We start from the raw sequence: 54,901 nt of genomic DNA, 5'->3' as shown, positions 1-54,901 counted from the left end.
CGTCGATTCTGCGACCATGGGCTCTATGTGTGGACGTTTCGCGGTCACGACCGATCCGGCGCTGCTGGCACAGAAGATCGAGGCAATCGACGAGAGTGCAGCAGGCGCGCCCTCGGATGCGGCGAATTACAACGTGGCACCCACCACGACGATCAGCAGTGTGGTCAAGCGGCACGCCGAACCCGAGGATGACTCGACGCGGCGGATCCGGTCGATGCGCTGGGGGCTGATCCCGCCGTGGGTGAAGACGGCTGAAGGTGGCGGCCCGGACACCAAGGGTCCGTTGTTGATCAACGCCAGAGCCGACAAGGTGACCACGTCACCGGCGTTCCGCAGTTCCGCGAAGAGCAAGCGCTGCCTGATCCCGATGGACGGCTGGTACGAGTGGAAACCCAACCCGGATGCCGGCAAGAAGGCCGGGAAGACGCCGTTCTACATGTACGGCGCCGACGGCGAGCCGTTGTTCATGGCGGGGTTGTGGACCACCTGGCGCCCTCAGGGGGCGCCCAGGGACGCGCCTCCGCTGCTGAGCTGCACGATCATCACCACCGATGCCGCGGGGCCGTTGGCCGACATCCATGATCGGATGCCGCTGAGCATCAGTGCGCCGGACTGGGACCGTTGGCTCGACCCCGACGCCCCGATCGACGAGGGGTTGCTGCGCGGCCACGGCGATCTGGACCGGATCGCCATCCGTGAGGTGTCCCGGCTGGTCAACAGTGTGCGTAACAACGGTCCGGAGCTCATCGAGCCGGCAGAGCCGGAAGCGTCGCTCTTTTGACCGCTCTCGACCCCGGGTTGGTCGACGCGCTCGGCGCCGATCTGCGCTCGGCGGGGTACACGGTCGACAGCGTGGCCGACCTCCTGGGTGCGGAGGCCGATGCCGCGCTCGGCAGGGGCGTTTGGTGGCCCGCGCTGCGTGCCACGCATGCGGCACCGCCGGAGAGGCAGAGGCTGGCCGTGCTCGTGCGGCTCTTCCTGCTCGGCAGCGACGAAACGCACGATCAGGTCGAGGCGGCGCTGCCATCGACTCCACTGCGGGCGCTGATCGACGGTGGCGTGCTCGCGGGGACGGGAGGCACGGTCTGCGCTGTACTGGATATCCGCCCCCACAGTGACGGGGTGCGGGATTTTCTCGTGGTCTCCGACCAGGACGCTGCGCTCCGGAGCGGGCCGCTGCAACGCGACCATGTCCTCGGTATCGGTGGTGCGTCGATGTCGTTGGCACGGGCGGTCATCCGCACTCCGGTCGACCGTGCGCTGGACCTGGGCACCGGATGCGGTATCCAGGCACTGCATCTGGACGCGCACTGCGCCGAGGTCGTGGCCACCGATACGAACGCGCGGGCGTTGGCGCTCGCGTCCGCAACCGCGCGGCTCAACGGAATGTCATGGGACCTCCGCCACGGCAGCCTGTTCGAGCCGGTGGCGGGGGAGCGCTTCGATCTGATCGTCTCCAATCCGCCGTTCGTGGTGGGACCGGGTGCCCGCGACTACACCTACCGTGACTCCGGCTTGGCCGGAGATGCGCTGTGCCGGAACCTCATCGAACAGATCCGTGATCATCTGGCGCCGGGCGGTACGGCACACCTCATGGCCAACTGGATCGTCCGGTCCGGCGGTGACTGGCGGGGCCGCGTCCACGGTTGGCTGGCCGGCACCGGCCTGCATGCCTGGGTGGTGCAGCGCGAGTTGGCCGACCCGATCAGCTATGTCTCGCTGTGGCTGGCCGATGCCGGTGAGACCTCGGCCCAGACCGCGCAGCGCGGCGGCGAATGGCTCGACTGGTTCGCCGAGCAGAACATCGACGGGGTCGGCATGGGCGTCATCTCGTTGCGGGCGCCTCGGGGCGGTGAGACCCCGGAGCAGGTTCTCGAAGAGATCACCGGGGCCGATGAGCTGGTGACCGGCACGGAAGTCGATGCGTTCTTCGCCCGGCGCGCCTACCTGCGGGACACGAGCGACGACGCGTTGCTGGCCGCCCGGCTCTCGACCGCCCCCGTGTTTCTGGAGGAGCAGTCGCTGCCGGGGCCGGACGGCTGGCAACAGGTCGGTGCGGCGGTGCGGCGGCCCGGCGGTCCGGGTGCGGTAGTCGGTGTCGACGATGTGATGACGGCCCTGCTGGCCGGATGTCGCGGCGAAGTACCGCTCGGAACTCTCATCGAGCTGCTCGCGACCCACCACGGCGTCGACACCGGCGCACTCGCGCAGGCAGCCTTGCCGGAGGTTCGGGAGGCGATCGGCCGCGGGATCCTCTATCAAGCGGACTAACCCGTAGAGGATTCCTCGGTTTTGATAGAGTAATTCTCGTGCCGCCGTCGACGACCACGGGTGCCCGAGACCGACTGCTGTCGGTGGCCCGCCGTCGCTTTGCGGCCGAGGGCGCGATCGCTGCGACCCTCGACGAGGTGCGCCGCGAGGCCGGGGTCAGCGTCGGGTCGCTCTATCACCACTTTCCCGACAAGTCGGCCTTGGCGGCCGCCGTCTATGCGCAGGTCCTTGCCGAGTACCAGCGGGGCTTCGTGGCGATGTTGCACGCTCAGGTCGCCGCCGAAGCGGGCATTCGTGGCGGCGTCCGGCACCATCTGAACTGGGTCGGGGCACACCGCGGCGAAGCCAGGCTGCTGCTGGGGGACCGGCTAGACAGCGCCGAGTTGAGGGATGCGAACCGGAACTTCTTTGCGGCCATTCGTGATTGGTGGCGTCCGCACCATACCTACGGTGTCCTGACGCCCATGCGGCCCGGGGTCAGCGCCGCGCTGTGGCTGGGGCCTGCCCAGGAGTATTCCCGGTACTGGGCGGCCGGTGACATGGCCGTAATGGAGAGCGGGACCGTCGAAACGTTCGCCGACGCGGCATGGAATTCCCTACGCGTCAGGACAATTGAGGAGGATCTCGAATGAGTGAAGCCCTGTACCCAGGCATGGTGGCAGAAGGTGACGATCCCGCCGCGCCACGTCGGGTTCGGGTCGAGCGCCGCGACGACCGGGCAGTCGTGACACTCGATGAACCGGATCGGCTCAATGTGCTGTCCGCCCCACTGGTCAGGCAGCTGCGCCACACGCTGGAGAACCTGGTGTCCGACAGCGCCATCCGCGCTGTGGTGCTCACCGGTTCGGGTCCGGGCTTCAGCGCGGGCGGCGACCTGCGCATGATGCGCACCGCGATCGAGCGCCGGTATGAGGCTGAAGGCACCGCCGACGTGTGGCGGTGGATACGTCGCGAATTCGGTGGCATTGCACGGCTTATCGCGGGCTCGGACACGATCTTCGTGGCCGCGCTCAACGGCCCGGCCGCCGGCGTCGGGCTGGCCTGGGCGCTGACCTGTGATATCACCATCGCCAGTGAGCGCGCAGTCATTGTGCCGGCATTCGCCCGCCTCGGACTGATCCCGGAGGTCGGCACCAGCTGGGCGTTGACGCGAAGGCTCGGTTATCAGGGCGCGTTGGCGTACTACCTGAAAGGCGACCACATCGACGCCGAAACCGCGCAGCGCCTGGGACTCGTGCAGGAAGTCGTCGCCCCCGATCGGTTGCTCGAAGCGGCCGACGCGTGGTGTTCACGGGTGGCCGCGTTGCCTGCGCACGCCGTCGCGATGGCCAAACCGCTGCTGCGGACCGCGGCCGACGCCAACTGGAACGACGCCCTCACGCTCGAGGAGTTCGCCGAACCGACCTGCTTCACCACGGCGGCCTTCGCCGACAGTGTCGAGGGCATGCTGTCCGGCGGAACGCGGACCAGCTGACTCACCGCCGGCGCGCGGTGGCGATCAGGTAGGGGCTGTCGAACGACACCAGGCCCGTGTCGTCGGTGTGCTCACGCAGAGCCGCCTCGAATGCGGTCATGAGTCGTTGGCGCACCGGTTGTTCGAGTCGGCCCAACAGATCGACATGCATGGGCGATTCGTCCTGCAGGAAACGCAGTACGGTCGCCAAGGAGTCGAACTGCCAGGTCTGTGCGCCGGTTTCGATGGTGATGTCGTCGAACGCCGAAGCCAGCCGGCTGCGCACGATGTCGGGATCACCCCATTGTTCGGGGGATTGGCCCGTAACGGCGGGCCGACCCAGCGTGGCGACGATCGGGGTGCGGAAAGGACTGTCCTGCTCCGGTATCCACGCGGAGAACCCGAAGATTCCGCCCGGCCGTAACAGCCGACCGACCTCGGCCACCAGAGCGTCCGGTTCGACGAAGATGATGCCCATATTCGACACTGCCGCGTCGAACGCGCCGCCGGGCAGGCCGGTGTGTGCGGCATCGGCGACAACCCAGTTGACGCTGTCAGCGCCCGGACGTGCGGTGGCGATCGCGATCAGCTCACGGGTGAGGTCGACCGCGGTCACCTGCGCACCGGCGGCGGCCGCGGCCAGCGCAGCGCTTCCGGTGCCGCAGGCGAGATCGACCACCGCGGTATTGCTGACGGGCCCGCGGCGGTCGACCGCGTCGACAACCTTGCCTGCGATGAGCGCGATGCGTTCGGCGACGGCTTCATAACGGCCGGCCGCCCAATTCGTGGGATGAGGCGTGGGATCAGGCACTGTCGGAGCCTAGATGGGCATCCCGGCGGCGCGCACGCTCGGCTCAGGGCTGGGCGTACCCCGGCGGGTTGGGGGTGTCGACCCACAGGTCCACGCCCAGTTCCGAGCCGGGGACGCAGTCATAGGCCGACAGGTCGGTGACGCCGGCTTCCAGGAGCACGTCCTCACACAGCAGGCTCTGGCCGGTGTATTCGCGGGCAGGCTTGGTGAAGACCGCGTAGGCGGCGTCGGCGTAGATTGCGGGCTTGCGGGCGCGGCCCATCGCTTCGTCGCCGCCGAGAAGGTTCTGCACCGCGGCGGTGGCGACCAGGGTGCGCGGCCACAGGGTGTTCGAGGCGATGCCCGCCTCGCGCATCTCCTCGGCGATGCCCAACGCGCACAGCGTCATCCCGAACTTGGCCATCATGTACGCCGTGGGCTTGAGCCATTCCGATTCCAGTCGGATCGGCGGGGACAGCGTCAGGATGTGCGGGTTCTCCCGGCCTTTCATGTGCGGGATGCAGGCCTGGGAGACGGCGTAGGTGCCACGGATCTGGATGCCGTTCATCAGGTCGAAGCGTTTGAGCGGGACGTCCTCGATCGAGCCGAGGTTGATCGCCGAGGCGTTGTTGACGCAGATGTCGATGCCGCCGAATTGAGCCACGGCTTGATCTACTGCGGAGGCCACCGAGTCGCCGTCGCGGACGTCGCCGACGATGGGCAGGGCCTGACCGCCGGCCTCCTCGATTTCCTTGGCCGCGGTGTAGACGGTGCCTTCGAGTTTGGGGTGTGGTTCGGCAGTCTTGGCGACCAGCGCGATGTTGGCGCCGTCGGCGGCGGCGCGCTTGGCGATCGCCAGGCCGATACCGCGGCTGGCGCCGGAGATGAACATGGTTTTTCCGGACAACGGCGTCTGTGTCATGGGGTCACGATATGCCCGCCGGGTTGAGCGCGGATGACTCACACATCGAGACTGCGCAGGATGGCCAGCACATTGCCGATCGTGGCCGAGTCGTTGGTCGCCGCCCTCGCGGCCACCAGGTCGACTCCAAGGGTGGGTGGTGCCAGGGGCACGTAGCGGACCGCGGCGATATCGAGTGCGGCCGTGGGGTCGGGCACGATCGCCACCCCGAGCCCCGCCGCCACCAGGGTGATCAGCGTGGACGTTTCGGAGACCTCCTGGCGTATCCGCGGGACGTATCCGGCGTCAGCGCAGATGGCCGCGACGAGATTGCTCATCACCGAGCGTCCGTGTCCGACATGCACGATGAAGTCCTCCGCACGCAGGTCTTCGACAGTCAATTCGGTGCGGCCTGCGAGGTGGTGGTCTGCGGGTAGTGCGACCAGAAGCCGGTCCCGGCGCACGATCTCAGCAACGATTCCATCCTGGTCGGCCGGTGGACGCAGCAGCGCAAGATCGATGTCACCGGACAGCAGCGCGCTGATCTGCGCGGGCGCCAGCATCTCGCCCCGCACGGTGACGTCGAGTGCCGGTAGCGCCTCACCCAGCGCCCGCACGAGCCGCGGCAGCAGTGAGTAGGTGGCGGAGCCGACGCACCCGATCGTGAGCCGCCCTTCGAGTCCCGCGGCGATGCGCCCGGCCTGGCTGCCGGCCTCCTCGACGGCGTCGAGAATCTCCACCGTGCGCTGCAAGTACGCCCGCCCGGCCGCGGTCAGTTCGACGCTGCGCGTGGTGCGGCGGAGCAGCGAGACGCCCAGCTCCCGCTCGAGCTGACGGATCTGCTGGGACAGCGGTGGCTGGGCGATGTGCAGCCGCTCGGCCGCTCGGCCGAAGTGAAGTTCCTCGCCGACGGCCCGGAAGTACCGGAGATGACGTAGCTCCACATATTAGGACCTTACAGATATCAATCGGCAGGATTTAAGTATTTCAGAATATCTACCCTGCTGGCTACCGTCGAAGCGTGACTTCCGCCTCCGATGTGGTGATCTGTAATCCGACCCGCACGCCGGTCGGCCGCATGGGCGGTGCGCTGGCGGCGTTGACCGCCACCGATCTCGCCACCGTGACGTTGCGCGGCTTGATCACCCGCACGGGCCTGGGCGAGGGCGATGTCGACGACGTGGTGCTGGGCAACGGCTACCCGAGCGGTGAGGCCCCCGCCATCGGCCGGATCGCCGCCCTGGACGCCGGACTGGGCACCCGGGTGCCGGGGCTCCAGATCGACCGGCGCTGCGGCTCCGGCCTGCAGGCCGTCCTCTACGCCGCAGGTCAGGTCGCCACCGGCGCGGCCCGCATCGTCGTCGCCGGCGGTGCCGAGTCGATGTCCAACGTCGAGCACTATGCCCTCGGGCTACGCACCGGGGTGCGCCAAGGTGGTGTCGCTTTGCAGGACAGGCTGGATCGCGCACGCGAAACTGCCGGTGGCTCAGGTCATCCCATCGCCGGCGGAATGATCGAGACCGCGGAGAACCTGCGTCGCGAATACGGCATCACCCGTGTCGAACAGGACGAACTCGCGGTGCGCTCGCATCAGCGCGCAGTCCTCGCGCATGACGCGGGACGCTTCGGCGAGGAACTCATCGCGGTGACCGTACCCGGCCAGCGCGGCAGACCGGACGTTGTCGTCGACTACGACGAGCATCCTCGTGCCGATGTCGACATCGACAAGCTGAGCGCGATGCGCCCCGTGAGACTCAAGGTCGATGCCGGGTCCACCGTCACCGCGGGCAACGCCTCCGGGCAGAACGACGGTGCCGCGATGTGCGTCGTCACCACTGCCGACGAAGCCGAAAAGCGCGGACTCACACCACTGCTGAGCCTGCGGTCATGGGCGGTGACCGGCTGTGCCCCGGAGCTGATGGGCATCGGCCCGGTCAGCGCCACCGCGGCCGCATTGGACCGCGCGGGTATCACCCTCGACGAGGTCGACCTGATCGAACTCAACGAGGCGTTCGCCGTCCAGGTGCTCGCGGTGCTGGCCGAATGGAAGATCGATCCGCTCGACGAACGGCTCAACCCCAACGGCTCGGGCATCTCACTGGGGCATCCGATCGGCGCCACCGGGGCCCGCATCCTGGCGACCGCCGCCTACGAAGCCGCGCGCCGCGACGCCCGCTACGTGCTGGAGACCATGTGCATCGGCGGGGGACAAGGCCTCGCAGCGGTTTTCGAGGCCGTGCGATGAGCGTCGCCGTGCACCGGCGCGCAACTGCCGCCCGCCTCGGCATGGACGGACCACGCCGCACACCTGGCCAACGCCGAGCAGCCCGGCATCATCACGCCCGCACTCATCAACAATTTTGAGCGACTGGAGCAACCATGACCCTCAACAAGGTGGTCGGATCGGCCGCAGAGGCCGTCGCAGACATCCCCGGCGGCGCCAGCCTCGCGGTCGGCGGATTCGGCCTGGCCGGCATCCCGTGGTTCCTGATCGGGGCACTGTTGGAGCAGGGCGCCGACGATCTCACCATCGTGTCCAACAATTGCGGCGTCGACGGTGCGGGTTTGGGCCTGCTCCTGGAGGCCGGCCGGATCAGCCGCGTGATCGCCTCCTACGTCGGCGAGAACAAGGAGTTCGCCCGCCAGTATCTGGCCGGTGAACTCACCGTCGAGCTCACGCCGCAGGGCACCCTGGCCGAGCGACTACGGGCCGGCGGCAGCGGAATCGGCGCGTTCTTCACACCCACCGGCGTGGGCACCCTGGTCGCCGAGGGCGGCCTGCCGTGGCGTTATCACCCCGACGGCACCGTGGCACTGGCCTCACCGGCCAAGGAGGTCCGCACCTTCGGGGGCAAGGAGATGGTGCTGGAGGAATCGATCGTCACCGATTACGCGCTGGTGCGTGCCGCCGTCGCCGACAGGGCAGGAAACTGCACTTTTCATGCCGCCGCGCGAAACTTCAACCCACCGGCCGCCATGTCCGGACGCGTCACCGTGGTCGAGGCCGAGCGGGTCGTCGAGGTCGGTGGCCTGCACCCCGACGAGATCGCGCTACCAGGGATCTTCGTGCAACGCGTCGTCGAACTGACGCCGGAACGGGCCGCCCACAAGAACATTGAGAAGCGCACCATCCGAGAACGAGGAGCCGTCCGATGAGCTGGACCCGCGAACAGATGGCGGCGCGCGCCGCGGCCGAACTGCGCGACGGTGATTACGTCAACCTCGGCATCGGTCTGCCCACCCTGATCCCCGACTACCTGCCGCAGGGCTCCGAGGTCACCCTGCACGCCGAGAACGGCATCCTCGGGGTAGGGCCGTTCCCGTACGAGGACGAGGTTGACCCGGATCTGATCAACGCGGGCAAGCAGACGGTCTCGGTGGTGCCCGGCGCGTCCTTCTTCGACTCCGCAACGAGTTTCGCGATGATCCGTGGCGGACATGTCGACGTGGCGGTGCTGGGCGGCATGCAGGTCGCGGCCAACGGTGACCTGGCCAACTGGATGGTGCCCGGCTCGATGGTCAAGGGGATGGGCGGCGCGATGGATCTGGTCAGCGGCGCAGGCCGGGTCGTCGTGCTGATGGACCATGTGACCAAATCCGGTGCTGCCAAGCTCGTCTCGTCGTGCGATCTTCCGCTTACCGGCAAGGCGGTGGTGAACCGGGTGATCACCGAACTCGGGGTCTTCGACGTCACCGGCACCGGGTTCCGGGTCGTCGAGTTGGCGCCTGAGGTGCAGTACGTCGACGTGGCGGCCAGGACCGCAGCCACCCTCAGCGACGGCCGGGTCGCAAGCCTGGTGTGATCAACGCCGCGCGCACCGACCTGTGATTTGTGGAGTCTTACCCGTCATGAGTGCGGCTCAGACTCCACAAATCACCACTACCACCGAGGTCAAAGCCGCAGGAGGTTAAGCGCGGACGCTGATGTCGGCGGACACCGCGCCGGTGGCCCGGATCAGGTCGGCCGGCGCGAGCGCGACGTCCCAGCCGCGTTTGCCTGCACTGCACAGCACGGTGTCGAAGCGCAGCGCCGACGCGTCGACGACGGTGGGTAGCGGCTTGCGCTGACCCAGGGGTGAGATGCCGCCGATGACGTAGCCGGTGGACCGCTGGGCGGCCGCCGGGTCGGCCATCTCGGCCTTGGGCACACCGAGCGCGGCGGCCGCGGCCTTGAGCGACAGCTTGGCCGGAACCGGCAGTACGGCCACTGCCAGGCGTTTCGGCAACGCGATGATCAAGGTCTTGAAGACCTGGTCGGCGACGATGCCTGCGTCGGCCAGCTCGGCCACGGCCTCGTCGCCGAAGGAATCGTTGCGGGGATCGTGGTGATACTGCATCACCTCGTGCTCGATGCCTGCGGCCACCAGAACCGCGATGGCCGGTGTCGCTGCGCGTGCCACCGGGACAGGGTAACCGGGAACATTACGGCCGCTTCGCACTGTTGTTGCAGTCAGTGTCGGTGCTTTGACGTGCTCCGGCGGTATGTGTCCGTGTCAAGCCCTAGGATCGGAAGGAGATTTTGGTGCCAGCTGTATGCCTACAACGTCCGATAGATCCGGAGCTGTTTGGTGGCGCCGTAACAGAAGGGACGGTGTTCCCCACCATGACTGACGTCGACCGGGCAGTGCCCGAGACGCCGCAAGAGTCTGATGCCGAGCTGACCGCACGTTTCGAGCGGGATGCCATTCCGCTGCTCGACCAGCTCTACGGCGGCGCGCTGCGCATGACGCGCAACCCGGCAGATGCCGAGGACCTGCTGCAGGAAACGATGGTGAAGGCCTATGCGGGCTTCCGCTCATTCCGTGAAGGCACCAATCTCAAGGCGTGGCTGTACCGCATTCTGACCAACACCTACATCAACAGCTACCGGAAGAAGCAGCGCCAGCCGGCGGAGTACCCGACCGATGAAATCACCGACTGGCAGCTGGCGGCCAACGCCGAGCACTCGTCGACCGGCCTGCGGTCGGCCGAGGTAGAGGCCATGGAGGCGCTGCCAGACACCGAGATCAAAGCTGCGCTGCAGGCATTGCCCGAGGAGTTCCGGATGGCGGTTTACTATGCCGATGTCGAGGGCTTCCCTTACAAGGAGATCGCCGAAATCATGGATACGCCGATCGGGACGGTGATGTCCCGCCTGCATCGTGGCCGCAAGCAGCTGCGCGATCTGTTGGCCGATGTGGCCCGCGATCGCGGATTCATGCGAGGTCAGCAGGTCGGTGCGCCTGAGGAGGTGTCGTCATGACCGAAAGCCACGACTCCAACCGTGAGGACGAGCGGTGGGCCCCGCCGATCGGTCCGGTCGATCCGGAGCATCCGGATTGCGCTGCCGTGATCGCCGAGGTGTGGACCCTGCTGGACGGGGAGTGCACGGCCGAGAGTCGCGACAAGCTCAAACAGCACCTTGAAGACTGCCCGGCCTGCTTACGGCACTACGGCGTCGAGGGCCGGGTGAAGCGGCTGATCGCCAGCAAGTGCAGTGGTGAGAAAGCCCCGGATGGCTTGCGTGAGCGGCTGCGTATCGAGATCAGCCGCACCACGATCATCCGGGGCTAACGGGGCGAGCAGGGTCAGGCGTTGGGACGCTTGCCGTGATTCGCCTTCGAGTGCTTACGGTCGCGCTTCTTGCGGCCACGCTTGGCCATGGTGATCCTCCAGACGTTTAGAGCTTGCTCCCCAGTGTCTCATGGCCCGGCGGGGGCGCTGTCCACCTAGGGTGTGGTTCGATATTGAGGCGGCAGGTTGACCGCAAGCCGGAGTGAGTGGGGTGAAGATGGCCGAAGACGTTCGCGCTGAAATCGTGGCCAGTGTGCTCGAGGTCGTGGTTCATGAGGGCGATCAGATCGGCGAAGGGGACACCCTGGTGCTGCTCGAGTCGATGAAGATGGAGATCCCGGTGCTCGCCGAGGTGGCAGGAACGGTCACCAAGGTGAGCGTGGCCGAGGGCGATGTCATCCAGGCCGGCGATCTCATCGCGGTGATCGACCAACTCTGAGGCTGCGGACGTTGGCTGATGTCAACCCTCGGTGATCTGCTCGCCGAACACACGGTGCTGCCCGGAAGTGCGGTCGACCATCTGCATGCTGTCGTCGGTGAATGGCAACTGCTCGCCGATCTTTCGTTCGCCGACTACCTGATGTGGGTGCGCCGCGATGACGGCGCCCTGGTCTGCGTCGCGCAGATCCGGCCCAACACCGCCCCGACAGTGCTGCTCGCCGACGCGGTCGGAACGGTGGCCGCCGCAACCGATCTACCGTTGGTGACCACCGCTTTCCGGTCCGGATCGATCGGGAGGGCAGGAGATGATTCGCCGGGGACGTCGCGGCTGAACGTGGAAGCGGTGCCCGTGCGGCATCGCGATCAGGTGGTGGCGGTGCTCACGCACCAGGCCGCGCACCGTCAGGCCAGCCCACTGGAAGGTGCCTACCTCGACTGTGCGGGCGATCTGCTGCACATGCTGACCGAGGGCACTTTCCCCAACGTCGGTGACCTGGCCATGTCCCGTTCCAGTCCTCGGGTGGGCGACGGTTTCATCCGCCTGGACAAGGTCGGTGACGTGGTGTTCGCCAGCCCCAACGCGATCTCGGCCTATCACCGCATGGGCCTGGCCTCCGAGCTCGAAGGCCACAACCTCGTCGCCATCACCAGGCCGCTGATCTCCGACCCGTTCGAGGCGCAGGAGCTGGCCAATCACGTGCGCGATTCGCTGGCCGGGGGATCGAGCATGCGGATGGAGGTCGACGCGGGTGGTGCGGCGGTGCTGTTGCGCACCCTGCCGCTCGTCGTGCACGGAGACGCCGCCGGCGCCGCGGTGCTCATCCGCGATGTCACCGAGGTCAAACGACGGGACCGGGCGCTGCTGAGCAAGGATGCGACCATCCGGGAGATCCATCACCGGGTCAAGAACAACCTGCAGACCGTCGCGGCGCTGCTGCGGCTGCAGGCGCGCCGCACCGGCAACATCGAGGCACGTGAGGCGCTCATCGAATCGGTCCGGCGGGTGTCGTCGATCGCGTTGGTGCACGACGCACTGTCGATGTCGGTCGACGAGGAGGTCAACCTCGACGCCGTGGTGGACCGGATCCTGCCCATCATGAACGACGTTGCGTCCGTGGACACCCCCATCCGGATCAACCGGGTAGGCGATCTGGGGGTGCTCGACGCCGACCGCGCCACCGCGTTGGTCATGGTCATCACCGAGCTCGTGCAGAACGCCATCGAGCACGCATTCGACGTCAACACAGCGCAGGGCTGTGTGACCATCCGGGCCGAGCGTTCGGCGCGCTGGCTCGACGTGGTGGTGCACGACGACGGCCGTGGGCTGCCCGACGGCTTCAGCCTGGAGAAGTCCGACCGGCTCGGCCTGCAGATCGTGCGGACGCTCGTGTCGGCGGAGCTGGACGGCTCCCTGGGCGTGCACGAATCGGCAGGCGGCGGCACCGACGTCGTGCTGCGCGTGCCGATCGGTCGGCGCACCAGGGGAGTGCAGTAGCGATCGACGCACAAGCCATCGACAGGCGTTCCGCAGGTTATAAACAGATTGTCAAAACGGAAATGTGACGTCGATAACGCAATTTGCTACCGAATTCGTCAGGAAATGGTTACGGCCCCGACGATTCCGTCGGGGCCGTAGCGAGCTGCGGGGAGCTGAAGCTGAGTCAGACTCCGGTGCGAGCCTTGGTGCGGGCGTTGCGACGCTTGAGCGCACGACGCTCGTCCTCGCTCATCCCGCCCCACACGCCTGCATCCTGGCCGGACTCCAGTGCCCAGCTCAGGCACTCGGTGGTCACCGGGCAGCGGTTGCACACGAGCTTCGCATCAGCAATCTGCGCGAGCGCCGGGCCGCTGTTCCCGACCGGGAAGAACAGCTCCGGATCCTCGTCGCGACAGACCGCCTTGTGGCGCCAATCCATGCTTTTAACTCCTTAGTAAGTGCGCAGCGAGGCGCACGAGCTTTTTCTTCGGCTGTTAACGCGTGCACATGAAATGTTTCTGCACTGTTGCATCCGATGCTTTCACAGGCTGAACAGATGTCAATAGCAGCGAGTTAACACGTGGGCAATGTCACTGCCCAACCCTGTTACCAGAGCCCTCATTCGTTTGTACTACACTCAACTCACCTGCGCCCTAAACTGATCAAGCTGGTTGTGTACCAGCAGGTCAGAGGGCTTTTGCGGGAGGTGCGACAACGCACAGCGCGTCAGGAACCGCGGTGAAGGTCATAGTTTCACGCGAGCCGACGTAATCTCCGTCAATCTGGCACGCGACAGCCGTGTCGCTCGTCACGGTGACCGTGGACACGTCGTCGTGACGCACCAGGTGCTTGGCTTCGAGGTGTGGTTTGCGCGACACCATCTGGCGGACCAGCCGCAGATTCGCCCAGATGTTCATGCTGGTGGTGGCGAACACGCCCAGCCCGGTTTCGAACGTGGTGTCGGGGTTGGTCCACACCGGTCGGGTGTTCGCGTAGGTCCACGGACTTGAGTTGGACACGAAGGCGAAGTGCACGCCGGGGACCGGTTCGGCGCCCGGCAGGTGCAGCGTCAGCGAAGGCTGTCTGCGGGCACTGGCGAGCACCTCGCGCACCGCGACGCGGATGTAGCGCGACGCGGTGACCTTGCGGCCCTTGGCACGCTGCGCCTCCACCGCGGCCACCACGGCCCCGTCGACACCCATACCGGCGGTGAACACCGCCCAGCGTTCCCCGCAGTCCATCAGCCCGATCTGACGCCAGTGCCTGCCGCGCCGGTAATCACCGAGGAGGTCGACGAGTTGGTTCGTGGCTTCGATGGGATCGGGGCTGATGCCGAGGGCACGCGCGAACACGTTCGCGGAGCCGCCGGGGACAACCGCCACCGCCGGCGCGGTACCGGGGTCAGGACGTCTGGCGCACTCGCCGAGCACACCGTTGACCACCTCGTTCACCGTGCCGTCGCCGCCGTGCACGATCAGCACGTCGACGCCGTCGCGGGCGGCCTGCCTGCCGATCTCGATGGCGTGGCCGCGGTGATCGGTGTGGGCCACGGTGAGCTTGACCCGGCTTTCCAGGGCATGGGCCAGCAGGTCGCGCCCGGCAGGGGTGGTGGAAGTCGCGTTCGGGTTCACGATCAGCACGGCGCGCACAGGCATTGAGCCTATCGGGGACCTCAGCCGGCCGCGTTCGGCAGCAGCGGCGGGCAGACCCCGAACAGGTCGGTCGCCAGCTCGAAGTGCCACAGTTCGTTCGCATAGATCTGGCACAGCCCGAACCGTGATCCGTTGGCGATCAGCCACTGGTCGGTGCCGGTCCCGCCGACGTCGACGGCTTCACCCGTGACGTGTTTGGAGAGCTGCGGAGTCTGCACGTACTGGCGTGCGGCGTCGAGGCTGCCGTACGTGTTGACGGCGTCGTCGAGCAACTGCTGCTGAAACTGCGGGGACCGCCAGCCGGAGTTGATGGTCATGGTGATGCCCTCGTCCGCCGCGGCCGAGGTGGCGTTCTGGATGGCGGTCAGCAGCCGCGGTTCGAGCCGGCCGATCGCCGGATCGGCCACGTCGTAGGCGGTCAGCACCTGACCGTCGGGCAGCGAACCATCGCCGGTTGTATCCGCGACCGCGGCCGGCGCGGCCTGCACGCCGAACGCGGTGGCGACCGCCAGCGCTCCCACCGTCATGGCTATCCGCATGGGCCTACCTTACGTAGCGTCACTCCCGCACCTCGCCGTCGAGATAGCACCAGCTGCCGGTCTCGGTGCGGGCGAAGCGGCTGCGTTCGTGCAGGATGTGACGCTTGCCGTGGTGCTCGTACTGGGCGCGGAACTCCACCACGCCGGTGGCGTCCAGTTCCCCGCCGGCGTCGGTGTCGACGATCTGCAACCGGCGCCAGGTGACGGTGTCGTCGAGATCCAGCTGGTGCGGGCGGCTGCCGGCATGCCAGGTGGTGAACAGATAGTCCGGGTCGCCGAGCGCGAACGCACTGAACCTCGCGCGCATCAGTGCGACGGCGGTGGTGGCCCGCGCACCGCGGTGCAATGGTCCGCAGCACGCGGCGTACGGCGCACCGGATCCGCAGGGGCACGGTTGTGGGATCGGCACGCGGAAAGTGTCTCAGCCGGGCCTGTCCCGGTACCGTACGGAGGTGACCGATCGTCGTCTGCTGCTCGTCAACGGGCCGAACCTGAACCTGCTGGGCACTCGTCAGCCGGAGATCTACGGAGCCACCACGCTGCCAGAGATCGAACAGGCAGTCAGCACACTGGCCGCGGAGTTCGGGTTCGAAGTGCGCGCCGTACAGAGCAACCACGAGGGTGCGATCGTCGACGCCGTCCAGGCCGCACGCGCCGACTGCGCAGGCATCATCATCAACCCCGCCGCCTACAGCCATACCTCGGTGGCGATCGCGGATGCGCTGAGCGCTGTCGAATTGCCGGTGGTGGAAGTGCATTTGAGCAATATCCACCGGCGCGAAGCGTTTCGTCACCACTCCTATGTGTCCGCGGTCGCCGAGACGGTGATCGCCGGTGCAGGCCCCGCCGGGTACGAGTATGCGGTCCGTTACCTCGCGAGCAGGCTGCCGAAGTGACCCAGCCCCCGATTCAGCCACCTGCGGTGCGGTACGCCGGATTTCTGGTCGCCGCAGAGGGTCTGGCCGGACTGCTCGTCGCGGTGGTCCTGGTGGTGCGTGGTCTGGCCGGCGCCGATCAGCGTGTCGTCAGCGGCTACGGCACCGCAATCTGGTTCGTGCTGGTCGGCGGTGGTGTACTGGCCGGTGGTTGGGCGCTGATCACCGGGCGCCGCTGGGGCCGGGGGATCGCGGTGTTCGCGAACCTGCTGCTGCTCGGGGTGGCCTGGTACATCTTCACGTCCCATCAGATGGCGTACGGCATTGCCGTTGCGGTGCTCGCACTGCTGACCCTGGGCATGTTGCTCAGTCCCTCAGCGGGGCACTGGGCTTCGGGACGCGATTAGTCGGGCCGGGAGGCGATCAGCCGGGTCAGCTGCTCGGCTGCGGCCTCGGTGGCTGGGGTGTAGACCACGATGCTCAGATCCGGCAGATCCGCGGGAGTCAGCCGGTGGTACTCCAACTCGAGCTGCCCGGCGGGTCGATGGTCGAATCGCCGTATCCGGGTCTGAAACCCTTCGATGGCGTGGTCGTCCCAGATGCGCTCGAACTCAGCGCTTTCCGCTTTTAGCCGGTCGAGCAGGCCGGTCACTACGGGCTCGTTGAGACGGGCGCCGTTCTGCATGCGGAACTCGGAGACGAACCGCCGGCTCTCCACCTCCCAGTCGGGCATCAGCTTCTTGATCGACGGGTCGGTGAAGACCAGCCACAACAAGTTTCGGTTCTCCGGGGCCGCTGTCTGCACCCGCGGGTACAGGGCCGCGTAGGCGCGATTCCATGCGGCTATGCCCCAGTCCGGATTGATCGCGAAGGCGGGGGAGGGATCGAACGCCGCCAGCAACCGGCGCAGATGATCTGGTGGTTCTGCGGGGTGCGGCGGGAATTGGGTGCCGCCCGGGGCGAAACCGGCAAGCGACAACAGATACGTCCGATCGGTCGGCGAGAGCCCGAGGGTGTTGCCGATCGACTCCAGTACCTGACGCGAAGGGTTGATGTCGCGGCCCTGCTCCAGCCACGTGTACCAGGTGACGCTGATGGCGGACAGATACGCGACTTCCTCGCGGCGCAGGCCGCTGCGCCGGCCGCGGATCTGCGGAAGTCCGTGCTCGGATCGATCCAGCGATTCGCGACGCATCCGCAGAAACCCGCCCAGTTCTGTGCGAGCCGCCTGGTTTGGCATCGTCTGATTTTAGGCGTCCGAATCCAGGGTGGTACCGGCACTACTAGAGCCGGGACCGTCTTCGCCCGCGGCGGGTTCTCCACAACCATGGGGCCATGCCCGAATTGAGATCCAGAACCATCACCCACGGACGCAACATGGCGGGCGCGCGGGCACTCCTGCGCGCCGCCGGGGTGTCCGGAGACGATTTCGGCAAGCCCATCATCGCGGTGGCCAACAGCTTCACCGAATTCGTCCCGGGGCACACCCATCTGCAACCGGTGGGACGGGTGGTCAGCGCGGCCATCCAGGAGGCGGGCGGTATCGCCAGGGAATTCAACACGATTGCCGTCGACGACGGTATCGCGATGGGGCACGGTGGCATGTTGTACTCGCTGCCCTCGCGTGAGCTGATCGCCGACTCCATCGAGTACATGGTCAACGCCCACTGTGCGGACGCCCTGGTCTGTATCTCCAACTGCGACAAGATCACTCCGGGCATGTTGATGGCCGCTCTGCGCCTCGACGTGCCGACTGTCTTCGTCTCCGGTGGGCCGATGGAGGGCGGCTCGGCCACCATGGTCGACGGGACGGTGCGCAAAGGACTCAACCTGGTCACGGCTATGTCGGACGCCGTCGCCGCCGACGTCTCCGACACCGACATCGGCCGCATCGAAGAGGCGGCGTGCCCAACGTGTGGTTCATGCTCGGGAATGTTCACCGCGAACTCGATGAACTGTCTCACCGAGGCGATCGGACTGGCCCTGCCGGGGAACGGTTCGACATTGGCGACGCACACCGCGCGCCGCGAGCTCTACGAATCGGCGGGCCGGAGGGTGGTGGAACTGGCGCACCGCTATTACGGCGACGACGATTCGCGGGTGTTGCCCCGCAACATCGCGTCGTCGGCTGCGTTCGCCAACGCGATGATCGTCGACATCGCGATGGGCGGGTCGACCAATACGATCCTGCATCTGCTGGCCGCCGCACGGGAGGCCGACATCGATTTCACCATGGCCCACATCGAGGAGCTGTCGCGGCGGATTCCCTGCATCTGCAAGGTCGCCCCCAACGGGCACTACCTGATGGAGGACGTCCACCGGGCAGGCGGGATTCCTACGGTGATGGGCGAACTGCACCGTGCCGGGCTCCTCGATGCAGGCGTGCACTCCATACATGCCGACTCGCTGGACCAGTGGCTGGGGTCGTGGGATGTGCGGGCGTCGCATCCCTCGGCGGAGGCGGTCGAACTGTTCCATGCGGCCCCCGGTGGTCAACGGTCCAGTTCGGCGTTCTCGCAGTCATGCCGGTGGGAGAGCCTGGATCTCGACGCCAGGTCCGGGTGTATCCGCAATGTCGCGCATGCCTATTCGGCAGACGGTGGGTTGGCGATCCTGCGGGGTAACCTCGCGCCGAACGGCTGCGTGGTCAAGACCGCCGGGGTTGACGCGTCCATCCTGCGGTTCAGCGGCCCCGCGGTGGTCGTCGAATCGCAGGAGGAAGCCCAGGAGGTGATCCTGGGTGGGCGGGTGCGGTCCGGTGATGTGTTGGTAGTGCGCTACGAGGGGCCGCGCGGAGGGCCTGGCATGCAGGAAATGCTGTATCCCACCTCATATCTGAAGGGTGTCGGCCTGGCCAAGGTGTGCGCGCTGATCACCGACGGGCGGTTCTCAGGTGGATCCTCAGGGTTGTCGATCGGGCACATGTCGCCCGAGGCGGCCGCAGGCGGGCCTATCGCGCTGGTGCGCACGGGTGACCTCATCGACATCGACATTCCCGCGCGGTCTGTCGAACTGCGGGTCGACGCAACCGAACTCGACCGGCGCCGCAGCGAGCTGGAGCGCGGTGGCGGCTACTGGCCGCAGCAGCGGGAGCGCCTCGTCTCACCCGCCTTGCGGGCCTACGCCGCGATGGCGACGTCTGCCGATCAGGGCGCGGTGCGCGATGTGTCACTGGTCGAGGCCGCGAGCCGCGCGAACACGCTATGAGAGTCGCTCCACCTCGACGAAGACGATCGCATCGCGGGAGCCGCGGTTCTCGACCGTGTGCTCGGCGCCGGCCGGACGGCTGTAGCTCTGGCCCGCCACGAGGTCGGCGGTGATCTCGTCGCCGTCGGCCGTCACGACGTGCATGGTGCCGGTGACCATCGGCACCACCACGTAGTCGAAATCGTGCCGGTGCATGGGAATCGCGCCACCGGGGTCGATCGTCCATCTGGTGACCCGGAACCGGTCATTCTCCAGCTGCACCTCACCCTGGGATCCCGTCGTCATCATCGCCCCTTCTCGCGGTCGCCCTGACCGGCCAGCGTGGACAGTTCCGGCCCGGACACCCGGTAGGTGGTCCATTCGGTCTGTGGCTTGCCGCCGACCTCGTCGTACAGCGCGATCGCGTTGACGTTCCAGTTCAGCACCGCCCATTGCAGCCGCGAGTAGCCGTGCTCGACGCATTCACGGGCCAACGCCGACAACAACTTCCGGGCCAGGCCGCGTCGACGGAATGCCGGCCGCACGTAGAGATCCTCCAGGTAGATCCCGGCCACCCCGTCCCACGTGGAGAAGTTCAGAAACCACACCGCGGTGGCAGCGATCTGCCCGTCGGCCTCCACCATGTGGGCGTATGCCACCGGCTTGTCGGCGAAAAGTGCGCTGTGCATCTGTGTTTCGGTGACCGTGCACTCCTCGGACGCGCGTTCGAATTCGGCCAGCTCCCGGATCATCGCGGTGATCTCGACCTCGTCACCGGGCTGTGCCCGCCGGATCAGTTCACTCACTGCGCCCCCAGTCCCGTCAGGATCGTCCTGAACTTGGTTGTGGTCTCTTCGACTTCGTCGTCCGGGTCGGATTCGGCGACGATTCCGCCGCCGGCATTGGCCACCGCGGTGCGGCGGTCCTGTGACAGCACGGCACATCGGATCGATACCACCCAGCGGCCGTCGCCACGGTGATCACACCAGCCGACCGCGCCCGCGTAGAACCCGCGGTCGCCCTCCAACTCACCGATGAGGGCGGCTGCCGCATCGGCCGGTACGCCGCCGACAGCCGGGGTGGGATGCAGCGCCAGCGCGAGATCGATTGCGGTCGTGTGCGGCTCACGCAGAACACCGCGGATGGGGGTGCTCAGGTGCCACAGTGCGTCGGTGCCGTGCAATTCGGGTTCGTCGGCGATCTGCAGGTCGGCACACAGTGGATCAAGCGCAGTGCGCACGACATCGACGACGAGTTGATGCTCGTAGCGGTTCTTCCCGGATTCGGCGAGTGCCGCCGCGCTGGCCCGGTCGATCTCGGGATCTGCCGACCGTGGCGCTGAGCCGGCGAACGGTTGACAGATCACGGCGTCACCCGCGCGGGCGATCAGCAATTCCGGGCTCGCACCCACCAGCGCGGTGCCGGTGTTCGGGCCGCCGGCCGGGGACAGGTCGGCCAGGTACACCGTGGCGGCGGGGTCGGCATCGGCAAGGCGGCGTAGTACCGCCCGGATGTCCCACGGAGCATCGGCGACCAGGCGCAGCGCGCGCGCCAGCACCACCTTGTCCAGGGCGTTTCCCGGATCACGCAACCGTCGCACCACCTCGGCGACCCGTTCGCGGTGCTCCTGACCGGACGGCACTGTCTCGCGCATACGCACCCGCGGTGGGCATCCGACCGGCCAGTCCGGCAATGCGTCGGTGTATCGGACGGATTGCGGTTCGTGCAGTGCGGCCGCAGCGGAGGTGTCGAATGGCAATGCGCCGACCACCATCGGTGCGGCACCCGAGCGCAATGCCGACTGCGCACCGGCAATGTCGGCGAAGCCGGTCCTGACGCCGTCGGCGATCACCGTGCCGGCGGGGCCGGACAGCACGAATGAGGGGTCTGTTTCCGCGATTCCTTCGCGCACCCGGGACGTCACTGCGGCAGGCACGGATTGACGTGGCCGGTGAGGCCGAGTGCGCTGATCTGGCGGACGCCGTGCTCGAAGCCGCATACCGCGATCGACGCGGGCACCATCGAGAAGCGGATGCCCTCGGATACCGGCAGCTCCACCCAACGGGTCAGCACCGCGCGGGAGAAGTGGCCGTGACCGACGAACACCACGTCGCGGTTTTCCAGGTGCTCCAACGCCATGGCCAGTGCCCGGTCGGCGCGCGTGGTCACCTGGGCGGCGCTCTCGCCACCCGGGCAGTCGTGCGTCCACACCATCCAGTCGGGCACGGTCTGGCGGATCTGCGCGGTGGTGAGGCCCTCGTACTCGCCGTAGTCCCACTCGGCCAGCAGGGGGGAGATCTCGTCGACTTTCAGCCCGGCGAGCTCGGCGGTGACCTGTGCCCGGTGCCGCGGACTGCTGATCACCAATGGATCGTCCAACTCCAGGCGGGCCAGCGCCTCAGCGGCGAGCTTGGCCTGTTCGCGTCCGGTGTCGGTCAGATCAAGGTCCGTGCGGCCGGTGTGCTTGCCGGTGGCCGACCATTCCGTTTCGCCGTGGCGAAGCAACAGAAGGCGGTGCTGCTGGGCGTTCACACCGGCGATTCTGCCGCACGCCGGCGTGCGCTCGCCGCGAGCGTGCTTGGATGAGGATGTGACGCGGGTACTAGCGGTCGCCAATCAAAAGGGTGGGGTTGCCAAGACGACGACGGTGGCGTCGTTGGGCGCGGCCATGGCCGAGAAGGGCCGGCGCGTGCTGCTGGTCGACCTGGACCCGCAAGGCTGTCTGACGTTCTCTCTCGGGCAGGATCCGGACAAGTTGCCGGTGTCGGTGCACGAGGTGCTGCTCGGCGACGTGGAGCCGAATGCGGCGCTGGTGCAGACCGTCGAGGGCATGACGCTGCTCCCGGCGAATATCGATCTGGCCGGCGCCGAGGCCATGCTGCTGATGCGGGCCGGGCGGGAGTACGCGCTCAAGCGTGCGCTGGCCAAGGTCGAAGCCGACTTTGACGTGGTGATGATCGACTGCCCGCCGTCGCTGGGTGTGCTTACCCTCAACGGCCTGACGGCCGCCCATGATGTGATCGTGCCGCTGCAATGCGAGACCCTGGCGCACCGCGGCGTCGGGCAGTTCCTGCGCACCATCTCGGACGTCCAGCAGATCACCAACCCCGAGCTCAATCTGCTCGGCGCGTTACCCACGCTCTACGACTCCAGGACCACGCACAGCCGTGATGTGCTGCTCGACGTCGCCGACCGCTACGCGCTGCCCGTGCTGGCACCGCCGATACCGCGCACGGTCCGGTTCGCCGAGGCGACCGCATCGGGGGCTTCGGTGCTCGCGGGCCGTCGAAACAAGGGCGCCCAGGCTTACCGCGAACTGGCCGAAGCGCTGCTCAAACATTGGAAGACCGGCAAGGCGCTGGCCACCTTCACACCCGAGGTGGGGTAGCGCACGCCATGACATTGGTGCTGACGGCCGCCACGGCCACCGACCAGGGGCCGGTACGGGAGAGCAATCAGGATGCGGCGCTGGCCGAGGGCATTCTGTATGCGGTGTCCGATGGTTTCGGGTTGGGCGGTGAGCACGCCAGCCGGACGGCGCTGGAGACCCTCGCGGCCGCCTTCGCCGCCGCACCCGATCGTGACGGCCTCATCGCGGCCGTGCAGCAGGCCAACGAAAAGGTCTGGGCCGAGGCCGTCCCCGGTATGGCCGCCTCGGGGGCGACCTTGACCGTGGTGGCCTTCTTCGGCCCCGAGCAGGGCGGGCCGCTGGCCCTCAACATCGGTGACTCGCCACTGAACCGCATCCGCGACGGTCACATGGAACAGCTCACCGATGATCACAGCATCGCCGGTGAACTGGTGAGCGCCGGTGAGATCAGCAGGACCGAGTCGCGTTACCACCCGCAGCGTCATCTGCTGACCCGGGCGCTGGGCATCGGTCCGCAGGTGCGGCTGGATCTCGTCGAGCTGGAATGCCGTCCCGGCGACCGGCTGCTCATCAGTTCCGATGGCCTGTTCGCGGGCGCCGAAGACGCCGATATCGTCGATGCCGCCCTCATCCCGGACCCCGAGCGTGCCGTCCGCAAGCTCATCGAAGTGGCCAACGCTGCCGGCGGTCGAGACAACACCACCGTCATCGTCATCGACATCGCCTGATCCGCACCGCCCAGACCAGCACCGCCCAGATCAACGCTATGGTCGCCAAAACCGCCTGAGCGCAGCCATTGCGCTGATCTCGGCGCCGAAAGTCTCGGCGCCGAAAAGTCTCGGGGCCCGAGAAGCTACGGCGCGCCGAGCGCTGCCAGTTCGGTGCCGCGTTGTTCGAGCACCGTGGGCCCGGCCACGGCAGGTATCACCGGGGAGTCGCCGGCGGGGCGGTCGTACGGGATGTGTCGATCACCGGAGCCGGTCTCGGGATCGAACACGTCGTAACCGTCGTTGACCGGAACCAGCAGGCGTCCGGCCATCACGACGGCGGGTCCGACAGGGGCGTGGGGTCCGGACGGGGTGACGGTGTACTTGTACCGCAGCCCGGCGGCGTCGAACACCAGCACCGAGTCACCTGTCCACCACGTCACCAGATCCCCGGATCGGGTGGAAACCGATTGCGGTGCAGCCGGTTTGGGTAGCAGTGTGCTCGCGACGGTGGCCCCTGTCTCGTCGATGACGTTGACGGTGGGTTTGGGTGTGGGCACGTAGACGGCGGTGGTGGTGTCCGTCACCGCGATCACCTGGGCTCCGGACTCGGCGGTGACGCCAGGCAGGTCGACGTGACGCACGTCAGGGGTGTCCTCCTCGTCGGCGGGCCGCAGCAACGTCAACCGCAGATCGTCGCGTTTGGGGCAGGATTCCAGCGCAGACACCGCCGACGAACTCGACGCCACCGATACCAGTCGGCAGATCACCGAGGCCGGCACATCGGGCTTGATCTTGGCGTCAAGCGATCCGTAGCTCAGCATCCGGACCATGTCCGAGCGCCACAATTCCAGCCGGCTGTCCCCGGCGGAGAGCACGGTGGTGCCATCGGTGGACAACCGCACCTCGGGATCGGCGTACCCACTGCGCGCGGGTCCGCGGTTACCGGTCTTGCCGTCGATGGTGCTGACCTGGCCGCAGCCGCGGCTGTCCGGGTAGACGGCGACCGCGTACTGGTACACCGACGTCACACCGCACAACTCGACGTCGCGGGCGTAGCTCCACAGCGTCGCGCCGCTGACCGGATCACGCCCGGTGACGGTCCGCCCCTCGGCAGTGACCACGGACCCACCCGCGACGACCGGGATGGTGGTCTTCGGGCTGGGCGTCGCCCACAGCTGCTCAAGGCCGGCGGGCACCTCTCGAGCCGGGGTGAGATAGGGGACCGGTGACGTCGCGGGCCGGCTGACCGTGGCCCGCGCGTCGCTCGTCCACCAGATGAGGGCGGCGACCACCGCGATCACTGCAACGATCGCCGCAGCCGCCACCATGTCGCCGCGGGTGCGGCGTTCCGGTTTGACCATCGAATGGTGTGTTGCCGGTTAACCTGCTGCGGCTGCTTCGGTCTTGCGCGGACGGCGCCGGCGACGGCGGCGCGCGGGTGACCCGTCGCCGTCCGCGTCACCCGACTCGGCCGCCGGTGCGGCGTCGGCGTCTGCCGATTCGGGGTGGCCGGTGCTCGGCTCGCCGGCCCGGGTCCGACGCCGGGTGCGGGTCCTGGTCCTGGCCGGACGGTCCTCGGAGGAATCCGACGAGTTCCGCTTCTCCGTGCGCTTGGCCGCAGTGCGGCGGCGCGGCGCGGCGATCGTGCCGGTCACATCGGTCGGGATGTCGAGTTCCTCGTAGAGGTGCGGCGAACTCGAATACGTCTCCGCCGGGTCGGCGCAGCCCAGCCCCAACGCCTTGTCGATCAGCTCCCAGCGGGAAAGATCGTCCCAGTCCACGAGCGTGATCGCGATGCCGGTCTTGCCCGCGCGGCCCGTGCGGCCGATGCGGTGCACGTAGGCCTGCTCGTCTTCGGGGATCTGGTAGTTGATGACGTGGGTGATGTCGTCGATGTCGATACCGCGGGCGGCGACGTCGGTGGCGACCAGGACATCGGTGTCGCTGTTGCGGAACGACTTCAGCGCCTTCTCCCGGGCGCCCTGGCCCAGGTCGCCGTGCACGGCGCCGACCTTGAAGCCACGCTCGGCGAGTTCGTCGGACACCTTCTGTGCGGTCCGCTTGGTACGGGTGAAGATCATCGTCGCGCCACGTCCGCGGGCCTGCAGCACGCGGCTCACCAGCTCGACCTTGTCCAGCGCATGGGCGCGGTAGGCGAACTGTTCGGTGGTGTCGTGGGTGGCCGCCGAGTGCGGAGCCTCAGCCCGAATGTGGGTGGGCTGGTTCATGAATGTGCGGGCCAGCGTGATGATCGGGTCGGGCATGGTGGCCGAGAACAGCATCGACTGCCGGTCGTCGGGGGTCAGCCGCAGGATGCGCTCGATGTCGGGCAGGAAGCCCAGGTCGAGCATCTCGTCGGCTTCGTCGAGCACCAGCACCGACAGGCCGCCGAGCTGCAGGTGGCCCTGCTGGGCCAGGTCGAGCAGCCGGCCCGGTGTGCCGACGACCACGTCGACGCCATTGCGCAGTGCCTCGATCTGCGGCTCGTAGGGCCGCCCGCCGTAGATGGACGTCACGCTGAACTTGCGGTCGGGGCCGGCGAGGTACCTGGCGGCGGTGGCCAGGTCGTCATAGACCTGCATGCACAGCTCGCGGGTCGGCACCACGATCAGCGCGCGGGGCGTGCCGGTCAGTGGGCGGGTCTCGTCGGTGGAGACCCGTTGCAGCAGCGGGATGCCGAATGCCAGCGTCTTGCCCATGCCGGTGCGGGCCTGCCCGATCAAATCGTCGCCTGCCAGCGCCAGCGGGAGGGTCAGTTCCTGGATGGCAAAGGGATGCTCAATGCCATTCTCGGTCAGTGCGCGCACAATTTCGTCGCGGACGCCGAGATGGGCAAATGTTGGATTGAGTTGCGTCATATGAGTAGAGGTAGCCTTTCGCTGTCGAACCTCATGGGCATCACGCGCGCACGAGTTCAACGATGAAACGGCCGGTTCGCCCGGTGAAGGCGGCGGTGCCGATCCGCTGGGCCCAGCGCCTGGGGCGGGCCAACTGCGTGCACGCACATTTCCTTGGCAACGGCCTGGGTGGCTCGATAGTCAGCTCGTAGCCGTTACCACTTGTCATTGTAGCTGGTCGGGGCACGCGACCTGATTTGCCGGCTGATCGGCACGTCGCGCGGCGTCTAGAGTTGGCGTCATGAATTCGCCGCAGCATGCCGCAGAATCGATCGCCGAACCGGTCACTTCAGGCGTCTCGGCGGCCCATCCCGGCGTCAACGAATTGTTCGCGGTGCTGGCCTACGGTGAGGTTGCGGCGTTCTACCGGCTCACCGAAGAGGCTCGCATGGCGCCGAATCTGCGTGGCCGGATCAACATGGCCAGCATGGCCGCGGCTGAGATGGGCCACTATGAGATTTTGCGGGATACGTTGGAGCGCAGGGGCGTTGACGTCGTATCTGCGATGACGAAGTATGCGTCGGCGTTGGAGAACTACCACCGCATGACCACCCCCAGCACGTGGCTGGAAGCGTTGGTGAAGACCTATATCGGTGATGCGCTTGCCGCCGACTTCTATCTGGAGATCGCCGACGCGCTGCCCGACGAGGTGGCCGACGTGGTCCGCGAGGTGCTGGCCGAGACGGGGCACTCCCAGTTCGTCGTGGCCGAAGTTCAGGCCGCGGTGACCGCCAGCGATCGTCAACGTCATCGCCTGGCCCTGTGGGCGCGTCGGCTGCTCGGTGAGGCGGTCACCCAGGCGCAGTACGTGCTCGCCGATCACGATGAGCTGGTGGACCTGGTGATGTCCAGCGGTGAGGGGCTCACCCAGGTGGCGGAGTTCTTCGATCGGCTACAGCACACCCACAACACGCGGATGCAGGAGCTCGGCCTGGCCTGAGCTACTGCGTGCAGGTGGTGATCATGCTGTTGTTGGCCTGCTGCACGAGCACCGCGCCCGCCGCGTCGGTGATCGAGCAGTTGAGCTGACCGGCAACGCTGGTCGCGGTCACCGACTTGAGCTCGACTCCCGGATTGAGCACCACGGTCTTGGCCCAGGGCAGTGCGACGTTGATGTCGGTCTGCAGCGCACCCTGCTGGTCGGTGTAGACCACCGTCACCAGATCGATGAGCTGGCGGTTGCCGGTCACGCGGTAGGTGACGGTCCGTGGGTCCGGTGCCGGTGGGGCGGCTTCGACCGGCGGGGCGACCGCGGGTGCCGGCGTGGGCGCGGCGGTCACGCTGGGGGACGGGGTCACCGTGGTCACCGTTTCGGGGGACAGTGAGGGTCCGCTCGGCGTGACGGTTCGCGGCGCCGGTGTGGAGATCGCGTCCTGGGGCGCCGTGGTGGCGGTGGGCTGCGCCGGCGAGGTGGGGCTCGCCGACACCGAACCGCTGTCACCGCCGCCCAGGATGACGACGGTGCAGATCACTGCCACCAGCAGGATGACGCCGGCCACCCCGGCCACCCAGACCCACCGCCGATCGATGGGCTCTTCGTAGAACTCGATGTCGCCGGCGTAATCGTCGTAATCCTCGTAGTCCTCGGCGGGCGCGCCGTATTCGCCACCGGCGTAACCGCCGGCCGCCGCGCCGGTACCGCTCCAGCCCATGCTGTCGCGGCCGGTGCCCGGCTCTGCAGAGTGGTCGCCGAATCGCTCGGTCGGCCTGGTGTCATACGGCGAATATTGCCTGGTCATGCGGCTGTCCCAGTCGTCTCGTCCCAATGTCGATGCTGATGCTATCGATGCAGAAGTGACGGGTGAGGTTATGCATGGGGCGTGTTGGTTACGGTCCGGACTCGGTTGGATCGCGCAATGTCTCCGTGCTTCGCCCGCTGCGAGCTCACCGCGGCGCATTGGGCCGCTCCCGTCCACTAGCCTTCTGAAGGAAACGGACACGTAGTCACAGCAAGAGGAAAGAGGTCCACGTGGAGGTCAAGATCGGTGTCACGGACAGCCCGCGTGAGCTGGCCTTCAACAGCGCGCAGACGCCGACCGAGGTCGAGAAGCAGGTCACCGATGCGCTCAGCGGCGATTCGGTTGTGCTCGCGCTGACCGATGAGAAGGGCCGTCGCTTCCTGGTGCAGACCAGCAGGATCGCCTACGTCGAGATCGGTGCCGCGGATGTGCGTCGGGTCGGCTTCGGCGTGGGCGCCGAAACCGCCTGAAGCGGCCCGAGGGCCGGGCGCGTAGCCCGGCTCTAGGACCGGGTGAGTGGCACGTGTGACAGTCCGCCCCAGGCGAACTGCACCGTGCCCTCTACGGCGGCCGACCGGTCGATCGGCCGCTCGTTGTTCAACCAGTACCGCGCGGAGTCGACGCTGATCGCCACCAGGCCGACCGCGATCATCCTGGCCCGGTGGGCCTCCAGCCCGGAATCGCGACTGATCAGATCGAACACGGCGTCGGTGCACGATTCGGTGGCGACCTTCACCTGCGCGGCGACCTGTGGCTCGGTGACGTAGTCGTTCTCGAAGATGAGCCGGTAGCCCTGACCGTCGTGCTCGATGAAGTCGAAGAACGCCTCGACCGCCGCGCGCAACCGTTGCCGGTTGTCGGTGGTGGTGCGCAAGGCTTGGCGCACCCCGGACACCAGGTTGTCGACGTGGCGGTGCAGTACCGCCAGATACAGCTCCAGCTTCGATGAGAAGTGTTGGTAGAGAACCGGTTTGCTCACACCGGCACGATCGGCGATCTCGTCCATCCCCGCGGCGTGATAGCCGCGGTCGACGAATACCTCGCTGGCCGCGGCCAGAAGCTGTCCGCGACGTTCGTCACGCGGAAGCCGGTTGCCGCGTCGGCCACCGCCGGAAGCTGGCTTTTCACCTCTCCTCTCGGCGGTGTTGGCGAGTTCGCTCATCAAGTCCTCAATCTGTATTGCTCTGGCGCGCTTGGCAGTGCTTGTCCAAGCTGCTCATCAAAGCGACAGTACTACCGTTGCGACCTCGGTTGCGAAATGTGTCCGAGATGACGGGAAACGCGCACATTTCGAAATGACACCGGCGTGGTCACGGTGAGGCAGCGCTGGAGTCCGATTCTCAGGGGCCTGTGCCATTCTGGTGCGGTGACCTACGACCCGGGACGTCGCGGGGGTGGCCGTGTCCCGGCGCTGCGCAACGAGTGGCGGGAGCCGCTGCGCGCGCAACGCGATCCGCTCGCGGTGGAATCGGGACGCACCCGTTCCAACCGGGACGACCACCAACGCTGGCGCAAGCAGACCTGGCTGGGACGTTTCATCTCAACCTACGGCTGGCGGGCTTATGCGCTGCCGGTGCTGGTGGTGTTGACCGTGGTGGTGCTGTACCAGACCGTTACCGGCACCAGCACCTCGCAGACCGTGAACGAAGATGACGGTCCCGTTCAGGGCCCGCCGACCATCGGCGTGGCCAGCACCGCCATCGTCGGGGCCCCACCCAAGGGCCTGACCGAGTTCGACGCCAGCCTGCCCACGGGGATCCTGCCCGCAGGGGGTCCGTTCACCGAGGCAGGCACCAAGATCTGGCACGTCGTCCCCGGCGCGATCCCGAAGGTGGGCGAGGGCACGACAAAATCGTTCACCTACACCGTCGAGGTGGAGGACGGCGTGGACACCGCGTCTTTCGGCGGTGACGAGGGCTTCGCCCGGATGGTCAGCGAAACCCTGGCCAACCCGAAAAGCTGGACCCACAACGGGCTGTTCGCCTTCACCCGGGTCGATGCCGCCAGCGGTGTCGAACCCGACTTCCGGGTATCGCTGACCTCCCCGATGACGGTGCGTGAGGGCTGCGGCTACGACATCCAGCTCGAGGCGTCCTGCTACAACCCGTCCTACGACGGAAATCAGCCCCGGGTATTCGTCAACGAGGCCCGCTGGGTCCGTGGGGCGGTGCCGTTCCAGGGGGATATCGGCTCCTACCGGCAGTATCTGATCAACCACGAAGTCGGCCACGCCATCGGCTATCAGCGGCACGAGGCGTGCGGCGGCAACGGCGACCTCGCGCCGATCATGATGCAGCAGACGTTCTCCACGGCGAACGACGACGCCGCCAGATTCGACCCGGAAACCGTCAAGGCGGACGGATTGACGTGCCGGTTCAATCCCTGGCCGTACCCCATCGCGTAACCGGAGTCCTCGGCGACCACCCGGGCATGGGAAGGATGGCGGTCGGATTACCGTTGTGGGTACTTACCAAGGGACCCTGACTAGAGGAGACATACGGTGTCCGCGAATTTGGATGTGTCGTTGCCGCCGCTGGTTGAGCCGGCCGCCGAGCTGACACGTGAAGAGGTCGTGCGCTACAGCAGGCACCTGATCATTCCCGATCTGGGGCTCGACGGGCAGAAGCGGCTCAAGAACGCCAAGGTGCTGGTCATCGGCGCAGGCGGACTCGGCTCGCCGACGCTGCTGTACCTGGCCGCCGCCGGTGTCGGCACCATAGGCATCGTCGAGTTCGACGAAGTCGACGAGTCCAATCTGCAGCGTCAGATCATCCACGGCGTCCACGACGTCGGGCGACCGAAGGGGCAGAGCGCGCGGGACTCGATCCTGGAGATCAACCCGCTCGTCCAGGTGAATCTGCACGAGTTCCGGTTGGAACCGGACAACGCGGTCGAGCTGTTCAGCCAGTACGACCTGATCCTGGACGGCACCGACAACTTCGCCACCCGCTACCTGGTCAACGACGCCGCCGTGCTGGCAGGTAAGCCGTACGTGTGGGGTTCGATCTACCGCTTCGAAGGCCAGATCTCGGTGTTCTGGGAGGACGCCCCCGACGGGCTCGGCCTGAACTATCGCGACCTGTACCCGGAGCCCCCGCCACCGGGGATGGTGCCCTCGTGCGCCGAGGGTGGCGTGCTCGGCATCCTGTGCGCGTCGGTCGGCTCGGTGATGGGAACCGAGGCGATCAAACTGATCACCGGTATCGGGGAGCCGCTGCTGGGTCGGCTGATGGTCTACGACGCGCTCGACATGACCTACCGCACCATCCGGATCCGCAAGGACCCGGCGACACCGAAGATCACCGAGCTGATCGATTACGAAGAGTTCTGCGGTGTGGTGTCCCAGGACGCCGCGGACGCTGCCGTCGGTTCCACGATCACGCCGCGCGAACTGCGCGACCTGATGGATTCCGGGAAGCCGTTGGCCCTGATCGACGTCCGCGAGCCGGTGGAGTGGGATATCAATCACATCACGGGCGCCGAGTTGATCCCGAAGCCGACGTTCGAGTCGGGTGATGCCCTTGCCAAGCTGAAGGTGGACCGAACCCCGGTGCTGTACTGCAAGACCGGGGTGCGCTCGGCCGAGGTGTTGGCCATCGTCAAGAACGCCGGATTCTCCGATGCGGTGCATCTGCAGGGCGGCATCGTGGCATGGGCAAATCAGCTCGAGCCCGACATGGTCATGTACTGACGGCCGGTTTGCGGGGTTACACCTTAGGCTGAGCTTGTGAGTGTGGAGCGGCCGCCGGAACATGTGCTGGCGGCGTTCGGGCTGTCCGGGGTGCGGCCGGTGCCGCTCGGCTCGAGCTGGGAGGGTGGCTGGCGCTGCGGCGAGGTCGTGATGTCGATGGTCGCCGATCACGCCAGGGCAGCCTGGTCGGCAAAGGTCCGCGAAACCCTGTTCGTCGACGGGGTCAGGCTGGCACGGCCGGTGCGCTCCACCGACGGTCGTTACGTCGTCGCCGGCTGGCGCGCCGACACCTTCGTCGCGGGAACTCCGGAACCGCGCCACGATGAGGTGGTTTCGGCCGCAGTGCGGCTCCACGAGGCCACCGCCACGCTGGAGCGTCCGCGGTTTCTGACCCAGCCGCCCGTCGCGCCGTGGGCCGATGTGGACGTGTTCATCGCAGCCGATCGCGCGGCGTGGGAAGAGCGCCCGTTGCATTCGCTGCCCGCCGGGGCCAGGGTGGCGCCGGGGTCGACCGACGGACAACGGTCCGTCGAACTGATCAAGCAACTCGCCGGACTGCGCAGACCCACCAAGATCGCCAGCCAGCTGGTGCATGGCGACCTCTACGGCACAGTGCTTTTCGCGGGCACCGCCGCCCCGGGAATCACCGACATCACCCCGTACTGGCGGCCTGCGCCGTGGGCCGCCGGGGTGGTGGTGGTCGATGCGCTGTCCTGGGGTGACGCCGACGATGGTCTCGTCGAGCGCTGGGAGTCACTGCCGGAGTGGCCGCAGATGCTGTTGCGGGCGTTGATGTTCCGCCTGGCGGTGCATGCGCTGCATCCGCGTTCCACGGCCGCGGCGTTTCCCGGCCTGGCGCGCACCGCGTCGTTGGTGCGGTTGATGGTCTGACGTTCCAATCCCCGGAGTTCCCCCGGCGAGCAGACAGCCCGGTACCGGTCAGCACCCTTTTCGGGTACCTAACTGTCTGCTGGGCGGGAGAAAGTGTGCCGGTACTCGGCGAGCCGGACCCGGCCGTCGACCGCCAGCACCCCCTCGGCGCGTAACCGCTCGAGTTGCCGGGTGGCCAGGTGTGGCGCCGGGCGACCCGAGGCGGTGATCACCCGGTGCCAGGGCAGGTCTGACGAGTCGGTGCGCATGATCCAGCCGACGATGCGAGGGCTGGAAAGGTCGGCGGCATCGGCGATGTCACCGTAGGTCGACACTTTTCCCGCCGGTATGGCGGCCACCAGGGCCCGCACCGCCTCGACCTGCTCCTCGGTAACCGAAGGCACGGTTATCCCAGTCGCTTGCGGATCAGCCCGGCGGTGTCTGCCGGGAGTGCCTGGGCCACCATGTGGTTGCAGTCCCAGTCCAGCAGGCGGAAATCCGGTCCGAGCCGTGCGGTCAGGGCGGCGATCAACTCCTCGCGCGCATACGGCGGGCTGGTCCGGGTGGCCCGCACCAGCACGGTCGGGGTTCCGGTGGCGGGCAACGCGAACGGGCGGGCCAGCTCACTCCAGTACGACATCATCGCCGGGATGCTGATGCGCCACCCGTAGCGGCCGCCGGGAAGCTCGATCAGATGCTCGTCCAGCTCGCGTTCCAGTTCGGCGGGTTCGACCTCACCCCACGATCCGTTGATTTTTTCCGCGCGTGCCTCGTCCCGGTCCGGGTAATCCGGCGACGCCAGCATGTTGTCGGCGATCTCGCGCATCCAGTCGCCGTCGAGACCGACCGCCGGATCCAGCAGCACCAGCCCGGCGACCAGATCTGGGTGGGCGGCAGCCAGATTCAGCGCGAGCGCACCGCCGAACGAATGCCCGACCACCAGCACCGGACCATCCAGCAGGGTTGCCAGTGCCTCGGTGTTGGCATCCAGTGTCCACGGCGCCGCCCACGACGTGCGGCCGTGCCCGAGCAAGTCGGGGGCCAGGATGGAGACCTCGGGCAGATGCTTGGTGGCCAGGGTCTGCCAGCGCTGACCGTGCCCGGTCAACCCGTGGATGAGGAGCAGCTTCGGCGGCCCCGCGGGCCCGTAGCGGTGTACATGCAAGACGTCGGCGGACACCCCATTGATGCTGCCAGGGCGCGAACCGGCCGGTGTTGTCGGACCCCTCTGGTGTCATTCCTGTCATGACTGCACGACACGTCGAGCGCGTCGGCCAACAGCACGGCCTGACCGACACCGCACTGCTCGATCCGGGAAGCAGCGGCGTGGTGCGCCTGCTGGGCGGGCCGGGCACCGGTAAGAGTTCGATGCTGGTGTCCACTGCGGTCGAGCACATCGCGGCCGGCGCCGACCCCGAATCTGTTCTGTTGTTGACCGGTTCGGCCCGGTTGCGGGCGGCGGCGCGAGGTGCGATCACCGCGAAGCTCCTGGCCGCAGGCGAGCAGCGCGTCGTGCGGGAACCGCTGGTCCGCACCGTCCACTCGTACGCGTTCGCGGTGCTGCGACTGGCTGCCCAACGCAACGGTGACCCGCCACCGCGGCTGATCACCAGCGCCGAACAGGACGGCATCATCCGCGAACTGCTGGCCGGGAACCTGGAGGACGGCCGGGACTCAACCGTCGGCTGGCCCGAGCAGTTGTGGCCGGCGCTGTCCACCGGTGGATTCGCCACCGAACTGCGTGACCTGATGGCCCGCTGCACCGAGCGCGGCGTGGATCCGGTTGCGCTGCAACGGCTCGGTCGCTCCGCGGGTAGGCCGGAGTGGGTGGCTGCGGGCCGGTTCGCCCAGGATTACGAGCAGATCATGTTGCTGCGGTCGGCGGTCGGGATGGCGGCGCCGCAGGCCACGGTGCCGGCCCTGGGGGCGGCCGAGCTGGTGGGGGCCGCGTTGGAGGCGCTGGGCACCGATCCCGACCTACTGGCCGCCGAACGCGGTCGCATCAGGCTGTTGTTGGTCGACGATGCGCAGCACCTCGACCCCCAGGCCGCCCGGTTGGTGCGTGTGCTGGCGGCCGGAGCCGGGCTGACCGTGATCGCCGGTGATCCCGACCAGTCGGTGTTCGGTTACCGCGGCGCCGACCCGGTGCTGCTGCGTGACCTGGACGATCAGGATCATCCGGCGATCACCCTGACCACCTCACACCGCTGCGCGCCCGCGGTGGCCTCGGCCGTCTCCGGTCTCGCGCAACGCCTGCCCGGCGTCGGCGCCACCCGGACATTGGCGGGCAGTCAACAGGCCGAGGGCACCGTGACGGTTCAACTGGCCGCCTCGGCGCACGCCGAGTGCACGCTGATCGCAGATGCGCTGCGCCGGGCGCACCTGCTCGACGGCGTGCCGTGGTCGCAGATGGCCGTGATCGTGCGGTCGGTGCCGCGCGCGGGTACCGCGCTGGCGCGTGCCCTCACCGCGGCGGGAGTGCCGGTGCAGGCGTCCGGCACGGAACTGGCGGTGGCGCAGCAGCCCGCGGTCGCTGCGTTGTTGACGGTGCTGGAGGCCACCGCTGCAGGCGAATTGGCGGGGGAGGGCGCGGTTGCGCTGCTCACCGGGCCGATCAGCCGAGTCGATCCGGTCACGCTGCGTCAGCTGCGCAGGGCGCTGCGCCGTGCGGACGGCTCACAACCGCCGCGTGAGTTCGCCGACCTGCTCGTCGCCGCGGTGGCACACGAACCGCGCGGCTTGTCCGCCGAGCACCTGCGACCGTTGCGGCGCCTACGCGCGGTGTTGGCCGCGGCCGCTCGCAGCGACGCCGACGGTGCTGATCCGCGCTACACCTTGTGGCAGGCCTGGCACGCGTCCGGGCTGCAGCGCCGGTGGCTGGCGGCGAGCGAACGGGGAGGAACCGTCGGCGTGCAGGCCGATCGGGATCTTGATGCGGTGACCGCGCTCTTCGACATCGCCGATCAGTACGTCAGCCGGACGGCCGGCGCGTCGCTGCGCGGCCTGATCGACCACGTCACGCGACTCGGGACGCCCGCCGCACCGGCTGACCCGAATGCACAGCCTGACGCGGTCGCCGTGCTCAGTGCCCACGCGGCCCTGGGGCAGGAATGGGATTTCGTGGTGATCGCCGGGCTCCAGGAAGGATTGTGGCCCAACACCATTCCGCGTGGTGGTGTGCTGGGTACCCAACATCTGGTCGACGTACTCGACGGGGTGGTCGCCGCCGCCGACCATGCGGTGTCGACGCGCGCACCGTTGCTGGCCGAGGAGCGCCGGCTGCTGATGGCGGCCATCGGCCGGGCCCGCACGCGGTTGCTGGTGACAGCCGTGGACAGCGATACCGGCGACGAGTCGCTGTTGCCGTCACCGTTCTGCTCCGAGCTGGCCGCCCTGGCCACCGATCCGGTGCCGCAGCCGCCGCTGGTCGCACCGCGGGTGCTGGCACCCTCAGCGCTCGTGGGGCGCCTGCGGGCGGTGGTCTGCGCGCCGACCGATGCGGTTGACGACGACACCCGCGCCTGCGCGGCAACGCAATTGGCCAGGCTGGCGGCGGCAGGGGTACCCGGGGCCGAGCCGGCACAATGGCACGCCATGACCCCACTGTCCACCGACGAGGCGCTGTGGTCCGATGCCGAGCAGGTGGTGACCTTGTCGCCGTCGACGCTGCAGATGCTCACCGACTGTCCACTGCGGTGGCTGCTGGAACGCCACGGCGGCAGCGACGGGCGCGATGTGCGGTCCACGGTCGGCTCGCTGCTGCACGCCCTGGTCGCCGATTCCGGCACGACCGAGAGTCAACTGCTCAATGACCTCGAGAAGGTCTGGGAGCAGCTGCCTTACGAGGCGCAGTGGTATTCGGAGAACGAGCTGGTACGGCACCGGGCGATGCTGGAGACATTCGTTCAGTGGCGGCAGCAGACGCGGCGCGAGCTGACCGAAGTCGCCACCGAGATCGACGTCGAAGGCGTGCTCGCCGCACCGGGAGTCGACCATCCCGGGGTGCAGGTGCGTGGCCGGCTCGACCGCCTGGAACGCGACGACGCCGGCCGGCTGGTGGTGGTGGACCTCAAGACCGGCAAGAGTCCCGTCACCAAGGACGACGCGCAGAACCACGCCCAGCTGGCCATGTATCAGCTCGCCGTCGCGGCCGGCCTGTTGCGCGACGGGGACGAGCCGGGTGGCGGCCGGTTGGTCTATCTCGGCAAGACCGGGGCAGCGGGGGCCACCGAGCGTGAACAGGACCCGTTGACGCCCGCGGCGCGTGCCGAATGGCTGGAGTCGGTGAGCCAGGCTGCGGCCGCCACCGCGGGCCCGCAGTTCCTGGCGCGGGTCAATGACGGCTGCTCGAACTGCCCCGTGCGGTCCAGCTGCCCGGCGCAGGCGCCGCGGTCATGACGGCCTCGACGTCCGCCATCACGCCGGCGCGGTACACCCCGGCCGAGTTGTCCTCGGCGCTGGGTCTGTTCGCGCCGACCGAGGAGCAGGCCGCGGTGATCGCCGCCCCGCCGGGACCGCTGGTGGTGATCGCCGGTGCCGGCGCCGGAAAAACCGAGACGATGGCGGCGCGTGTGGTGTGGCTGGTCGCCAACGGCTACGCCACCCCATCGCAGGTGCTGGGCCTGACCTTCACCCGCAAGGCGGCCGGGCAGCTGCTGCGCCGGGTCCGCACCCGCCTGGCCCGGCTGGCCGGCGCCGGACTGGCCCCGGTCGCAGGTGCTGCCGACGAAGCGGTCACGGTCAGCACCTACCACGCATTCGCCGGGACCTTGCTGCGTGAGCACGGCCTGCTGCTGCCGGTGGAGCCGGATACCCGGCTGCTCAGCGAAACCGAGCTGTGGCAATTGGCGTTCGACGTGGTGTGCGCCCACCCGGGTGAGTTGGCCATCGACAAGACACCGGCGGCCGTCACCGCGATGGTGCTTCGGCTGTCCGGCGCACTCGCCGAGCACCTCGTCGACACCGACCAATTGCGGGACACCCATGTCGAATTGGAACGGCTGGTGCACACCTTGCCGGCCGGGCCCTACCAACGTGACCGCGGGCCCAGCCAGTGGCTGCTGCGGATGTTGGCCACCCAGACCGAGCGCACCGAGTTGGTGCCGCTGATCGATGCACTGCACCGGCGGATGCGCGCTGACAAGGTGATGGACTTCGGCATGCAGATGGCCGCCGCCGCCCGGCTGGCCGCGACGTTCCCACAGGTGGGCGAGCAGCTGCGGCAACGTTTCCGGGTGGTACTGCTCGACGAATACCAGGACACGGGCCACGCTCAGCGGGTGGCGCTGTCATCGTTGTTCGGCGGCGGGGTCGACGACGATTTGGCATTGACCGCAGTGGGGGATCCGATTCAGTCGATCTACGGCTGGCGTGGTGCCTCGGCCACCAACCTGCCCCGGTTCACCACCGACTTTCCCTACGCCGACGGCTCGCCAGCGCCGGCTTTGGAGCTGCGGACCAGCTGGCGCAATCCGCCCAGCACCCTGCATGTGGCCAATGCGGTGTCGGCACAGGCGCGGCGGCGGTCGGTCGCAGTGCGGGCGTTGCTGCCCCGGCCCGATGCCGAACCGGGCACCGTCCGGTGTGCCCTGCTGTCCGATGTCGCAGCCGAACGGGATTGGGTGGCAGACCATTTGGCGCAGCGCTACCACGGGGCGCGCAGCGACGGCTCGGCTGCACCGACCGCCGCGGTGCTGGTGCGACGCAACGCCGATGCCGTGCCGATGGCCGATGCGCTGACCGCCCGCGGTGTGCCGGTCGAAGTGGTCGGCGTCGCCGGGTTGCTCGCGGTGCCCGAAGTGGCAGATCTGGTGGCCATGCTGCGGCTCGTCGCCGATCCCACCGCAGGGTCGGCAGTCATGCGTATCCTCACCGGCCCGCGCTGGCGGTTCGGCGCTCGCGACATCGCGGCGCTGTGGCGCCGCGCGGTGGAACTCGATGACACCCCGGCGGGGGAGCAGAGCACCGCCGACATCATCGCCAAGGCCGCGCCGGACGCTGACGCCGCGTGCCTGGCCGACGCGATCTGTGATCCCGGTGCCGCCGAAAAGTATTCGACCGCCGGTTATCAGCGCATCGTGGCGCTGGGCTGGGAGCTGACCATGCTGCGTGCGCATCTGAACCATCCGCTGCCCGAACTGGTTGCCGAAGTGCGCCGCGTGGCCGGGTTGGATGCCGAGGCGCGGTCGGCCCGCCCGGTGTCCGCGGGCTGGACCGGCACCGAACATCTCGACACCTTCTGCGACCTGGTGGCCGATTTCGCGGGTCGCAACGGCGCGTCGGTGCTGGCCCTGCTGGCCTACCTGGATGCCGCGGCGGTGGTGGAGAACGGTCTGGCACCCGCGGAGTTGACCGTCTCACACGATCGGGTGCAGATCCTGACCGTGCACGCTGCCAAGGGCCTGGAGTGGCAGGTGGTGGCGGTGCCGCACCTGAGCGGGCGGGTGTTCCCGTCGACAGCGTCGGCGCGCACCTGGCTTACCGATTCCTCCGATCTGCCGCCGCTGCTGCGCGGTGATCGCGCCACCGTCTCCGAGATCGGGGTGCCGGTTCTCGACACCTCGGACGTGAACGATCGAAAGAAGCTGTCGGACAAGATATCCGATCACAAGCGCAGCCTGGAACAGCGGCGCATCGATGAGGAACGCCGGCTGTTGTATGTGGCGATCACCCGCGCCGAGGACACGTTGTTGCTGTCCGGTCACCACTGGGGCGCCACCGAGAGCAAGCCCCGCGGACCCTCGGAGTTCTTGTGCGAACTCAAGGCCATCATCGAGGAGCACGACGGGACGGTGCCGTGCGGCGAAATCGACCACTGGGCCCCCGATCCGGTGGCGGGAGAGGTCAATCCGCTGCGGGACAAGGCCGTCGAAGAGACCTGGCCGGCGGCGGTGCCCCGCGATGGCGAGGTCAACCGCGGTGCGGATCTGGTCGCCAGGGCGATGGCAGGCGATCTCGCCGACGCACCCGATGGCGAACACCGTCCACCGGCCGATGACGACGGCTGGGCGGCCGACGTGGACGCGCTGCTGGCCGAACGCGATCGCGTACCGCAGCGTGCCGCGGCTGAACTACCGGGACAGCTGTCGGTCAGCACCCTGGTGGAGTTGAGCCGGGATCCGCAGGCTGCGCTGCAGCGGCTGCGCCGACGGCTACCGCAACGCCCCGACCCACACGCCTTACTGGGCACCGCATTCCACGATTGGGTACAGCGGTATTTCCATGCCGAGCGGTTGTTCGACCTCGATGATCTGCCGGGCGCGATGGACAGCGACAGCGGGCGCGCGTGTGCCGAGGATCTGACCGAGTTGCAGGAGGCGTTCGTGAAGTCGGCGTGGGCTGCGCGCACGCCCACGGAGGTGGAGGTCCCGTTCGACATGGTGATCGGACAGACCCGCAAATTTGTGGTGCGCGGCCGGATCGACGCCGTCTTTGTGCATGCCGACGGCACCACCACGGTGGTGGACTGGAAGACCGGAGAACCGCCGTCCACCCAGCAAGCCAAGGAGCAGGCGGCGATTCAGCTGGCGGTCTACCGGCTGGCATGGGCTGCGTTGCGTGGGTGCCCGCCGGAATCGGTGCATGCGGCGTTCCACTACGTGCGGTCGGGCCAGACAGTCCGCCCGGACCGCCTGCCCGACGCAGACGAACTTGCCGCGCTGCTCGCCGCTCAGACCGATTGAGAGTTGCGGTACACCTTGAGCGCGGCGGTGATCATCGGGATCTGCAGCGGCAGTCGGGCGATCGCGCCGATGCGCACCGGCCACGGCCTGCTCCACCACAACCGCACCATGTTGACGTTCGCCGGGAACACGGCGATGAACAGCACCACCGCGGCCAGCGCGCCCAGGCGTCGGGTACGCGGTGCGGCCAACAGGGCGCCGGTGGCCAACTCGCCGACCCCGGACGCGTAGGTGTAGAAGCGCGGACTGCCGGGCAGTTCGGTCGGGATCACCGTGTCGAAAGGTTTGGGCGCGACAAAGTGCAATGTGCCCATGCCGAGCAGCAGGGCGGCAAGTCGGTGGGCGCCGCGTGCGGCGGAGATGGACTGAGGCGAGGGTGCGGTCATGGTTACATTGTGGCGTGCGTCCGCTCGGATCGATCCAGGGTTTTCCCAGGTTCCGCCCTCTGAAGACCGGTCGTCGTGGCTAGAGGCAGGCTGCGGCGCCGGCTCGCCGCGATCGATGAATCGCTGTCGTCGCGGCCCGACGCCAGGCTCGTCGACGTCCTGCAGATCCCCGAGCCATTCGTCAGCCCGACGCAACGCATCATCCGGCGGGTCATCTACGCGACGCTGGCCCTGTTCGCCGCGGTGGTGATCGTCTACCTGGACCGCGACGGCTATCGCGACGCGCAGGAGAACCAGCTTTCTTTCCTGGACTGCCTGTACTACGCGACGGTGTCGCTGTCGACCACGGGTTACGGCGACATCACCCCGATCACCCCGTCGGCACGACTGGTCAACGTGCTGATCATCACACCGTTGCGGGTCGCTTTCCTGATCGTCCTGATCGGTACGACGGTGGAAACGCTGACCACCCAGTCACGGCAGGCACTGAAAATCCAGCGCTGGAGGAGCAAAGTGCGCAACCACACCGTCGTCATCGGGTACGGCACCAAGGGCCGCACCGCGGTGGCCGCCATGGTCGGCGATGAGGTCGCCCCCGGTGACATCGTCGTCGTCGACGAGAACTTGGCAGCATTGGAGCGGGCCAAGACCGCAGGTCTGGTCACCGTCCACGGTGACGCGAACAAGTCGGAGGTGCTGCGGCTGGCCAGCGCCCAGCACGCCAAGGCGATCATCGTGGCCACCGACGACGACGCGACCGCGGTCATGGTCACGCTCACGGCCCGCGAGTTGGCGCCGAAGGCAACGATCATCGCGGCGGTTCGTGAGCGGGAGAACCAGCATCTGCTCGAACAATCGGGCGCCGATTCCACCGTGGTGTCCTCGGAGACCGCCGGCCGGCTGCTGGGTCTGGCCACCCAGACCCCCAGCGTCGTGGAGATGATGGAAGATCTGCTGACCCCCGACGCGGGCTTTGCGATCGCCGAACGGCCCGTTACGCCGAAGGAAGCGGGCGGCTCGCCTCGGCATCTGACCGACATCGTCCTCGGTGTCGTGCGGGACGGCAGCCTGTTGCGGGTCGACTCCCCGGACGTGGATGCGCTGGAGGCGGGCGACCGCCTGCTCTACATCCGCAGTGCGGATGCGGAACGATGAATTTCCAGCTACGCAACATTCCGCTGCTGTCGCGCGTCGGTGCCGACCGCGCCGATGCCCTGCGCAGCGACATCGACGCTGCCACCGCCGGATGGTCCGATGCGCTGCTGCTGCGGGTGGACCCACGAAATCAGGTGCTGATCTCGGGTGGTCGGGTGGTGCTCGGCAAGGCCGCGGCCCTCGGCGAGAAACCGCCGGAGCATGCGGTGTTCCTGGGCCGTGTGCAGGACGGCAAGCATGTCTGGGCGGTCCGTGGGGCGCTGGAAGCACCCGAGGATCCCGCCGCCGAATCCGAGGTGCTCGACCTGCGCCGGGCGGGTCAGATCTTCGACGACACCAGCGCACAGCTGGTGGCAACCGCGACCGCCCTGCTGAACTGGCATGACAACGCCCGGTTCAGCGCGCTCGACGGTGCTGCGACGAAGCCGGCCAAGGGCGGCTGGTCGCGGGTCAACGCGGTGAACGGGCACGAGGAGTTTCCCCGCATCGATCCGGCCGTCATCTGTCTGGTGCACGACGGTCACGACCGGGCGGTCCTGGCCCGTCAGGCGGTATGGCCGGAGCGGTTGTTCTCGATCCTGGCCGGGTTCGTCGAGGCCGGCGAATCCTTCGAATCCTGCGTGGTCCGCGAGATCGCCGAGGAGGTCGGACTCAACGTCACCGACGTCCAGTACCTGGGTAGTCAGCCGTGGCCGTTCCCACGCTCGCTGATGGTGGGCTTCCACGCGATCGGTGATCCGGAGCAGCCGTTCGCGTTCAACGACGGCGAAATCGTCGAAGCGGGCTGGTTCACCCGCGCCGAGATCCGCGACGCCCTCGAACACGGCGACTGGAGCGCGGCGAATGCCGGCGGGGATGGGCAAACCTCGTCGAAACTGCTGCTGCCGGGCTCGATCTCAATCGCCCGCGAGATCATCGAATCCTGGGCGTACCTCTAGAGTTTGGCCTTGACCTGCTTGATGCTCGGGTTGGTCAACGCGGATCCGTCTGCGAACTTCACCGTCGGCACCGTCTGGTTGCCACCGTTGACCGACATCACGAATTCGGCCGCGGCCGGATCCTGCTCGATGTCGACCTCGGTGTAGGCAATGCCCTCGGACTTCAGGGCAACCTTGAGCCGGGAGCAGTAGCCGCACCACGTCGTGGTGTACATGGTCAGTGCAGGCGGTGTAGCAGTCATAGTGGATTCAACGTAGCTGACCGCCGCGGCATGCCCGACAGGTGAACGGAGTGAACATGGCCACGCTCGTCCCGGCCCTCGCCGATGACTTACATGAATTCGACGAGTTGCGCCTCGAGGTGCGTCAGTTCCTCGCTGAACAGCAACAGGCAGGCAGGATCGGCCGCTACGCCGACTGCTGGCTGACCGGCTGGGACCAGGAGTTCAGCAGGGCGCTGGCCGCGCGCGGCTGGCTGGGGATGACGGTTCCCGTCGAGTACGGCGGTCATGGACGCAGTCACCGGGAGCGGTTCGTGGTGACCGAGGAACTGCTCGCGGCGGGTGCGCCGGTGGGCGCACACTGGATCGCCGACCGCCAGATCGTGCCGTCGCTGTTGAAGTACGGCACGGAGGTGCAGAAGCGAAAGTTCCTGCCCGCGATCGCGGCAGGCGAGTGCTACTTCGGCATCGGGATGAGCGAACCGGACTCCGGCTCCGACCTCGCCAGTGTCCGTACCAGGGCGGTCAAGGCCGACGGCGGGTGGCGGCTCACCGGCGCCAAGGTGTGGACCTCGGGCGCGCATCTGGCCCACGCGTTCATCTGCCTGGCTCGCACGGCGCCGGTGGATCCCGCGCATCGCCACGACGGGCTGAGCCAGTTCATCGTCGACCTGCGCGCGCCCGGGGTCGACATCCGGCCGATCATCTCGATGAACGGCAAACACCATTTCAACGAAGTGATCTTCGATGAGGCGTTCGTGCCGGACGACATGGTGTTCGGCACCATCGGTGACGGATGGCAACAGGTCACCTCGGAGCTGAGCTTCGAACGCAGCGGCCCCGAGCGTTTTCTGTCGACCTTTCCGCTGCTGGCCGATGTCGCCGGGCACCTGCGTGACGGGCAGTTGCCCCGGCACACCGACCTCGGCCGCTACGTCGCCCGCATCGCCGGTCTGCACGTGATGTCCACGGCGGTCGCCGGGGCTCTGGAGCGACATGAGCCTGCCGATACCGCCGCGGCGGTCGTCAAGGTGCTCGGCACCACCGCCGAGGGCGACATCGCCGACTTCGCCGACCTGCTCGGTGAGATCGACGATGACGATTACCGTCAGCTGCTCGCCGACGCTGTCGTGCAGCGTCCCGGATTCACTCTGCGCGGTGGCACCAACGAGATTTTGCGTGGCGTGATTGCGCGGGGATTGGGGTTGCGCTGATGAGCGCTTGCGCGAAGAAGAGACTGGAGCTGATGAGCGCTTGCGCGAAGAAGAGAAGGCCATGATGGGTGCACCGACTGTCGACCCCGATCTGGTCGCGATGATGTCCGCGGTGTTCGCCGCGCATCGTGAGTCCCACGGCCCGGCCGAGGGTCTGGACGAATTGTGGCAGCAACTCAGCGAACTCGGCCTGGTGCGGCTCACCGGGTCCGAGGAGTCCGGTGGCAGCGGAGCAGGTTGGTCCGAGGCCGCCGAACTGCTGCGGTCTGCCGCGTGGCACGGCGTGTATGCGCCGCTGGCCGAGCACGATCTGTTGGCGTGCTGGCTGCTGGAGGTGGCCGGGCTACCGGTGGACGCGCAGCGGCGCACTGCGTGCCTGCTCGACGCGGGCGGCCGTGCCGCCGGGGTTCCCTGGGTCGCGACATCGCAGCGCGTCGTCGTCATCTGGCATGACGGACAGACCTACCGGGTGGCTGACATCGACACGGCTGCACTGTCGTTCACCGCAGGCCGCAATGGCGCCGGTGAGCCACGCGACGACGTCTGCGTCGACCTCGCGGCGCTGAACGGCACCCCGGTGCCCGACCCGGTCATCGGGCAGTGGCAGTTGCGGGCCGCCCTGGTGCGGGCCATCCAGCTGTGCGGCGTGCTGGACCGGATTCTGGCCCTGTCGGTGAGGCACGCGACCGAGCGCATCCAATTCGGCAGGCCGCTGGCCAAATTCCAGGCCGTGCAGCACCTGGTCGCCGACATTGCCGCCGAAGCGGCGCTCGCCCGGGCCGCGACCGACGGTGCACTCGCCGAGGCGTTGCGCACCGACTGGAAGTCGGAGAACCTGGATTTCCTTGTTGCCGTCGCACGTTCGTGCACCGGCCACGCGGCATCGGTCGTGGTGCGCAACGGCCATCAGGTGCACGGCGCCATCGGCACCACGCTCGAGCATCGCCTGCACGAGTTCACCAAACCGGCGTTGTCGTGGCGGTCCGAGTACGGCTCCGTGCAGCACTGGGACGACACGCTGACCGAATATGCCACTGTGGCAGGGGATCAGCGACTGTGGGCCCTGATCACCGGCACCGACAGCACGCGCACAGGAGACCCTCGATGAAACTGACGACCGAAGAAGACGCGATCGTGAAGACGGTCCGCGAGTTCGTTGACAAACAGGTCAAACCGGTCGTCCGGGATCTCGAACACACCAATACCTATCCTGAAGCGCTGATCGAAACCATGAAGGACATGGGCATTTTCGGCCTGGCGATACCCGAACCCCACGGGTTCGGCGCCGTCTCCATGCCCTGCTATGTGCAGGTGGCCGAAGAACTCGCCCGCGGCTGGATGAGCCTGGCCGGTGCGATGGGCGGGCACACCGTGGTGTCCAAGCTGCTGTTGCTGTTCGGCACCGAGGAACAGCAACAGAAGTACCTGCCGCGGATGGCCACCGGTGAGCTGCGCGCCACCATGGCACTCACCGAACCTGGTGGCGGATCGGATCTGCAGGCCATGCGGACTGTCGCACGCAGGACCGCGGACGGGTACGTGATCAACGGGTCCAAGACCTGGATCTCCAACGCACGGCATTCGGATCTTGTTGCCCTGCTGTGTAAGACGGATCCGGATGCCCAACCTCCGCACCGGGGGGTGTCGATCCTGCTGGTGGAGAAACTTCCGGGATTCGAGATCTCCAAGGACCTGCCCAAGCTGGGTTACAAGGGCGTGGAGAGCTGCGAGCTCAACTTCACCGACTGCCAGGTGCCCGCGGATGCGCTACTGGGCACCGAGGAGGGCCGTGGGTTCGCGCAGATGATGAAGGGCCTTGAGGTCGGCCGGCTGCAGGTCGCCGCCCGGGCCACCGGGGTGGCTCGCGCCGCGTTCGAGGACGCGCTGCGCTACGCCCAGGACCGGGAAAGCTTCGGTAAACCCATCTGGCAGCACCAGTCGGTGGGAAACTTGTTGGCCGACATGGGGACCAAGCTGTACGCCGCCCGGTCACTGTTGCTGAGCGCGGCAGAGAAGTTCGACGCGGGGGAGCGCTGCGATATGGAGGCGGGGATGGCCAAGCTGTTCGCGTCGGAAGCCGCGATGCAGATTGCGCTGGACGCGGTGCGGGTGCACGGGGGCTACGGCTACTCGACCGAGTACGACGTGGAGCGTTACTTCCGTGACGCGCCGTTGATGATCGTCGGCGAGGGCACCAACGAGATTCAGCGCAATGTCATCGCCAAACAGCTCGTGGCACGCGGCGGGCTGGACATCTGAGCGGCTACGGGCCTCGTTTACCCAACAGTGACCGGGTGCGCGCCGGCGCCGTGGCGGGCAGATCGGCGAGGATGTCGGCCAGTGTGACGCCGTGGAGGCTGGCGCGCCAAGCCTGGTGAGCATCAGCCATTTTCACCGCGAGAATGCATTCGTGCCGGCACCAGCTGGTCGGTAGTGCGCCGCGACCCTGCTGGCGGATCTCGCGGCATTCATAGGGCGCGGCCGCACCGTCGACCGCCTCGACAATCTGCAGCATCGAGATCTCGGCGGCTGCCCTGCCGAGCCGGAAGCCGCCGCGCGGGCCGGTGGTCGCGGCCAGCACCCCGGCGCGGGTCAATGCCTGCAGCTGCTTGGCGAGGTAGGCCGCGGGCAGGTCGAAGTACTCGGCGAGATCGGCTGCCGATGCCGTCGTGCCCGGCTCCAGCTGGGCCAGCGACGTCGCGCAGTGCAGCGCCCACTCGGTGGCCACGGGAAGTTTCACACCACTCACCTTATTGCAGATATTACGGACCTCTATAGTCCGAGATAGTCCAACGAACGGAGACATCATGCGGATCGCAGTGGCAGGGGCCACCGGAAATATCGGCGCACGCGCCGTGGCGGCTCTGGAACAGGCCGGCCACGAGGTCGTGCCCATCAGTCGCTCACGTGGTGTGGACCTGTCCACCGGCGACGGTCTCGATGCGGCGCTGGCCGGGGTGCAGGCGGTCCTCGACGTGATCAGCGCGCCTCCCGCAGACCGCGATGCCACCGTGGACTACCTGGGCACTGCGACCCGCAACCTGCTCGCTGCTGAACAGCGCGCAGGCGTCGGCCATCATGTGCTGCTCTCGATCGTCGGGATCCATGGCATCGAGGGGAATCCGCACTATGCCGCCAAGCGGGAACAGGAACGCCTGGTCACCGCCAGTTCGGTGCCCTGGACGGTCGTGCCCGCCACCCAGTTCCACGATTTCGCCGAGATGGTGGTCAGCTGGGTCGAACAGGATGGCACCGCGCCGATCGCGCCCCTGCTCGTACAACCGATCGCGCCGGACGACGTGGCCGACATCCTCGCCGAGATCGTTGCCGACGCCCCGCAGGGCCGCTATGCCGATGTCGCCGGTCCGCGGCCGCAGGACCTCGTCGACATGGCGCGACGGACCCTGGCCGCGCGCGGCCGCACGGTGACACTGGTGCCGACGTGGTCATCGATATTCGGGGTGGAAATGTCGGGTAATGCACTGCTGCCCGGTGCCGGTGCCCGCATCGCGCCGACCACGTTCGACGAGTGGCTCGCCGGGCAGCAGTAGGCGGGCGGTCGGGTCTGTCGGGTGGCCCTGCCATCATGGACGCCATGCCGTTAGAGGCTCCCACTCCAACCCTGGACGATCTCGACGACGAGCAGCGCGAGGCGGTGCTCGCCGCCCGCGGCCCGGTGTGCGTGCTCGCCGGTGCGGGCACGGGCAAGACCCGCACCATTACGCGGCGCATCGCACATCTGGTCGCAGGCGGGCACGTCGCGGCCAGCCAGGTGCTCGCAGTGACGTTCACGGCGCGGGCCGCCGGGGAGATGCGTGGGCGGCTGCGTGCGCTGGGTCAGGAGTCCGGTGTGGGCACCGGTGCCGTGCAGGCGGTGACGTTCCACGCCGCCGCGCGCAGGCAGCTGCAGTACTTCTGGCCGCGGCTGGTCGGCGACACCGGGTGGGAACTGCTCGACAGCAAGTTCGCCGTGGTGGCCCAGGCCGCGAACCGGTCCGGGATGCAGACCAGCACCGACGACGTGCGTGATCTCGCCGGCGAAATCGAATGGGCCAAGGCTTCTTTGATCACCCCGGAGGCTTACGGAGCCGCGGTGGCACAGGCCGGCCGGGACATCCCTTTCGACGCGGCCAAGATCGCCGCTGTCTACGCCGGGTACGAGACACTCAAGGCGCGCCGCGACGGCTCGGCCCTGCTGGACTTCGATGATCTGCTGCTGCACACCGCCGCTGCCATCGAGAACGATCCCGGGGTGGCCCAGGAGTTCCGGGACCGGTACCGCTGCTTCGTCGTCGACGAATATCAGGACGTCACGCCGCTGCAGCAACGGGTGCTCGACGCCTGGCTCGGCGACCGTGACGATCTCACCGTGGTCGGTGACGCCAACCAGACCATCTATTCGTTCACCGGGGCCACCCCGCGTTATCTGCTGGATTTCTCCCGGCGGTTCCCCGACGCCGCCGTGGTGCGCCTGGAGCGCGACTACCGCTCCACCCCCCAGGTGGTGTCGCTGGCGAACCAGGTGATCGCCGCGGCCCGCGGCCGGATGGCGGGCAGCAAGCTGCATCTGATCGGCCAGCGCGATCCCGGTCCGACGCCGACCTTCTCCGAGTATTCCGACGAGGTCGCGGAGGCCGCTGCAGTGGCCAAGTCGATCAAGAAGTTGATCGAATCGGGAACGGCGCCTGCTGAAATCGCGGTGCTGTACCGCATCAACGCCCAGTCCGAGGTATACGAGGAAGCGCTCACCGGGGCAAATATCGCTTTCCAGGTCCGCGGCGGGGAGGGCTTCTTCAGCCGTCAGGAAATCCGTCAGGCGCTGGTGGCGTTGCGCCGCAGCGCCGATCGTGATGTCAGTGACGAACAGACCGACCTGCCCGGGCTTGTGCGCGAACTGCTCGAACCACTCGGGCTCACCGCGGAACCACCGGCGGGCACCAAGGCCCGCGAACGTTGGGAGGCGCTGGCCGCACTGGCCGAGCTGGTCGACGAGGAGGTGGCGCTACGGCCCGAGCTGGACCTGCGGGCACTGACCACCGAACTGCGTCAGCGTGCCGATGCGCGGCATCCACCGGTGGTGCAGGGCGTGACGTTGGCGTCGTTGCATGCCGCCAAGGGCCTGGAGTGGGATGCGGTGTTCCTGGTCGGGCTCGCCGACGGCACGCTGCCGATATCGCATGCGCTCACGCACGGCCCCGACAGTGAGCCGGTGGAGGAGGAGCGTCGCCTGCTCTACGTCGGAGTCACCAGGGCCCGAGTGCATTTGGCGCTGAGTTGGGCGTTGGCCCGGGCACCGGGTGGCCGTCAGGGCCGACGGCCGTCGCGCTTTCTCAACGGGATCGCACCGCAGTCATCGAGCAGTAAACCGACCGCGCCCGACCGGTCACGCAAGGGGCGCGGGCCCGCGCCCCGGTGCCGGGTGTGCAACGCCACCCTCACCACGTCGTCGGCGATCATGCTGCGGCGCTGCGAGACCTGTCCGTCGAACCTCGACGAGGCCCTGCTCGCCGAGCTCAAGGACTGGCGGCTGCGCATCTCCAAGGAGATGAAAGTGCCGGCCTTCGTGGTGTTCACCGACAACACCTTGATCGCGATCGCCGAGTCGCTGCCCGCCGACGAGGCCGCGCTGGTGGCCATCCCCGGGATCGGCGCACGCAAGCTTGAGCAGTACGGGCCGGATGTCCTTGCACTGGTGAAGGGCCGCCAAAATTCGTAAAGATCATGCCAAAACCGCAGGTAGAAAATAGGTTGTGCGGTCCTGCTGTTAGGCTCTAACCTCAAGATCACAACTCTGGCGACGAGACGGAAGGAGGGTGCCCGCAATCATGGATAGCAATTTCGCAATCACTGGCTTTGGTGCCGCAAGCGCTGCACGCATTGATGCAGCCATGCCGTGGAACCTCCGTCCCGTCGCCGTAGCGGCGCCTCCGGTGCGTTCCGCGCATGCGGCACCGGCCGGTGCCAGCGCCGCCGCTGCCATTGCACCGCAGCGTAAGCGCCGCCCCGCCGCCGCGACTGGCGCGTCCGTGGATCGGAGCCTCATCTAGGAGAGCTCACGATTAGCCCAATGGCCACGGACCCGCAGTCACCCGGATCCGTGGCCATAGTTTTTCGGGAGTCAGAAATCCCCGATTACCTGGTCTCAGATCCATCAGCAGACAGATGGCAGTAACAACGACCAGGAAGTAGGGGTTAAGCACATGTCAATTGCGATGAGCGCTCAGGGGATGAGCGTCGCGTCGGTGACATGCAACAACAGGCTGCTGGATGTGCCGTGTCATGTCGGAGATCCCGACCTCTGGTTCGCCGAAAGCCCGATCGAGCTGGAACGGGCCAAGGCGCTGTGCGCCGAGTGCCCGATCCGCACGCAGTGCCTGGCGGATGCGCTGGAGCGGGGGGAGCCGTGGGGTGTGTGGGGCGGCGAGATCCTCGACCGCGGCACCATCGTGGCCCGCAAGCGCCCGCGTGGGCGTCCGCGCAAGCACACGGGCCCGAACCCGGCAGCTGCCTGATACCGGCGCCTGCATCGAATCTGCACTCAGGGCGCGCAACTTCGAGAGAAGCGCGCCCTGAGTGCAGGATGAACTCAGGCGGCTTCTTCGGCGAAGCCTGGAACCAGCTCGGTGGCAATCGCTTTGACGGGCACATGCGCGTCGAGCTGGCTGCAGATGGCGGTGGTCGATGCGATCACCCGCAGCGGAATTGCCAGGGGCGCAGGTAGGTCGAGTTGACGTGCCATCTTGATCAGCGCCACGGAATTGTCCAGCTGGCCCGCCGCCATCCGCCGGATCCAGGTGCGGGTGTAGTGGAACACCTCGACCTCGACCGGTTCGACGTACTGGCGCAGCATGTCGTCGATCTCCTGGATCGAAACCTGTTGACCCTTCTGGATGAACCCGGCGGATTCCATCGCAGGCAGCAGCTCGTCGTAGTTCTTGTCGCGGGCCAGGCGGATCGTTGCACCGAGGGAGACCGGGAAGCCGCCCGGCATCGGGGCCACCGCACCGAAGTCGATGACGCCCATCCGGCCGTCGGGTAACAGCATGAAGTTCCCGGGGTGGGCGTCGCCGTGCATCATCTCCAGCCGCCCCGGAGCACCGAACGTCAACTCCGTGAGCCGGGTGCCCATCAGATCGCGCTGCTCGGGGGTGCCCTCGCGGATGATCACCGACATCGGGATGCCGTCCATCCATTCGGCGATGACGACCTTGGGGGCGCTGGCGATCACGGCGGGCACGGCGAAGTGCGGATCGTCGCGGTAAGCCTTGGCGAACGCACGCTGGTTGTCGGCCTCCAGCCGGTAGTCCAGTTCCATCTCGGTGCGTTCGAGCAATTCGTCGACGATGCCCTGGATGTCGGCGCCGGGGGCCAGTTGCTTGAACACCCCGACCATCCGCTGGATTGACTTGAGGTCGGCGCGCAGTGCTTCGTCGGCGCCCGGGTACTGGATCTTGACAGCCACCTCACGCCCGTCGGACCACACTGCTTTGTGCACCTGACCGATGCTGGCCGAGGCCACCGGAGTGTCGTCGAACGAGGTGAACCGCTCCCGCCATTTCGTGCCGAGTTGTGCGTCGAGCACCCGGTGCACCTTGGCCGCAGGCAGCGGCGGAGCTTCGCGCTGCAATTTCGTCAGCGCCTCGCGATACGGTTTGCCGTACTGCTCCGGGATCGCGGCCTCCAACACCGACAGCGCCTGTCCGACCTTCATGGCGCCGCCCTTGAGCTCGCCCAGCACGGTGAACAATTGCTGTGCTGCCTTGTCCATCAACTCGGCAGTGACGTCGTCCTTGGACTTGCCGGTGAGGCGTTTGCCGAGGCCCAACGCGGCCCGACCGGCCATGCCCACGGGCAGGCTGGCCAGTTTTGCGTTCCGGGCGACGCTTCCCCGTTTGATGTCAGACACGAGACCATCATCCATGACGCTGCTGAACGTGCCGCGAGTAACTGGCTACATCCGTGTGCGGCACGGGCACGCGGGGTGGCGTGACCAGCGGCGCGCGATGACCCCGTAGCCGTTGGCGTCCAGTTCCAGTGTGGTGTCCAGGGTCGGAGGTGGTTCGGGCGCATGCCGCGGGTCGTCCGCGTCGCGGACAGCCCGGATCACCAGATCGACCTGGTTGAGCGCGAGTGCCGCGGTGGCCAGGATCGTGGACCGGTCGGCGCTGCCGACCGCGCCGCGCAATTGGGCGGCGATCGCGGGCCACGCCGCATCCCGGTCACTGCGGTGCAGGTCGGCGCATTGCAGGCAACTTGTCACACCGGGGATCACCAGGGGCCCCACCAGTCCGGTGCCGTCGCGGACCCGCACTGCCAGGTGCGCGACACCGGCGTGATGCAGGTCGCGAACCACGTGCGGTTCGGCAATCAGCTCATCGGCCAGCACCACCAGGTCGGTGTTCTGCGGGATCACCCTGGCGTGGGGGCGGGCGGTGCACTTGACCCGGGCGCCCGAACACCGCAGCGCCCCGGACAACAGTTCCGAGAGTGGTCCGCGACCGTGGATGCGAATCGATGCCGCCCGCAGCCGCCGGGACGGCGGGATGCTGAGCAACCCGGTCCCGGTCAGTGCCGCGAGCAACTCGTCGACGGTCGCACCTCGGACACCGAGCTGTGCCGCCGCCGTGTGCAACTCGGCGTGGGTCACACCGTCCTGCAGAATGCGCAGCAGTTCGGCCACGTGGTTCCGGGTCATCCCGGCCGGCGGGTGCACCACCACTGCGCGCCGCGGGTCCCAGCCCACCTGGACCGTCTCGTCGGGACGGAGCAGTACGGGCCGACCGGGAGCGAGGACGTACCGCATTGCCATGCGATGACTCTGCCACGCGGCGGCACAGCGGCCCGTCAGTTATCCACAGGCCTCAGCAGGCAACGGCTTCGATGAGGTGATGCGGTGAGCCGGTGGTCTGCACGGAGGTGCGTCGAAGCCCCGCCGCGGCCAACAGCACGTCGAATTCGGCCACCGAGCGTTCCCTGCCGCCGTCGGTCATCGCCAGCATGTCCAGGTCCATGAGCGCCCCGACACCCGGGTCATGAAGGTCACCGATCACGAGTTCGATGATCGCTATCCGGCCGCCGGGCAGCATCGCCTCGCGGCAGCGCCGCAGGATCGCGACGCAGGCCGCATCGTTCCAGTCGTGCAGGATGAACTTCAGCAGGTACAGGTCGGCCGCCGGCACCGAGTCGAAAAAGTCACCGCCTACCACCTCGGTGCGGTCCGCGAACGGGGATCGGGCCAGCTGAGCGGCGACGTCGGCCGCCACGGTCGGCCGGTCGAAGATGATCCCGTGCAGCTCGGGGTTGGCTTCTTGCAGGCTGTGCAGAAAGGTTCCGTTGGCGCCGCCGATGTCGACGGCGAGTTTGACCGTGGCCGTGTCGATGAAGGGAACGACCCCGCCGCCCCACAGCGTCGTCAGACTGCTCATCCCCGCGGAGAACTCGCGTTGTTCGGCCGGATGCTGGTCGAAATACTCGAACACATTCATCCCGAACGTGGCCTTGACCTGACTCTGACCACTGCGCACCGCGGTGGAGAAGTCGCGCCAGGGCAGCCAGTGCGATGAGCTGGTCAGCGCCATCACCAGGGGGCGCAACGATTGCGGATGGTCGGAGCGCAAGGGATCCAGCAGCGGCGTGGGGTGGAATCGGCCGCCGCCGTCGGCGGTCAGCAGACCCAAGCCGACGGCGGCACGCATGAGCCGGTACGTGGTGTCCGGCGCAGTTCCTTCACGTGCTGCCAACTCGTCAGCGGTCAACGCACCACCGGCGAGGTGGTCGGCGATCGACAGGTCGGCAATGGTGCGTAGCGCCTGGCTGACCCAGTAACCGAACAGCATGCCGGACAGCTGTTGGTGTGGGTCGGACTGGACGGCGGGGTCGGACTGGACGGCGGGAGATTCGGTCATGCCCGGGTGAACGCACCGAATCCTTGAACGCTTCGGCAGCGCACGGCGATTTTTCGATTACCGAACTGTGACCCTCAGGAATCCGGGCGTTCGCCCTCGTCGCCCTGTTCTTTCTCCAGGTCAGCGATGGCCTGCTCGAACGCGCTGTCGATGCCGCTGGTGTCCCCGCCGATCATCCGGTCGATGAAGGCTGCGGGCTCGTCGAGATCGGCCGAGTTGGGCAGCAGGTCGGGGTGTTGCCACACACCGTCGCGGGCGTCGGCGCCGACCGCCTCGGTCAACCGCTCCCACAGCGCTGCGGCTTCGCGCAGTTTGCGGGGCCGCAACTCCAGGCCCACCAGGGTCGCGAAGGTCTGCTCGGCGGGTCCGCCGGTGGCCCGGCGTCGACGCAGGGTTTCCGACAACGCCGAGGTGCCGGGGATGCGTTCGCCCAGGGCCTCGGTGACGATCGTCTGCACCCAGCCTTCGATCAGGGCCAGCAGGGTCTCCAGCCGGTCCAGGGCCGCTTCCTGCTCAGGAGTGGCCTTCGGCTCGAAGATGCCCTGGTTGAGCAGCTGCTCCATTTCGGACGGATCGTTGAGCGAGGCCGGGTTGAACCCCCTGGTGAGCTCCTCGATGCCGGACATGTCCACCTTCATGCCCTTGGCGAACGCCTCGACCGCTCCGAGCAGCTGACTCGGCAGCCACGGGACGTGGCTGAACAGCCGGTGATGGGCCGCCTCGCGCGCGGCCAGGAAGGTCAGGATCTCGCTGCGGGGCCGCTCCAGCCCTTCGGCCAGTGACTCGATCGCCTCGGGCATCAGCGCGGCGACCCCTTTGGGGCCCAGCGGCAGGCCGATATCGGTCGAGGTCAGCACTTCGCGGGACAGCTTGCCCAGCGCCTGGCCGAGCTGCGAGCCGAAAGCCATGCCGCCCATCTGCGACATCATCGCCAGTAGCGGGCCGGCCATGCTCTTGGCTTCCTCGGGCAGCGACTGGGCCCACA

Annotated in this window: 59 protein-coding genes (1 of these 59 only partly in view); 32 read left to right on the top strand and 27 right to left on the bottom strand. The window is 67.7% G+C overall.

Features of this window, described 5'->3' with window-relative positions; translation table 11 throughout:
- Positions 1-25: 25 nt before the first annotated feature.
- Genes M1247_RS18080 through M1247_RS18065 form a run of 4 tightly spaced genes read left to right on the top strand, consistent with a single transcriptional unit; the run spans position 26 to position 3,745 of the window.
- Entirely contained in the window at positions 26-781 is a 756-nt protein-coding gene (locus tag M1247_RS18080; protein ID WP_317157735.1) for an SOS response-associated peptidase, read from the top strand.
- Entirely contained in the window at positions 778-2,271 is a 1,494-nt protein-coding gene (locus M1247_RS18075; RefSeq protein WP_317157734.1) for a DUF7782 domain-containing protein, read from the top strand. Before M1247_RS18080 ends, M1247_RS18075 begins: the two co-directional genes overlap by 4 nt.
- Positions 2,272-2,309: 38 nt before the next feature.
- Positions 2,310-2,903: a TetR/AcrR family transcriptional regulator gene (locus M1247_RS18070; RefSeq protein ID WP_410506891.1), complete on the top strand. Its 594-nt coding sequence runs from the start codon at positions 2,310-2,312 to the stop codon at positions 2,901-2,903.
- A complete protein-coding gene (locus tag M1247_RS18065) occupies positions 2,900-3,745 on the top strand; it encodes an enoyl-CoA hydratase/isomerase family protein (RefSeq protein ID WP_317157733.1) in 846 nt (281 codons plus the stop codon). The genes M1247_RS18070 and M1247_RS18065 overlap by 4 nt, the downstream gene beginning before the upstream one ends.
- A gap of 1 nt (position 3,746) precedes the next feature.
- Here the strand turns inward: M1247_RS18065 and M1247_RS18060 are convergent, their stop codons facing one another.
- Genes M1247_RS18060 through M1247_RS18050 form a run of 3 tightly spaced genes read right to left on the bottom strand, consistent with a single transcriptional unit; the run spans position 3,747 to position 6,359 of the window.
- The gene (locus M1247_RS18060; RefSeq protein ID WP_317157732.1) at positions 3,747-4,535 is read right to left on the bottom strand and encodes a class I SAM-dependent methyltransferase; all 789 of its coding nucleotides are present in this window, start codon (positions 4,533-4,535) and stop codon (positions 3,747-3,749) included.
- A gap of 43 nt (positions 4,536-4,578) precedes the next feature.
- Positions 4,579-5,436: an SDR family oxidoreductase gene (locus M1247_RS18055; RefSeq protein ID WP_317157731.1), complete on the bottom strand. Its 858-nt coding sequence runs from the start codon at positions 5,434-5,436 to the stop codon at positions 4,579-4,581.
- A 38-nt stretch (positions 5,437-5,474) separates the two neighbouring features.
- Positions 5,475-6,359, bottom strand: a complete 885-nt coding sequence (locus tag M1247_RS18050; protein ID WP_317157730.1) for a LysR substrate-binding domain-containing protein — start codon at positions 6,357-6,359, stop codon at positions 5,475-5,477.
- Positions 6,360-6,436: 77 nt separating this feature from the next.
- Between M1247_RS18050 and M1247_RS18045 the strand changes: the two genes are divergently transcribed.
- The 3 genes from M1247_RS18045 (at position 6,437) to M1247_RS18035 (ending at position 9,218) form a co-directional block, all read left to right on the top strand.
- Positions 6,437-7,660: an acetyl-CoA C-acetyltransferase gene (locus tag M1247_RS18045; RefSeq protein ID WP_317157729.1), complete on the top strand. Its 1,224-nt coding sequence runs from the start codon at positions 6,437-6,439 to the stop codon at positions 7,658-7,660.
- Positions 7,661-7,794: 134 nt separating this feature from the next.
- The gene (locus M1247_RS18040; protein ID WP_317157728.1) at positions 7,795-8,571 is read left to right on the top strand and encodes a CoA transferase subunit A; all 777 of its coding nucleotides are present in this window, start codon (positions 7,795-7,797) and stop codon (positions 8,569-8,571) included.
- Positions 8,568-9,218, top strand: a complete 651-nt coding sequence (locus M1247_RS18035; RefSeq protein WP_317157727.1) for a CoA transferase subunit B — start codon at positions 8,568-8,570, stop codon at positions 9,216-9,218. The genes M1247_RS18040 and M1247_RS18035 overlap by 4 nt, the downstream gene beginning before the upstream one ends.
- A 105-nt stretch (positions 9,219-9,323) precedes the next feature.
- Here M1247_RS18035 and ybaK read toward each other — a convergent pair whose 3' ends face one another.
- The gene (gene ybaK / locus M1247_RS18030) at positions 9,324-9,815 is read right to left on the bottom strand and encodes a Cys-tRNA(Pro) deacylase (protein ID WP_317157726.1); all 492 of its coding nucleotides are present in this window, start codon (positions 9,813-9,815) and stop codon (positions 9,324-9,326) included.
- Positions 9,816-10,018: 203 nt separating this feature from the next.
- Here ybaK and M1247_RS18025 point away from each other — a divergent pair, with 203 nt between their 5' ends.
- Both M1247_RS18025 and rsrA read left to right on the top strand, forming a co-directional pair.
- Positions 10,019-10,657, top strand: coding sequence for a sigma-70 family RNA polymerase sigma factor (locus M1247_RS18025; RefSeq protein ID WP_317157725.1), 639 nt, complete (start codon positions 10,019-10,021; stop codon positions 10,655-10,657).
- The gene (gene rsrA / locus M1247_RS18020; protein ID WP_317157724.1) at positions 10,654-10,968 is read left to right on the top strand and encodes a mycothiol system anti-sigma-R factor; all 315 of its coding nucleotides are present in this window, start codon (positions 10,654-10,656) and stop codon (positions 10,966-10,968) included. Before M1247_RS18025 ends, rsrA begins: the two co-directional genes overlap by 4 nt.
- Before the next feature lie 14 nt (positions 10,969-10,982).
- On the opposite strand, the gene M1247_RS36430 is transcribed toward rsrA, so the two are convergent.
- Positions 10,983-11,057, bottom strand: a complete 75-nt coding sequence (locus M1247_RS36430) for a 50S ribosomal protein bL37 (protein ID WP_011728008.1) — start codon at positions 11,055-11,057, stop codon at positions 10,983-10,985.
- A 128-nt stretch (positions 11,058-11,185) separates the two neighbouring features.
- On the opposite strand from M1247_RS36430, the gene M1247_RS18015 reads away from it, so the two are divergent.
- Both M1247_RS18015 and M1247_RS18010 read left to right on the top strand, forming a co-directional pair.
- On the top strand, positions 11,186-11,407 hold the full coding sequence (locus M1247_RS18015) for a biotin/lipoyl-binding carrier protein (protein WP_317157723.1): 222 nt from the start codon (positions 11,186-11,188) through the stop codon (positions 11,405-11,407).
- Positions 11,408-11,425: 18 nt separating this feature from the next.
- Positions 11,426-12,904: a two-component system sensor histidine kinase PdtaS gene (locus tag M1247_RS18010; protein WP_317157722.1), complete on the top strand. Its 1,479-nt coding sequence runs from the start codon at positions 11,426-11,428 to the stop codon at positions 12,902-12,904.
- Between the two features lie 166 nt (positions 12,905-13,070).
- Here the strand turns inward: M1247_RS18010 and whiB1 are convergent, their stop codons facing one another.
- The 4 genes from whiB1 to M1247_RS17990 all read right to left on the bottom strand — a co-directional run bounded on the left by whiB1 (position 13,071) and on the right by M1247_RS17990 (position 15,480).
- Positions 13,071-13,325, bottom strand: coding sequence for a transcriptional regulator WhiB1 (whiB1, locus tag M1247_RS18005; protein ID WP_003893300.1), 255 nt, complete (start codon positions 13,323-13,325; stop codon positions 13,071-13,073).
- 247 nt (positions 13,326-13,572) lie between these two features.
- Positions 13,573-14,535 carry a diacylglycerol/lipid kinase family protein gene (locus M1247_RS18000; protein WP_317157899.1) on the bottom strand — a complete coding sequence of 321 codons (963 nt, stop codon included), beginning with the start codon at positions 14,533-14,535 and terminating at the stop codon, positions 13,573-13,575.
- A 23-nt stretch (positions 14,536-14,558) separates the two neighbouring features.
- Positions 14,559-15,077 (bottom strand): M15 family metallopeptidase, encoded by a 519-nt coding sequence (locus M1247_RS17995; protein ID WP_317157721.1) that lies wholly within the window; start codon positions 15,075-15,077, stop codon positions 14,559-14,561.
- Positions 15,078-15,096: 19 nt separating this feature from the next.
- Positions 15,097-15,480 carry a YchJ family protein gene (locus M1247_RS17990; protein ID WP_317157898.1) on the bottom strand — a complete coding sequence of 128 codons (384 nt, stop codon included), beginning with the start codon at positions 15,478-15,480 and terminating at the stop codon, positions 15,097-15,099.
- Positions 15,481-15,529: 49 nt separating this feature from the next.
- Between M1247_RS17990 and aroQ the strand changes: the two genes are divergently transcribed.
- Positions 15,530-15,973, top strand: coding sequence for a type II 3-dehydroquinate dehydratase (gene aroQ, locus M1247_RS17985; protein ID WP_317157720.1), 444 nt, complete (start codon positions 15,530-15,532; stop codon positions 15,971-15,973).
- Positions 15,970-16,359: a hypothetical protein gene (locus tag M1247_RS17980; protein WP_317157719.1), complete on the top strand. Its 390-nt coding sequence runs from the start codon at positions 15,970-15,972 to the stop codon at positions 16,357-16,359. The genes aroQ and M1247_RS17980 overlap by 4 nt, the downstream gene beginning before the upstream one ends.
- Here M1247_RS17980 and M1247_RS17975 read toward each other — a convergent pair.
- Positions 16,356-17,192 carry a helix-turn-helix transcriptional regulator gene (locus M1247_RS17975; protein ID WP_317157718.1) on the bottom strand — a complete coding sequence of 279 codons (837 nt, stop codon included), beginning with the start codon at positions 17,190-17,192 and terminating at the stop codon, positions 16,356-16,358. The two genes, M1247_RS17980 and M1247_RS17975, sit on opposite strands and share 4 nt — an antisense overlap.
- Before the next feature lie 95 nt (positions 17,193-17,287).
- Here M1247_RS17975 and ilvD point away from each other — a divergent pair, with 95 nt between their 5' ends.
- Positions 17,288-19,159 (top strand): dihydroxy-acid dehydratase, encoded by a 1,872-nt coding sequence (gene ilvD / locus M1247_RS17970; protein ID WP_317157717.1) that lies wholly within the window; start codon positions 17,288-17,290, stop codon positions 19,157-19,159.
- Here ilvD and M1247_RS17965 read toward each other — a convergent pair.
- The 4 genes from M1247_RS17965 to M1247_RS17950 are packed head-to-tail and all read right to left on the bottom strand — an operon-like array spanning position 19,154 to position 21,670.
- A complete protein-coding gene (locus M1247_RS17965) occupies positions 19,154-19,444 on the bottom strand; it encodes a cupin domain-containing protein (RefSeq protein ID WP_317157716.1) in 291 nt (96 codons plus the stop codon). The two genes, ilvD and M1247_RS17965, sit on opposite strands and share 6 nt — an antisense overlap.
- Positions 19,444-19,944, bottom strand: a complete 501-nt coding sequence (locus M1247_RS17960; RefSeq protein ID WP_317157715.1) for a GNAT family N-acetyltransferase — start codon at positions 19,942-19,944, stop codon at positions 19,444-19,446. Before M1247_RS17960 ends, M1247_RS17965 begins: the two co-directional genes overlap by 1 nt.
- On the bottom strand, positions 19,941-21,074 hold the full coding sequence (locus tag M1247_RS17955; protein ID WP_317157714.1) for an isochorismate synthase: 1,134 nt from the start codon (positions 21,072-21,074) through the stop codon (positions 19,941-19,943). Before M1247_RS17955 ends, M1247_RS17960 begins: the two co-directional genes overlap by 4 nt.
- Entirely contained in the window at positions 21,059-21,670 is a 612-nt protein-coding gene (locus tag M1247_RS17950; protein WP_317157713.1) for an acid phosphatase, read from the bottom strand. The genes M1247_RS17955 and M1247_RS17950 overlap by 16 nt, the downstream gene beginning before the upstream one ends.
- 58 nt (positions 21,671-21,728) lie before the next feature.
- On the opposite strand from M1247_RS17950, the gene M1247_RS17945 reads away from it, so the two are divergent.
- Together M1247_RS17945 and M1247_RS17940 are read left to right on the top strand one after the other, a co-directional pair.
- A complete protein-coding gene (locus M1247_RS17945) occupies positions 21,729-22,526 on the top strand; it encodes a ParA family protein (protein ID WP_317157712.1) in 798 nt (265 codons plus the stop codon).
- A gap of 8 nt (positions 22,527-22,534) precedes the next feature.
- A complete protein-coding gene (locus tag M1247_RS17940; RefSeq protein ID WP_317157711.1) occupies positions 22,535-23,236 on the top strand; it encodes a PP2C family protein-serine/threonine phosphatase in 702 nt (233 codons plus the stop codon).
- 125 nt (positions 23,237-23,361) lie between these two features.
- Here the strand turns inward: M1247_RS17940 and M1247_RS17935 are convergent, their stop codons facing one another.
- Together M1247_RS17935 and M1247_RS17930 are read right to left on the bottom strand one after the other, a co-directional pair.
- Positions 23,362-24,579, bottom strand: a complete 1,218-nt coding sequence (locus M1247_RS17935) for an Rv3212 family protein (protein WP_317157710.1) — start codon at positions 24,577-24,579, stop codon at positions 23,362-23,364.
- A gap of 18 nt (positions 24,580-24,597) precedes the next feature.
- Positions 24,598-26,076: a DEAD/DEAH box helicase gene (locus tag M1247_RS17930; RefSeq protein WP_317157709.1), complete on the bottom strand. Its 1,479-nt coding sequence runs from the start codon at positions 26,074-26,076 to the stop codon at positions 24,598-24,600.
- 62 nt (positions 26,077-26,138) lie between these two features.
- Here M1247_RS17930 and M1247_RS17925 point away from each other — a divergent pair, with 62 nt between their 5' ends.
- Both M1247_RS17925 and M1247_RS17920 read left to right on the top strand, forming a co-directional pair.
- Positions 26,139-26,267, top strand: a complete 129-nt coding sequence (locus M1247_RS17925; RefSeq protein WP_317157708.1) for a hypothetical protein — start codon at positions 26,139-26,141, stop codon at positions 26,265-26,267.
- An 89-nt stretch (positions 26,268-26,356) separates the two neighbouring features.
- Positions 26,357-27,055 (top strand): ferritin-like fold-containing protein, encoded by a 699-nt coding sequence (locus tag M1247_RS17920; protein ID WP_317157707.1) that lies wholly within the window; start codon positions 26,357-26,359, stop codon positions 27,053-27,055.
- 1 nt (position 27,056) lies between these two features.
- Here M1247_RS17920 and M1247_RS17915 read toward each other — a convergent pair whose 3' ends face one another.
- Positions 27,057-27,854, bottom strand: coding sequence for a hypothetical protein (locus tag M1247_RS17915; RefSeq protein WP_317157706.1), 798 nt, complete (start codon positions 27,852-27,854; stop codon positions 27,057-27,059).
- Positions 27,855-28,084: 230 nt separating this feature from the next.
- On the opposite strand from M1247_RS17915, the gene M1247_RS17910 reads away from it, so the two are divergent.
- Complete coding sequence (locus M1247_RS17910; protein ID WP_317157705.1) at positions 28,085-28,324, top strand: DUF3107 domain-containing protein; 240 nt, start codon at positions 28,085-28,087, stop codon at positions 28,322-28,324.
- A gap of 32 nt (positions 28,325-28,356) precedes the next feature.
- On the opposite strand, the gene M1247_RS17905 is transcribed toward M1247_RS17910, so the two are convergent.
- Positions 28,357-29,016, bottom strand: coding sequence for an HTH-type transcriptional activator FasR (locus M1247_RS17905; protein WP_317157704.1), 660 nt, complete (start codon positions 29,014-29,016; stop codon positions 28,357-28,359).
- Between the two features lie 204 nt (positions 29,017-29,220).
- Here M1247_RS17905 and M1247_RS17900 point away from each other — a divergent pair, with 204 nt between their 5' ends.
- The 3 genes from M1247_RS17900 to M1247_RS17890 all read left to right on the top strand — a co-directional run bounded on the left by M1247_RS17900 (position 29,221) and on the right by M1247_RS17890 (position 32,436).
- A complete protein-coding gene (locus M1247_RS17900; RefSeq protein ID WP_317157703.1) occupies positions 29,221-30,258 on the top strand; it encodes a DUF3152 domain-containing protein in 1,038 nt (345 codons plus the stop codon).
- A 108-nt stretch (positions 30,259-30,366) separates the two neighbouring features.
- Positions 30,367-31,545: an adenylyltransferase/sulfurtransferase MoeZ gene (gene moeZ, locus M1247_RS17895; RefSeq protein WP_317157897.1), complete on the top strand. Its 1,179-nt coding sequence runs from the start codon at positions 30,367-30,369 to the stop codon at positions 31,543-31,545.
- A 36-nt stretch (positions 31,546-31,581) separates the two neighbouring features.
- Positions 31,582-32,436 carry a TIGR02569 family protein gene (locus M1247_RS17890; RefSeq protein ID WP_317157702.1) on the top strand — a complete coding sequence of 285 codons (855 nt, stop codon included), beginning with the start codon at positions 31,582-31,584 and terminating at the stop codon, positions 32,434-32,436.
- A 68-nt stretch (positions 32,437-32,504) separates the two neighbouring features.
- On the opposite strand, the gene M1247_RS17885 is transcribed toward M1247_RS17890, so the two are convergent.
- A complete protein-coding gene (locus M1247_RS17885; protein ID WP_317157701.1) occupies positions 32,505-32,819 on the bottom strand; it encodes an MGMT family protein in 315 nt (104 codons plus the stop codon).
- Positions 32,820-32,821: 2 nt separating this feature from the next.
- Entirely contained in the window at positions 32,822-33,595 is a 774-nt protein-coding gene (locus M1247_RS17880) for an alpha/beta fold hydrolase (RefSeq protein ID WP_317157700.1), read from the bottom strand.
- Positions 33,596-33,660: 65 nt separating this feature from the next.
- On the opposite strand from M1247_RS17880, the gene M1247_RS17875 reads away from it, so the two are divergent.
- Entirely contained in the window at positions 33,661-36,813 is a 3,153-nt protein-coding gene (locus M1247_RS17875) for an ATP-dependent helicase (protein ID WP_317157699.1), read from the top strand.
- The gene (locus tag M1247_RS17870; RefSeq protein ID WP_317157698.1) at positions 36,810-40,097 is read left to right on the top strand and encodes an ATP-dependent helicase; all 3,288 of its coding nucleotides are present in this window, start codon (positions 36,810-36,812) and stop codon (positions 40,095-40,097) included. The genes M1247_RS17875 and M1247_RS17870 overlap by 4 nt, the downstream gene beginning before the upstream one ends.
- Here the strand turns inward: M1247_RS17870 and M1247_RS17865 are convergent.
- The gene (locus M1247_RS17865) at positions 40,085-40,483 is read right to left on the bottom strand and encodes a DoxX family protein (RefSeq protein WP_317157697.1); all 399 of its coding nucleotides are present in this window, start codon (positions 40,481-40,483) and stop codon (positions 40,085-40,087) included. The genes M1247_RS17870 and M1247_RS17865 overlap by 13 nt on opposite strands.
- 75 nt (positions 40,484-40,558) lie before the next feature.
- Here M1247_RS17865 and M1247_RS17860 point away from each other — a divergent pair, with 75 nt between their 5' ends.
- A complete protein-coding gene (locus M1247_RS17860; RefSeq protein ID WP_317157696.1) occupies positions 40,559-41,638 on the top strand; it encodes a potassium channel family protein in 1,080 nt (359 codons plus the stop codon).
- Positions 41,635-42,576 (top strand): NAD(+) diphosphatase, encoded by a 942-nt coding sequence (gene nudC, locus M1247_RS17855; RefSeq protein ID WP_317157695.1) that lies wholly within the window; start codon positions 41,635-41,637, stop codon positions 42,574-42,576. The genes M1247_RS17860 and nudC overlap by 4 nt, the downstream gene beginning before the upstream one ends.
- On the opposite strand, the gene M1247_RS17850 is transcribed toward nudC, so the two are convergent.
- Positions 42,573-42,818 (bottom strand): mycoredoxin, encoded by a 246-nt coding sequence (locus M1247_RS17850; RefSeq protein WP_317157694.1) that lies wholly within the window; start codon positions 42,816-42,818, stop codon positions 42,573-42,575. The two genes, nudC and M1247_RS17850, sit on opposite strands and share 4 nt — an antisense overlap.
- Before the next feature lie 56 nt (positions 42,819-42,874).
- Here M1247_RS17850 and M1247_RS17845 point away from each other — a divergent pair, with 56 nt between their 5' ends.
- From M1247_RS17845 to M1247_RS17835, 3 genes are all read left to right on the top strand, one after another.
- Entirely contained in the window at positions 42,875-44,011 is a 1,137-nt protein-coding gene (locus M1247_RS17845; protein WP_317157693.1) for an acyl-CoA dehydrogenase family protein, read from the top strand.
- Positions 44,012-44,075: 64 nt separating this feature from the next.
- Positions 44,076-45,119, top strand: a complete 1,044-nt coding sequence (locus M1247_RS17840) for an acyl-CoA dehydrogenase family protein (RefSeq protein WP_317157896.1) — start codon at positions 44,076-44,078, stop codon at positions 45,117-45,119.
- Entirely contained in the window at positions 45,116-46,270 is a 1,155-nt protein-coding gene (locus tag M1247_RS17835) for an acyl-CoA dehydrogenase family protein (protein WP_317157692.1), read from the top strand. The genes M1247_RS17840 and M1247_RS17835 overlap by 4 nt, the downstream gene beginning before the upstream one ends.
- Positions 46,271-46,274: 4 nt before the next feature.
- On the opposite strand, the gene M1247_RS17830 is transcribed toward M1247_RS17835, so the two are convergent.
- The gene (locus M1247_RS17830) at positions 46,275-46,751 is read right to left on the bottom strand and encodes an RrF2 family transcriptional regulator (RefSeq protein WP_317157691.1); all 477 of its coding nucleotides are present in this window, start codon (positions 46,749-46,751) and stop codon (positions 46,275-46,277) included.
- 67 nt (positions 46,752-46,818) lie between these two features.
- Here M1247_RS17830 and M1247_RS17825 point away from each other — a divergent pair, with 67 nt between their 5' ends.
- The 3 genes from M1247_RS17825 (at position 46,819) to M1247_RS17815 (ending at position 50,523) form a co-directional block, all read left to right on the top strand.
- Positions 46,819-47,562, top strand: a complete 744-nt coding sequence (locus M1247_RS17825) for an SDR family oxidoreductase (RefSeq protein ID WP_317157690.1) — start codon at positions 46,819-46,821, stop codon at positions 47,560-47,562.
- Positions 47,563-47,597: 35 nt separating this feature from the next.
- Positions 47,598-49,727 carry an ATP-dependent DNA helicase UvrD2 gene (locus M1247_RS17820; protein ID WP_458695232.1) on the top strand — a complete coding sequence of 710 codons (2,130 nt, stop codon included), beginning with the start codon at positions 47,598-47,600 and terminating at the stop codon, positions 49,725-49,727.
- 511 nt (positions 49,728-50,238) lie between these two features.
- On the top strand, positions 50,239-50,523 hold the full coding sequence (locus M1247_RS17815; protein WP_317157895.1) for a WhiB family transcriptional regulator: 285 nt from the start codon (positions 50,239-50,241) through the stop codon (positions 50,521-50,523).
- 74 nt (positions 50,524-50,597) lie between these two features.
- Here the strand turns inward: M1247_RS17815 and M1247_RS17810 are convergent, their stop codons facing one another.
- The 4 genes from M1247_RS17810 to M1247_RS17795 form a co-directional block, all read right to left on the bottom strand.
- Positions 50,598-51,932: a macrolide-binding ATPase MABP-1 gene (locus tag M1247_RS17810; protein WP_317157688.1), complete on the bottom strand. Its 1,335-nt coding sequence runs from the start codon at positions 51,930-51,932 to the stop codon at positions 50,598-50,600.
- 30 nt (positions 51,933-51,962) lie between these two features.
- Positions 51,963-52,820 (bottom strand): bacteriocin biosynthesis cyclodehydratase domain-containing protein, encoded by an 858-nt coding sequence (locus M1247_RS17805; protein WP_317157687.1) that lies wholly within the window; start codon positions 52,818-52,820, stop codon positions 51,963-51,965.
- A 52-nt stretch (positions 52,821-52,872) separates the two neighbouring features.
- A complete protein-coding gene (locus M1247_RS17800) occupies positions 52,873-53,916 on the bottom strand; it encodes a methyltransferase (protein WP_317157686.1) in 1,044 nt (347 codons plus the stop codon).
- 74 nt (positions 53,917-53,990) lie between these two features.
- On the bottom strand, positions 53,991-54,901 hold the 3' portion of the coding sequence (locus M1247_RS17795) for a zinc-dependent metalloprotease (RefSeq protein WP_458695231.1). It continues 487 nt past the right edge of the window; 911 of the gene's 1,398 nt are visible here — the last part of the coding sequence; its start codon lies beyond the right edge, outside the window; its stop codon occupies positions 53,991-53,993.

The sequence above is a fragment of the Mycobacterium appelbergii genome, assembly GCF_032883035.1.
Classification (GTDB): Bacteria; Actinomycetota; Actinomycetes; order Mycobacteriales; family Mycobacteriaceae; genus Mycobacterium; species Mycobacterium appelbergii.
This window is presented reverse-complemented; position numbering and strand designations above follow the sequence as displayed.

What these genes read in the sequence shown, in the direction of transcription:
- M1247_RS18010 (WP_317157722.1), top strand. Translation starts at nt 11,426, where the DNA reads ATGTCAACCCTCGGTGATCTGCTCGCCGAACACACGGTGCTGCCCGGA.
- nudC (WP_317157695.1), top strand. Translation starts at nt 41,635, where the DNA reads ATGAATTTCCAGCTACGCAACATTCCGCTGCTGTCGCGCGTCGGTGCC.
- M1247_RS17905 (WP_317157704.1), bottom strand. Translation starts at nt 29,016, where the DNA reads ATGAGCGAACTCGCCAACACCGCCGAGAGGAGAGGTGAAAAGCCAGCT.
- M1247_RS17820 (WP_458695232.1), top strand. Translation starts at nt 47,598, where the DNA reads ATGGACGCCATGCCGTTAGAGGCTCCCACTCCAACCCTGGACGATCTC.
- M1247_RS17920 (WP_317157707.1), top strand. Translation starts at nt 26,357, where the DNA reads ATGAATTCGCCGCAGCATGCCGCAGAATCGATCGCCGAACCGGTCACT.
- M1247_RS18080 (WP_317157735.1), top strand. Translation starts at nt 26, where the DNA reads ATGTGTGGACGTTTCGCGGTCACGACCGATCCGGCGCTGCTGGCACAG.
- M1247_RS17930 (WP_317157709.1), bottom strand. Translation starts at nt 26,076, where the DNA reads ATGACGCAACTCAATCCAACATTTGCCCATCTCGGCGTCCGCGACGAA.
- rsrA (WP_317157724.1), top strand. Translation starts at nt 10,654, where the DNA reads ATGACCGAAAGCCACGACTCCAACCGTGAGGACGAGCGGTGGGCCCCG.
- M1247_RS18065 (WP_317157733.1), top strand. Translation starts at nt 2,900, where the DNA reads ATGAGTGAAGCCCTGTACCCAGGCATGGTGGCAGAAGGTGACGATCCC.
- M1247_RS17805 (WP_317157687.1), bottom strand. Translation starts at nt 52,820, where the DNA reads ATGGCAATGCGGTACGTCCTCGCTCCCGGTCGGCCCGTACTGCTCCGT.
- M1247_RS17840 (WP_317157896.1), top strand. Translation starts at nt 44,076, where the DNA reads ATGGGTGCACCGACTGTCGACCCCGATCTGGTCGCGATGATGTCCGCG.
- ilvD (WP_317157717.1), top strand. Translation starts at nt 17,288, where the DNA reads ATGCCCGAATTGAGATCCAGAACCATCACCCACGGACGCAACATGGCG.
- M1247_RS17975 (WP_317157718.1), bottom strand. Translation starts at nt 17,192, where the DNA reads ATGCCAAACCAGGCGGCTCGCACAGAACTGGGCGGGTTTCTGCGGATG.
- M1247_RS17940 (WP_317157711.1), top strand. Translation starts at nt 22,535, where the DNA reads ATGACATTGGTGCTGACGGCCGCCACGGCCACCGACCAGGGGCCGGTA.
- M1247_RS17995 (WP_317157721.1), bottom strand. Translation starts at nt 15,077, where the DNA reads ATGCGGATAGCCATGACGGTGGGAGCGCTGGCGGTCGCCACCGCGTTC.
- M1247_RS17935 (WP_317157710.1), bottom strand. Translation starts at nt 24,579, where the DNA reads ATGGTCAAACCGGAACGCCGCACCCGCGGCGACATGGTGGCGGCTGCG.
- M1247_RS17815 (WP_317157895.1), top strand. Translation starts at nt 50,239, where the DNA reads ATGAGCGTCGCGTCGGTGACATGCAACAACAGGCTGCTGGATGTGCCG.
- M1247_RS17965 (WP_317157716.1), bottom strand. Translation starts at nt 19,444, where the DNA reads ATGACGACGGGATCCCAGGGTGAGGTGCAGCTGGAGAATGACCGGTTC.
- M1247_RS17825 (WP_317157690.1), top strand. Translation starts at nt 46,819, where the DNA reads ATGCGGATCGCAGTGGCAGGGGCCACCGGAAATATCGGCGCACGCGCC.
- M1247_RS18040 (WP_317157728.1), top strand. Translation starts at nt 7,795, where the DNA reads ATGACCCTCAACAAGGTGGTCGGATCGGCCGCAGAGGCCGTCGCAGAC.
- M1247_RS18035 (WP_317157727.1), top strand. Translation starts at nt 8,568, where the DNA reads ATGAGCTGGACCCGCGAACAGATGGCGGCGCGCGCCGCGGCCGAACTG.
- M1247_RS17925 (WP_317157708.1), top strand. Translation starts at nt 26,139, where the DNA reads ATGAAACGGCCGGTTCGCCCGGTGAAGGCGGCGGTGCCGATCCGCTGG.
- M1247_RS17810 (WP_317157688.1), bottom strand. Translation starts at nt 51,932, where the DNA reads ATGGATGATGGTCTCGTGTCTGACATCAAACGGGGAAGCGTCGCCCGG.
- M1247_RS18015 (WP_317157723.1), top strand. Translation starts at nt 11,186, where the DNA reads ATGGCCGAAGACGTTCGCGCTGAAATCGTGGCCAGTGTGCTCGAGGTC.
- M1247_RS18055 (WP_317157731.1), bottom strand. Translation starts at nt 5,436, where the DNA reads ATGACACAGACGCCGTTGTCCGGAAAAACCATGTTCATCTCCGGCGCC.
- M1247_RS17835 (WP_317157692.1), top strand. Translation starts at nt 45,116, where the DNA reads ATGAAACTGACGACCGAAGAAGACGCGATCGTGAAGACGGTCCGCGAG.
- M1247_RS17865 (WP_317157697.1), bottom strand. Translation starts at nt 40,483, where the DNA reads ATGACCGCACCCTCGCCTCAGTCCATCTCCGCCGCACGCGGCGCCCAC.
- M1247_RS17845 (WP_317157693.1), top strand. Translation starts at nt 42,875, where the DNA reads ATGGCCACGCTCGTCCCGGCCCTCGCCGATGACTTACATGAATTCGAC.
- M1247_RS17870 (WP_317157698.1), top strand. Translation starts at nt 36,810, where the DNA reads ATGACGGCCTCGACGTCCGCCATCACGCCGGCGCGGTACACCCCGGCC.
- M1247_RS17915 (WP_317157706.1), bottom strand. Translation starts at nt 27,854, where the DNA reads ATGACCAGGCAATATTCGCCGTATGACACCAGGCCGACCGAGCGATTC.
- M1247_RS17800 (WP_317157686.1), bottom strand. Translation starts at nt 53,916, where the DNA reads ATGACCGAATCTCCCGCCGTCCAGTCCGACCCCGCCGTCCAGTCCGAC.
- M1247_RS18025 (WP_317157725.1), top strand. Translation starts at nt 10,019, where the DNA reads ATGACTGACGTCGACCGGGCAGTGCCCGAGACGCCGCAAGAGTCTGAT.
- M1247_RS17875 (WP_317157699.1), top strand. Translation starts at nt 33,661, where the DNA reads ATGACTGCACGACACGTCGAGCGCGTCGGCCAACAGCACGGCCTGACC.
- M1247_RS17850 (WP_317157694.1), bottom strand. Translation starts at nt 42,818, where the DNA reads ATGACTGCTACACCGCCTGCACTGACCATGTACACCACGACGTGGTGC.
- whiB1 (WP_003893300.1), bottom strand. Translation starts at nt 13,325, where the DNA reads ATGGATTGGCGCCACAAGGCGGTCTGTCGCGACGAGGATCCGGAGCTG.